This is a genomic window from Fulverythrobacter fulvus, assembly GCF_037154085.1.
Classification (GTDB): Bacteria; Pseudomonadota; Alphaproteobacteria; order Sphingomonadales; family Sphingomonadaceae; genus Andeanibacterium; species Andeanibacterium fulvum.
Genome location: NZ_JBANRM010000004.1, coordinates 283920 through 341590 on the forward strand (window position 1 = coordinate 283920; position 57671 = coordinate 341590).

The window sequence follows — 57671 nt, forward strand, 5'->3', positions numbered from 1 at the left end:
TCGGTGGAAAGCATGACCTATCGCCTCAAGCACAAGCTGCCCGAAGAAGGCGTGGCGATGGCCGTGGTGATCCAGCAGATGGTGGATGCCCGCACGGCAGGCGTGATGTTCACTCGTTCGCCTACCAGCGGCGACAAGTCGGTCATCACCATCGAAGGCGCCTGGGGCCTGGGCAGCGCGGTCGTCTCCGGTGAAGTCACGCCCGATCGCTGGGTGATGGGCAAGATCACTGGCGAGATCAGCGTGCGCGACATCTCGCACAAGCACGCCAAGCAGGTCCCCGCGCCCGAAGGCGGCATCGTGGAAGTCGAACTGGACAAGCTGACAGCCGAAGCCCCCTGCCTTTCCGACGACGAGTTGCAGGCCCTGCGTGAAGTCGGCCGCAGGATCGAGCGCCATTACTGCCGCCCGCAGGACATCGAATGGGCCGTCGACAAGCAGGGCAACATCCTGCTGCTGCAGAGCCGTCCCGAAACCGTCTGGTCCGCCAAGGACGTCGCCCCCGTGGCAGAAAAGAAAGACAATCCTCTGAACCACGTGATGAATATCTTCGGAGGCCGCCGATGATCCTGACGGCGAAGGACATCGCGGAAATCACACGGCTGCTGGATGAATCCCAGTTCTCCGAACTCAAGCTGGAGATCGGGGACTTCAAGCTGCGCGTCAGCCGCGGCGGTTCGGGCTGGCGGCTCTATGACGAAGAGGATGCGCCTGGCGCACCTGCCCCTGCCACGCGCACCGCTGCGCCCGCCCCCTCTGCTCCCGCACCGGCGCCTGTGGCACAGGCTTCCGGCCCGGCCGCAGGCGAAGTCGACGTGCCCGCCCCACTGCTCGGCAATTTCTATTCAGCCCCGCGCCCCGGCGACCCGCCCTTCGTGAAGGTGGGCGATCTGGTGAACGAGGACAGCATCATCGGCATCATCGAAGTGATGAAGCTGATGAACTCCGTCCGCGCTGGCGTTGCCGGCACGGTCGTCGCCATCCTCGCGGAAAACGGTACGTCAGTGGAAGAAGGCCAGGCCCTCATCCGCGTGAAGACGGGCGGGTAAGGCCATGGCAAAGGTCCAGCTCGTCGAAACCTCGCTGCGCGATGGGAATCAGTGCCTGTGGGGCGCCCTTGGCGTCGATACGGCCCGCACGCTCACCATCGCCCCGGTGATGGAGCGCTGCGGCTTCAAGGCGATCGATTTCACCACGTCCACTCATATGGGCGTTGCGGTGCGCTACAAGCAGGAAGACCCGTGGGAGCGGATACGCGGCATGGCAGAGGCCTGCCCCACCACACCGCTGCAATTCCTCTCCACTGGCTTCCGCTTCATCGCCTGGGAGACCGCCAGCCCCGAATTCATGGAACTGGCCTTCCGCACACTGGCGCGCAACGGCATTCGTCGCTTCGCCCTAGCCGATCCGATGAACGATGCGGCGTCCAACGTGGAAGTCGCCCGCCTGGTGAAGCGCGCAGGCGGCGAACAGGTGGTGGGCGCACTCGTCTATACGATCAGCCCGATCCACGATGACGCCCATTATGCCGAGGCAGCGCGGATCATGGCTGCCAGCCCGGACATCGATGCGCTCTACATCAAGGACCCGGGCGGGCTGCTCACCAGCAAGCGCGCCCAGACCCTGATCCCCGCGATCATGGCCGAGATCGGTGACAAGCCGCTGGAACTGCACGCCCACTGCACTATCGGCTTGGCCGAGCAGGCCTATCTCGAAGGCGTCGAACTGGGCGCGACTGCCCTGCAATGTGCCAGCGGCGGCGCGGCCGACGGCACCTCCAATCCGCCTATCCAGCGGATGATCGCCAATCTGCGCGCCATGGGCCACACGGTCGAGATCGATGACGATGCCGTGGCGGAAGTCTGCAATTACTTCACGGCACTGGCCGAGGCGGAAGGCCTGCCCACCGGGCACCCGATGCCCTTCGATGCGGCATATTTCCATCACAATTTGCCGGGCGGCATGGTCGGCACCATGCGCCGCCACCTCTCGGACCAGCGAGTGCCCCATCTGGAAGGCGCCGTGATCGAGGAACTGGGCCGCATCCGGCGCGAGTTGGGCTGGCCCATCGTGATGACGCCCTTTGCCCAGATGCTGCAGACCCAGGCCGTGATGAACGTGACGGGCAAAGAACGCTATGCCGTGATCCCGGACGAGATCATCCGCTTCGCCATCGGCAAGTTCGGCCGCCCGATGCAACCGGTCGATCCCAACCTGATGGACCGCATCATGTCCGATCCGCGTACCAAGGAACTGGCGGCAGAGCCGGGCATGGCCGAACTATCGGACCTGCGGAAGCGTATCGGCCCGAACCTGTCAGACGAGGAATTCCTGCTGCGCGCCACCATGCCGGCCAATCTGGTCGACGCCATGCAGGCTGCAGGTCCCGCCAATCGGGTCTATAACCCCGAAACACGCGCGATCATGGAACTGGTGCGCGGCGTACTCAGCCGCCGCGACCTCACCGAAATCTCAGTCGAAAAGGAAGGCTTCCGGCTCGAAGTCGAAGCCTGATAACGGAACCCCACATGTCGCATTCCCAATTCGCAGAACCCATCGGCATTGCGCGCGGCGTGATGTTCGATCTCGACGGCACGCTTATCCTCTCCAACCGCGAGCTCGGCCAATACAAGGTCCTGCCCGGCGCGGTGGAGACGTTGGAGGCGCTGAAGAGCCGGAACATCCCCTATCTCGCCCTCACCAATGGCAGCGCCTATCCGGCAAGCCGCCAGGGCCCGCGCCTGCGCGAAATCGGCCTGCCCATCCCCGACGAGAACCTCTTCACGCCCAACAGCGTGGCCGGACAGGTACTCAAGAACCGCGGCGTGGAACGCGTGCTGGTGCTGGGCACTGATGGCGTGGCCGAGGCCCTGCGTATCGAAGGCCTGAACACCGTGATGCCAGGCGAGGCCGATGCAGAGCGCGCCGATGCCGTCTATGTCGCCTGGCACCCGGATTGCACGATGGATCACATCCATGCCGCCTGCGAAGCAGTGCTGGGCGGTGCAGCGCTCTTCACGGCGTCCGACGTGCCCTTCTTCGCCACGCAGAGCGGCCGTTCCTTCGGCTATAGCTGTGCGATCAGCGGTGCAGTTGCCCGGGTAACCGGCGTCGAACCCGAAGTGACCGGCAAGCCCTCACTCCACGCCATGCAGTTTGTTGCCGCACGGCTCGGCCTGCCGATGGCGGAAGTCGCCGTGATCGGAGACGATCCCAAGGTCGAAACCGAAATGGCCCGCCTGGGCGGTGCGATCGGTATCGGCGTGACCACCGGCACAACGTCTCTCGAAGAATGGGCGGCCCAGCCTGCCAACCGGGCGCCGCATCGCGTGATCGACCGGATCGACGCAATCCTCGAAATGGGTCTGCTAGGCTGATTTCCAGCGTCAATCAGAGGGCAGGATTACCTGCCTTCCACTTCACCGTCAGTTCGATCCCCTGCCCGATGGGCAGCAGGGCAGTTTGCAGATCGGGCTTTGCGCGGATGACCTTGCGCAAGGCCCGCGCGCTGTTACGCGCGCCTTCGGGGTGGATCATGTTGTCCGTGGCGACGACAGCCTCGTCCGCCAATTTCGGATAGACCGCCTCGAAACAGGGGACATAAAGGTCCTTCCAGATGTCGAGGAAAACGAACTCGAACGGGCCGGGATCGGCCCCGACAATGTCGAGCGCGTCTCCATTTCGAAATTCCACGAGGCTCTCAAGGCCCGCCCTCGTCAGCATCGCACGGGCATAATCCTGCTTGGCCGGATCCAGATCGACCGTAACTACGCTGGCCCCACAGGCCCGTGCCGCGTCGGCAAGGAACAGGGTCGAATAGCCGTAGCTGGTGCCCAGTTCCAGGATCGCCCGTGGCTTGCGCGCCAGCACCAATGCGTGAAGAAATCCCGCCGCCTCTGCTCCAACCGGAAGCAGGAATTCGTCCCGATGGGCGCCCATCTCCGTGGGTGCCATGCCAGACATGCGTGCGGTCTCCGCACTATGCCTCGCAGTATATTCGGCGAATATGTCGGCGACCCGGGGATCTTCGAATTTCATCCACTCTCTCCCTTCCTGTTCGGGAGAATGTGCCTCCGGTGAAAGGCAAAAGCCAGACAGCAAAAGGCCCGGAGGTTTCCCCCCGGGCCTTTCGTTTGTCGGTCCTTGCGGTTCGGATCGGGCTTAGTTGCCCGAACCCGGACCGTAGGTGATTTCGACGCGGCGGTTCTGCAGTTCGCGGACGCCGTCGGCAGTCGGAACCCGCGGGTTCGCTTCACCGAAGCCTTCGCTGCTGATCGCCGAGGACGGGATGCCCTTGCCGACAAGGTAGGTCTGAACCGAAGCGTTGCGGCGGTTCGAGAGGCCTACGTTGTACTGGGTGCTGCCCGAACGGTCAGCATAGCCAGCCAGCATGATCGGAACCGTACCGCAATTGCCATAGGCAGTCACAGCGCTGTCCAGGGTCGTCGCAGCCTCAGGCGTGATGTCCGACTTATCCCAGTCGAAGAACACGATGTACGGGCCCTTGTTGCACACCGGCGGAGGCGGCGGCGGGGGCGGAGGAGGCGGCGGCGGGGGCGGAGGAGGCGGCGGCGGCGGGGGCGGCGGCGGAGGCGGCGGAGGCGTAGCAGCCTTGCCAAACTCATGCCGCAGCGTGATCGCACCCGAGTGCACGTCGTGCCCATCGGCCATCCAGCCCTCGTAGCCCAGCTTCAGCCAGGTGTTGTCGGTGACGGTCGCAGCGATCGAGGCACCCAGAGCGAGCGCATCTTCGGCCCGGTAGGGGCTGATCACCGTGAACGGCGTACCCGGCTCTTCCGAATAGACGGCGGTGAACATCGCGGGTTCGTCATTGAACTCGTGACGCCATCCGGCCTTCACTTCGGGGACGATACCGCCGATGTTGCCGGAGATCTTCAGACCCAGTTCGGAGGTCAGGAAGTCATCCGTGCTGTCGTTCACCGTCAGACGGCCTGCAAAGGTACCACCTTCCGCGAAGCTCTCGAGCTTCGCCGAGACGTAGTCGAGACCGGCATACGGAGTGACGGTCGCACCACCCAGGTCGAAGCGGTAGCCGAGTTCACCACCGGCAGCCCAGATGTTGGCGTCGGGCGAGGCCGAGACAGCACCGGTAATGGTGCCGACCGTGGCGGTCCGCGTCGACTTGCCGTTCAGGTCAGAATAGCTGACGGCTGCCTTCACATAGAACTGACCCGGATCGTAGGCGCCGTAGACACCAACCTGGAAACCGTCGGAGTCCATGGTGCCGCCGTACCAGTCGAAGTCGCCTTCGTTCTTGACGTAGCCGCCACCGATACCGAGCACGAAGTCCTCGGCAACCGGGAAGTCAACACCGATCGCAGCCAGCCACTGTTCGCTCTCGTAACCGGTCGCATCGGCAGTGGTATCGCTGTCGATGTTTTCCTGACCGTAGTTGAGCGTACCCCAGATACCGGCGCTTTCGCGGCGGCAGGTGAGGGTGCTGTCGTCGAGCTTGAGTGCAGCGCACTCACCCATGTCGGACAGGACACCGTTGAAGCGGTTACCCATCCAACCCAGCGACTGCAGGTAGGTGGCGTACTGCGCACCGTGCAGGTTGCTGAGGGCCGAGCGGTATTCCGGCACGTCGAGAGTGAAGATCTCGGCCAGCATGTTGGCGAACGGACCAGTCAGCGACGAGGAGTAGACGTCCTCGATGCCGCCGGCTGCTGCCAGCTGGTTCGGGGTCAGGCCGAAGCGGCCGTCGTCGAACTTCACGCGCTTGATGCCCAGGTCGACGTTGTCTTCCGCGTCGTAGATGTCCGTCAGGTCGAGGAACATCGTGTTCGACACATAGACGTCGCCGAAGGTGCCCGTCAGATCGTCGGAGTCGATGATGTTGTTGTAGAAGTAGTCATCATCATACAGCCCGTTTTCGGTCGAAGCCCGGATTTCCAGAGCGCTGTCTGCACCCAGAACCGCGGTGTTCGCGAAGATCTGCTGGTAGTTGAACGGCGCGACACTGTTGTTGACGTCCGCAGCATCCGAAGAGTTCGGAAGTTCGAGCGCCAGCGTACCGCCGGAAGCGATGTTCAGGTTGTCCACCCAAGCCTTCGACGGACCGGCATACTTGTCGTTCGTCGCAGCCGGGTTGTCGCGCAGGTAGAGCACGCCGCCATCGGCGATCGTCAGGTCACCCACCATGTTCAGCGCGTCATTGACCTCGCCGTCAAACTGGGTTTCGCCATTGTCGACGGTGATGGTGTCACCGGCGCCAACGATGATGTTGCCGTAGATCGTCGCCGGAGCGCTGCCGTTACCATTCAGGTTGATGGCAGTCAGGGTCGGGTTGTCGCGAACGTTGATCGCATTGCCCCAGCTCCAGGTATCGCCACCATCCGTGCTCACGCGGACGTCGATGTCGCCCGAGTTGGTGATGGTGAGGGTTTCGGTGCCAACCGGCACGCCCACGCCCAGGCCCGAGCCCGCGTAGATACCGTCTGCGATTGCCGTGCCGCCATTGGCGACAACAGCCCGCACGTCGATGAGACCGGTGTTGGTCACATCCATCGTGTTGTAATCGCCATAGAGCACGATGCCGCCCGCCGAAGCGTAGGAACCGCTGCCGGCGATTGCCGTCGCATTGACCAGGATCTGCGAGTTGTTGTCGATCGAACCGGCAAGGCCGGGTTCGCCAGTACCGGCATAGACAGTGATCGCGGTCGCGAATGCGGACGCGTAGCTGTCATCCGTGCCCAGCGTGTCGACGGCCTTGGCATAGGCACCAACCTGGATCGCGCCGTCATTGACGACCGTCACCGTGTCGAAGTCACCCCCAGCAATGTAACCATCGGCATCTGCGCTCGCGAAGACCGAGGAAGTGCCCTGGGCCGTCGCATTGGCATTGACGTTGATCGAGTTGCTGTTCGTCATCGACGCATCAGCGGCAACACCCGTGGCGTAGGCGTGGTTCTGATAGATGCCGGTGACATAAGCCGTTGCATCGACATCGTAACCGCCGACCGCCTTGGCGTTGGCTTCCACGGTGAAGAAGGCGCTGCTGCCGTTGACGAAGGACATCTCGGCAGTCGTACCGCCTTCGACGTACTGGTAGACACCGTCAGCAGATGCGAAAGCGTGAGCATCCGAACCGCTGGCAGCGCTCGACGCATTGGCGTTAGCCGTGGCCGAGAAAGTGCCTTCGTTCGTGAACTCGGCAATCGCCTCGCTACCCCAGGCATACTGGTAGACTGCGTCAACCGAAGCCACAGCCGAGGCCTGGGTCGGAGCCACGGCGCTGGCGTCAGCCAGGAAGCTCATGGTGCCGAGGTTGGTGATGTTCACGGTCGAACCGTAGGCTTCCTGCCGGATGCCGGTCGCATAAGCACCAGCTTCGCCGCTGCCGATCGAGGCGTCAGCCTTGGCGATTGCCGAGACCGAGAACCCGCCGCTGTTCGACACCGATGCCAGCGATTCAGTGCTGCTGACATACTGATACAGAGCGAAGTTGACGTCAGCATAGGCGTCAGCCGAGCTGCCGGTAGCCGTAGCGCCAGCGGAGACGGTGAAGTCCGCGCTGCTGCCGTTTTCGAACACTGCCGCAGCCTGGCCACCGAAGGCGGTCGCAACCTGGGTAATGCCGTTCACGATGCCGTTGGCCGAGACGGCGCCGGTGGCGTTGGACACCGCGTTGGCGCTCAGCGTGAGGCTGCCTTCGTTCTCGATCAGCGCGACGGCGTCATAGCCGGTAGCGTCGAACGAGTCGGTACCAAGCGGCGGTTCCTGTTCGTAAGTGCCTGCCTGGACGTTCTGCGAGATCACGCCCTGCGGGATACCGTAGCTGTCGCTGGGCATCATGTCGGTCAGGCCCAGCGAAGCATAGGAATAACCGGTGCTCGGCGGAGGGGTTTCCTCGACTTCTTCAGCCGTGGAAAGCGAACCGGTAGTACCATCAGCCTTGGCCGTAGCCGAGATGGTGATGTCCGCGTCGACAGCGTTGGAAATCGCCACAGTGGCGATGCCATTCGGAGTGTCGGCCGACTGGCTGATACCCGAAACGACCGTCGCACCCGCACCGGCGCTGCCGGCGACTGCGCCTGCATCCGCATTGGCGGTTGCGCCAACAGCCATGCTGCCGCTGTTGGCGAGGCTGGCAGTGGCATCGCCAGCAGCCAGAGCCACCTGAGCAATACCGGCCTGGACGAAGGCAGAAGCTTCAGCCGAGTTGGCACCCGTGGCGTTGGCAGAGGCGTTGATATCGAAAGCGGTGCCCGCATTCGTGATCGAAGCCAGCGCGTCCGCACCGGTACCCGAAGCGATGGCCATCTGGCCGACGCCGATCAGGACGCCTGCAAGCGCATCACCCGAGTCGGTACCGCCAGCACCATGGGCGAGGGCAGTAACGTCGAGCGAGGTGGCATTGGTCAGCGAGACCGTTGCACCTTCGTAGCCATAGGCAATCTGGCCGACACCCGCGCCGATGAAGGCATAGGCTTCACCGTCTTCGCCAGCGACGGCATCAGCCGAAGCGCCGACGCTCAGCACGCCGTTGTCGAACGAGGCACTGGCAAGAGCCGAGGTCGAGATCGCGGCCTGGACAACACCGGCGCCGAGGATGGCAATCGAGTGAGCGTCGTCAGCTCCGGCGGTAGCCGAGGCATTGGCGCTGTAATCGATCACACCCTCGTTGGTGATGCCGACAGTGGCGTTCCCGTCAGCGTAGGCAACCTGAGCCATGCCGACACCGTAACCGGCAACCGCAGTGGCTTCGTTGGCTGCATTCGCCGTGGCATTCGCCTCACCACCGATGGTGGCAGGAGTGGTGGCCGAAGCAGTTGCCGCATTAACGAGGCTGACCGAAGCTTCCTCGCTGCCGATCGCGATCTGCACGTTGCCGGCAAGCACGCCCGAGAGCGCAACAGCGTTGTTCGAGCCGCCGCCCAGGCTGCCCGAGGTCGCCTTGACATTCGACGAAACGTCAACCGAGCCGCTGTTGTTCATGCCGACCGAAGCCGCAACGTCGCCGTAAGCGAACTGAGCGACACCGCCGCCGACAAAGCCGAGCGCGGTGGCGTCTTCGCCGCCATTGGCCGAGACGTTGGCAGCAACCGAGAGGTCACCGCCATTTTCCAGCAGCGCCGAAGCGGTCTGGGTGGTGCCAACTGCGACCTGCACGACACCGGCGAGAACACCGCCGAACGCGTGAGCGTCGTCAGTACCCGCAACTGCCTTTGCATCGGCGCCGATTGCCAGCGAACCGTCATTGACGAGACCGACAGTCGCGTCAGGGCCGACGATACCGCCGTCAGCAACCGCCAGCTGGCCAACACCGACGCCGACGAAGGCGTTGGCGGTAGCTTCGACAGCGCCGTTTGCATCGGCGCCTGCGCCGATGACGATCGCGCCGTCAGCGCCGTTGGTGAAGTCGACGTGAGCCGAGGTGCTGCCCCAGGCAACCTGACCGATGCCAGCCATCAGCATGGCGTTGGCGTCGGCAGTACCGGCGTCAGCCGCCGCAGTCGCGTTCGCGCTGAGGCTCATCAGGCCGGTGTTTTCGAAGCCAGCCGAAGCCACTTCGTCACCCAGAGCGACCTGACCGATGCCGATGCCGAGCGACGCGTCAGCCGAAGCATAGGTCGCACCAGAAGCGTCGGCAGTGGCGTTCACGTTGAACTCAGCCGGAACAGCCGGAGCCGTGCCGGTTGCAGCCGGGGTCAGGTTGCTGAAGCTGGCCGAGGCATCAACGCCGTCGACGAGCTGCATGAGACCCGCACCGATACCGGCCTGGGCGTCAGCGGAGGAGTCCGAGGAGATCGCACCGGCAACAGCAGTGACGTCAAGGCCACCCGTGTTGGCGAGCGAAGCGCTCGAGACGCCGCCCGAACCAGCTTCCTGGATGATGCCGACCTGGATGCCGGCATTGGCAGTGGCGCTGGTGGAAGCAGTGGCGTCAGCGAGAGCCGAGATGCCGAGCGAACCGCTGTTGTTGACCGCGAGAGTCGCGCTGTCAGCCGCACCGGCTTCCTGAGCAATGCCCGCATCGATGAAGGCATTGGCAGTGGCGCTGCCGCCGAGACCCTTGGCGTTGGCGTCAGCCAGCACACCCAGCGAAGCAGAGTTGGTCACGGTCGCCGAAGCGTCGCCACCCGAACCCGCGTCCTGATAGATGCCGGTTTCGACCGAAGCGTTGGCTTCTGCGTCTTCACCGCCGGTCGCCGAAGCAACGGCAGCCAGCTGGAAGGAAGCGCCTTCGCCCGAGTTGGTGAACGCAGCCGAAGCCGTATCCGGACCGCCAACGGTCTGATAGACGCCATCGTCGATCGAAGCGTCGGCGTCGGCATCGTCATCGGCAACCGCCTTGGCAGTTGCAAACACGCCGCTGTTGGCGCCGCCAACCGAGATCGAAGCAGAGTTAACCGGAGCGCCCGAGCCGACTTCCTGACGGATACCGTCATTGATGTTGGCATCAGCATAGGCGTCGTCGGCAGAGTTGAGCGCCGTGGTCGGGGCAACAGCCGAAGCGGTTGCCTTGGCCGAAACAGCCAGCGTGCCGTCGACATCGATGATGGCCAGCGAGCTATTGCCCGTGCCAGCACCGCCATCGACGGTCTGGAAGATGCCGAAATCTTCGATTTCAGCGTCAGCGAAGGCGTCATCATCGGTCGAGCGAGCCTTGGCGGTCGCACCGATGTCGATCGAACCGGTACCGGTGATCGAAGCGGTGGCGTTCTCGCCCGAACCAGCTTCCTGATAGATGCCAGTTTCGATGTCGGCATCGGCATCGGCATCGTTCACCGCATTGGCTTCAGCGATGGCGTGAATGCCGATCGAAGCCGCAGGGGAGTCAGCCGTGCCGTTCACGATCAGGGCGTTGGCAGTGTCAGCCGCGCCTGCATCCTGGTAGATGCCGTAATCGATATCGGCGTTGGCAGTCGCTTCGTCCGAACCGAAAGCATCGGCGCTGGCGAGAACGCCGAGCGAGCCGTTATTGTCGATTTCAACGGTGGCAACGCCGCCCGAACCGGCTTCCTGATAGATACCGGTATCGATATCCGCATCAGCGTCGCCCGAGTCGAAGAAGGTGCCGGTCGAGGAAGCCGAAGCAACGGCCGAGATGTTGATCGAACCGCCAGCGGCGTTCGAGATACCCGCGTAGGAGTTATCGCCCGAGCCCGCATCCTGACGGATACCGATGTCAACATCGGCGTCAGCATCGGCGTCGTCCGTGCCGAAGGCAGTCGCAACAGCGCCGATATCAATGCCGCCGGTGTTGGTGATCGTGGCCGAAGCGGAATCCGAACCGCCAACGTCCTGATTGATGCCGTTGTAGACATAGGCATCGGCATCGCCGTCGCCGGATTCGGCAATCGCGATGGCCGTAGCCTTCACATAGAGCTCAGCCGGAGCGGTTGCCGCAGCCGTCGCGTCGTTAGTGATCGCAGCATTGCCGGCAGTACCGCCATGCGCGTTCTGGTTCACCGCAGGCAGAAAATAGATATTCGCCTCGGCGTCAGCGTCGCCATTGGGGTTGGTCGCCTGCGCATAGGCACCAACACCAAGCGAGCCGGTGTTGAGGATCGTCGCAGTGTTTGCACCCGGGGAGTTCGGGTCCTGGTAGATCGCACCGAATACGTCGGCGTCAGCGATCGAACCGCTCGTGTCGACTGCGATAGCCGAAATGGCCACATCGCCAGCGGCAACGATTTCGATGTCAGCAAAGTTGGTCGCCGTACCGGTCTGGATCACCCAGCCGCTGCCGACGCTGTTGACGTCCGCGTAGGGAACATCGGTATCACCGGCCTGGCCATCGGCGTCGACGCCGATATGCGTGATGACCAGAGTGGCTTCTACCGTCGAAGCCGGGCCACCAAAGCCATCATCATTTTGCTGAATGACGCCAGCGCCCTCTGCGAAAGCAGTGCCTGAACCCATTGAGTTCAGTGCCAGCGCAGACACACCGACCGCCAAAAGGCGACGCGTATTGCGGTTCATCCGTATAACTCCCTCATATCGCCCCCCGTGAGAGGCTTCTGCAGTCGAATCTCTGTCGGGCCCCGTGAGACCCTTTTAAGCTTTGCGACCCGCCCTTTTTGGGCGATTTTGTTGTTATCGGTGACCTATTTGGCGGATTTCATACCGCTTTAGCCACCGTTCGTCCATGCCCAATGACCCATTTTTGTGACAATCGCCCTGCAAACCAGCGGATAACAAAAGTTACTCGCCCTTTGCAGACCGCCCGTCCGGGTGAAAGGCATACACGTCAGCAGTGTTAGATTATGTCTCCGCCCAGCAACTGTCCATGCCGCCGGAGGCCATCCGGCGAAATCCATTGTCTCCGTATCCTTAAGGCAACAGTTGCCTGTCGCAACTAATCACCCATCGTTAACGGGCACTTACGAAGGCACTCAGGAGCGTCCCGAAGGAATCGACATCACTGCCGATCTGGCGGGCTGCGGAAATGTGGTTGTGGCCGGGCTGAACGTAGAGCACCGGCAGCACGCCCTTTGCAGCGTACCAGCCATCCGCAAGGGCCTTCGCCTGATCGTGGCACTCGGCCATGTCGAGCTCGCACAGGGCGAAGAGGCAGGGCACGTCGGTGGCGATCAGACCGGGCAGAGGCGACATGGGCGACCAGTCGGCCAGTTCGGCGCCGTAATATTGCGGCTTGAACGGATCGCGCACGGCGATGGAAAGGTCATAGAAGCCGGAGCTCATGATGGCGCCTGCAATGCGGCCTGCGGCCTCTCCGGGCGCCGCCACGACGTCGGCCACATGGGTCGCGCCAGCCGAATGGCCCATAAGGTAAATCCGACTCGGATCGATCCCGTATTCGGGCGCGTGGGCGGCGAGATGGAGGATCATGGCGATCACATCCTCCCGCCCGGCCGGCCAGCGCACTTCGGGAGCGAGGCGGTAATTCATCGCCGCGCAGACGATGCCCTCTCGCTGCGCCCAGGCCCCGATATTGTTGTAGAAGGGCGCGCCGGGCGCTCCCTTGTCGCCCATGACGAAGCCGCCATCGTGGACGAAGAGCAGGCAGGGCGCAGGCTCGCCCGCTTCCGGACGGAAAAGGTTGGAGCGGTGGCGCTCATGCGGGCCATAGGCGATGTCGCGCATGGTGTGGGCCTCGTCCGGCGCGGGGACCAGCGGGGCGAGCAAGGCGTTGGTCCGCTCGATCAGGTCCATGGTGAAGTCGCTGCCCATGGCGCGCAGTTCTGCGTGGAAGGTCTGGCGGTCCATTTCAGGGCTCCATCATCAGCACAGGCTTGATCGCGGCGGCAGTCTCGCAGTCGTGCCAGGCGCGGGCGAAATCGTGGAAAGGATAGCGGGCGATCATCCGCTCCACCGGGAAGCGGCCCTGGCGCCACAGATCGACCAGCTTCGGGATGAACAGGCGCGGAGAGGCGCTGCCGCCGAGGATGCCCTTCATGCTGCGGCCGTGAGCGAGCATCGCCATCATGTCCGGCGTCCAGGGCTCGCGCGGGCGAGTGACGAAGCCTGCCGTGCCCTGCATCGCCAGCACTTGCAGGCTGGTGGAGAAGACCTCCGCCGAAGTGGTGGTGTTGAAGCTGAAATCCGCGCCGAAGGGCAAGGTCGCCCTCACCTGCCCGGCAACGTCGCCCTGAGAGGCGTCGATCGCGTGGGTGGCGCCCAACTCGCTCGCCAGTTCGAGCCGCTCGGCCACATTATCGACCGCCACGATGGTTGCCGCACCTGCCACGCGGGCGGCCATCACGGCGGAGAGGCCTACGCCGCCCACGCCGAATATCACGATGCTCTGGCCGGGCTTGACCTGCAGCGCCTCGATCACCGCCCCCGCGCCCGTGATCACACCGCAGCCCATGGGGGCGACGATGTCGAGCGGCACGTCCTGCGGAACGGGCACCGCCCCGCGCGCATTGGCCACGCAATGGGTGGCGAAGCTGGACTGGGCGAAGAAGTGGCTCGCCAGTTTCTCGCCGTTCTGGCTGAGCGAGGTGGTGCCATCGCCCCGCTGCCCGCCGAAGCTCCTCGGCATGGCCTCGCGGCAGTAAGACGGCCTGGCGGAAAGGCAGGACGGGCAATTGCCACAGGAGCCGCCCGAGATGACGACATGGTCCCCGACCTTCAGATGGGTGACGGCAGAGCCCACCTTCTCCACCACTCCCGCCCCTTCATGGCCGAGCACGGCGGGCTTGGGCACGGGCATGCCGATGCCCGCGTGGGAATGGAGGTCCGTATGGCAGATACCGGCCGCCACAACGCGGACGAGGATTTCATCCTCGCGCGGTTCGCCCAGATCGACCTCTTCCAGCACGGGCGCGGGAGCACCGGCGCGCGAGACAGCCGCGGTGATCCTCATTCCGCGGCGTCCTTCGTATCATCCAGGCTGTGGCGCGGCGGAGTCATCTTCGGGCGGCCCTTCATCAGCAGATCGCCCTTCCATGGCACGTCCTCAAGGCTGCGCCAGGCGTTGACCAGCAGCTGCTTGAACACCCACACGCCGTCTTCCTTGATCAGGATATCGTCGCGCGTGCCGATGCCGAAGACGAAGTTCGTACCGTATTCGATGTTGAACTGCAGGATCTGGAACATGGAGCGCACCCGGGCGCCTTCATCCGTCGGCGTCATCAGGAAGTGCTGGAACAGGTGCTGGCGGCCCAGCCACCAATGCTGGCGGTGATACCACAGCTCCTTGAGGTTCTCGAGGATGGCGGCATGCCCCCTCACCTCTCCCTGCCACAGATGGTCGAAGCTGGCGTCCCGCGCGAAAGCGGAGAGGGCCAGATCGGCGTCGGCAAGGTCTATGCCCCAGGCATAGCGGGCATAGGTTTCCATGATGTCCCCGCGATCCTGAGCGGGCATGGTCTTGGGGACGCCGTTCGGCCAGCAGGGCGTATCGCTCATGCCACGGCCTCCATCTGGTATTTCCCGGTCTTCAGCACATCCTCAGGCACCCACACGCCGTGGAAGGTGGAGCGCACGCGCACCGGCATGTGCAGCCGCGCGATGGGGCCCTTGGCGAGGTTCAGCGCATCGAACACGCCGATCTCGCTATGGCCCTGGTCCAGCCGGCTGAGGAAGGACAGAATCCAGCCGTCGCCTTCCTTGGAATTGGGGCTGCGGGGCACGAATTGGGGCTCCTGCACGGAGATCATCTGGCCATGCTCCCACACGTCCAGTTCGCCGGTCTTTACGTTGACATGGCCCAGCGTGCTGGTGCCATCGCCCGAGCGATAGACGATCACCCAGCCGTGGCTGTAATCGCGGCCCTGCCAGCGGTCGTCCGTGCGCGGCATTTCGCAGGGCACCGGCATGATCGGGCGGGTTTCATACCCGCCATCGTTGCGGGCAAGATCGAAGGTCATGCGGGTGAGGATCGGCGGCACGGCCGGCCACACCTTGCCGTCCGGCGCGGGGAAGAAGGGGAAGCAATTACCGTTATAGAGGCAGAGGTCGAGATGGACCTTCGTTCCCTCCGTCACCGCGTTCAGCATGTGCCCGGCGGTGGTGTTCGGCCCTTCGAACCAGCGCACGTCCTCCGCCTTGCCGTAACGCGGCACAATGGCGACCATGGTCGGCTTATCGGGGTGGTATTCGTAGAAGTGCCGCCCTTCCTTCAGCCCGTCTATGCTGGGCGTGATGAGCGGGAAGAACGGCACCACGATGTGGCTTTCGGTGATGGCGAAATCGTGCACCACCCCCGGCCAGGGGGCATTGAACCAGATTTCGTTCACTTTCGCGCCGTCCGCATCGAAGATGTAGATGGCAAAGTCGGTCGTTGAATCGCCCCTCGCCTGATAGGAATAGGTCAGCAATTCGCCCGTTACCCAGTCGACCTTGGGGTGGGCGGTAAGGCTTACCGCGCTCACCTGCCCGCCAAGATCGGTCTGCGGGCCGGTTTCCAGAGTATCGGGATCGATCTCGTAAGGCAGCGCGTCCTCCTTCTGGGCCAGCAGCTTGCCGGCGTGGAACAGCATGGAGGTGTTGGCCGTGCCCGGGCTGGTGCCGGCCGCCAGCGGATCGGCGGTGTAGCGGTTGCGATAGCGGCCGAACAGGCTGCGGCGATGTTCTTCCTGCAGCTTGTAGCGGGGCGTTTCCACCCAGCGGCTGCGATAGCTGACATGGCCATCCTCGAAGCGGACCATATGGGCCATGCCCTCGCCGTCAATGAAGATATCCTCGCCATTCATGGGCGGATATTGCCGGTCCGCCCCGCAGCGATACCAGGTGCCGCGCAATTCGGCAGGGAGATGCCCTTCGACGATCTCCAGCCCCTCCACATGGGATTCGCTGCGCAGGGGTTTGCCCCAGCCCTTGTAGAGCGGGATATCCGGGAAAGTGATTTCCATCTGGCCTCTCCTCAGCCGATTGCCTGATCCACCGCGCTCACCGCCTGCCGTGTGAGGCAGACCGGCTCGCCGGAATTGATGAGCAGCGCCTGTTTGCGCACGTAACGGGTCAGGTCCGGCCGCAAGCCCGGCAAACCCGAGAAGCCGAAGCTGTCGTTCTTCGCTTCCGATCCGAAGAAGGTGAGGAATGCATCCTGGATGCTCACCTTGCCCGCGTCGATCCGCTCGCCCACGGCCATGGCGCTTTCCTCGTCCGGGCCGATCACGGCGGCGGACAGGCCGTAATCCGTATCGTTGGCAAGGCGGATCGCCTCCTCGATATCGTCATAGGCCATCACCGGCATGCAGGGGCCGAAGGTCTCTTCGCGCATGATCTTCATCTCATGCGTCACGCCCGTCAGCACCGTGGGGCGCATATAGTCCCCGCCGTCGATCTGGAACGGCGGGCCGCCTTCCGCGATACTCGCACCCTTGGCCAGCGCATCTTCCAGATGGCCCCGAACGATGGCAGCCTGATGCGGCCCGGTGAAGGGGCCGATATGGCCACCCAGCGGATCGGGGTGATTGAGTTCGATCTTCTTCGCCCGCTCGACCAGCGCGGCGACGTATTCGTCATGAATCTGGCGATCGACATAGATGCGCTCGATGGAGAAGCAGACCTGCCCGGTCGCGCTGATAGCGCCCCGGATCGTGGCGGAAACCGCCCGGTCGATATCGGCGCCCTTCATCACGATCAGCGGGTCCTTCCCGCCCAGCTCCACGTCATAGGGGATCATCCGTTCCCCGCAGGCGGCCGCTACCTTGCGGCCATTGGGAACGCTGCCGGTGAAGGAGATGTAATCCGCCTCCTGGATCAACGCCTGCCCCGTCTCGCCATCGCCCAGAACGCAGTCGAACACTTCGGCCAGTTCGGGCACTTCACGCACGCTGTCGAACAGCGGACCAGTGAAACGCGGCGTCACTTCGGAAGGCTTCAACAACACCGCGCAGCCCGCGAACAGCGGCGGGATGGCGTGCAGCATGGAAAGCATGGTCGGCGCGTTCCACGGGCTGATAATGCCCACGAGGCCATAGGGCTTGAGGATGCTGGTGAAGCGGATGTCCGGATTGGCCCGCGCCACGCCCTCGCGCAGGGCGCCTCTCAGCTGGGCCGGGGCACTGGCGCACAGCCCGCCGATAATGCCCAGCATCATGTCGGGCGCGATGCGGCTGATCTCGCAATAGCCCGTGTCATGCGAATCCGCGTCGATGATCGCCTGCCGGTATTTCGTGGCGATCACCTGCGCCCAGCGGCCCATCACCTTCACCCGCTCTTCCGGCGGCATGGCGGCCCATTTGCGCTGACCGGCGCGCAGGCGGGCGGCCTTGGCGGCCACCGCCGCGCGGTCGGCAACTTCGATTTCCAGATCCGGTTTGCCGGTGCGCGGATTGCGCACGGCCAGGCTACGCCCTGCCATCCGTCTTCTCTCCCGATTATCCTCGTTGTATCCGGTGCCTTTGACGACACCGCTCTTTATTGATTATTCAATGAACGGAGCAGCCGAGTCAACCGGGGATCGGTGATAGAAAAGGCGGACGGGGAATGGCCAAGGGACAGGGCGCGAAAGCGCCGGCGAATGATGGGGCAATGCCCATGGCGGATGAGGATATCCCTCCTTCCTATCGCCTCGGCGGCATGGCGTTTTTCGGCTATCGCCTGGCGGTGACGGCCAAGTTGTTCGACCGCAAATTCGTGGAAATGCTCAAGGCCCATTCCACGCTCACTCTTCCCCAATGGCGCTGCCTCGCCCAACTCGGCCTGGCGGAACGCGGAACGGTGCGCAGCCTTGCCGAAGGCGCCGTGGTGGACCGGGCCGAAGTAAGCCGCGCCCTCGCCCGGCTGGAGGCGCAGGGCATCGTCCAGCGCCACCGCAACGATGAAGACCAGCGCAGCCCGCATTTCAGCCTGACGCCCGATGGCCGCGCCCTGTACGACCGGCTGCGCAAGCCGGTTTCCGAGTTCATCGGATCGCTCGTTTCGCAGGTGGACAAGCGCGATATCGAGGCGGCCGACAGGGTGCTGTGGACCATCTCCAAAGGCTGCTTCGACTGACGCGAAATACCGCCCGGTCAAATTTGTTCTAATCGTCATAAACGAGTCACATGAACCCGGCAGTTCGCCCTAGTTTAACGGGGAATTGCGCGGCTATGGCACTCGTCAACATCTTCCTGACAGACCCCAAGGGGGACGCGATGGAGGATTTCGTCCATGACGATATGACCTTCACTTTCAACAGCATGGACGGGGCAGGCCCCCGCCGTCTGGTGGAAGGTCCGATGTGGGCGTTCGTCGACTGGGTGATGGTCGATCTTTCCGGCCTGGAAATGTGCCGTCGCCTGCGCGCGGACCCGCGCACGCAGGACTGCCATATCACCATCGTGCTGGAACAGGACGATCAGGAAGACCGCCGCCGCGCCCTGCGCGCTGGGGCCGACGACTACATTGTCGGCCCGCTTGACCGGCAGCGGATTCTCGACCGCGTCCTTGCGCTCCAGTCCCGCCAGCAACAGCGCCATGCCACGCAGATGGTGGAACTGGGATCGCTCAAGATCGACCTCGGCGCCCAGCAGGCGCGCTGGTCGGAAAAGCCGATCCCGCTGCGCCCCAACGAATTTCGCCTGCTGCGTTTCCTGGCTGAAAATCCCAATCGCGTGCTTTCGCGGCAGGAGATGATCGAAGGGCTCGGCAAGCAGGAACCGCCGATCGACCCGCGCACGGTAGATGTGTGGATCGGCCGCCTGCGCCGCGCCTTCCGCTCTGCCGGCGCGGGCAATCCCCTGCGCACCGTCCACGCCATGGGCTACGTCCTCGACGCTCCCTGAAGGGCACTTAGCGGCGCCCCAAAGCGCCCTAGCGAATATCGACGCCCGCTGAGCGAGCCAATGCCGCCGCGGCATCGCGGCGACGTTCCGCCTCCTGCAACCGCACCCTTCGCCCCTGACCCGCACCAAAAAAACCCGGCCGCGAGTGTCCTCGCGGCCGGGCTGAGTGGGTGGCTCTTGAACTTGTTCATCGCGACGCCAGCGCGGGGCGGAGAGGCTGCTCCTGCCCTTTGGCGTAACGCGGCAAGGCCTGACGGTAAGCCGCCGGGCCTCACCTTGCTAGATCAGAATGTCGCCGAAAGCGAGACACCAACCGATGTACCGACATCGTAAGTATTGATGTCGACGCGACGGTCTTCAAAGGTCTGATATTCCTCGTGCTTCGTACCGAGGATGTTACGAACCTCGAATTTCGCCTCGAATTCCGTGCCGAGCGCCTTGAACCCTTCGCGCGCGACGAAATCGAGCTGGAAGCCCGGCTTTTCGATCACGTCGGGTTGCGGCGGGTTCCCGTTCAGACCGCGACTGACCACACGTTCGCTTGCGTAGGTGAGCAGGAAAGTCTGCTGGGACAAGCGGTCTTCGTTCTCAAGTCCGAACTGCAGATTGACAATATGGTCCGACTGGCCGGTCAGCGGCGTACCATCCCGGAAGTAACCCGAGGCATCGGTTGCGAAGGCAGCGTAGACACGCACTTCGTCGTCCGGACCGACTTCCAGCTTCGACTTGGTGTAGGTGTAGTTGCCGAGCAGCAGGAACCGGCGATTGCCGTCACCCCAATCTCCGACGTTGAAGTACTTCTGGACTTCAATTTCACCGCCATAAAGCTGTGCTTTCGGGGCATTGGCGTAAGAGGTCGTAAGATCGACGCCGGTAACGAATGCTTCGATCGGCTTATCGATCTTCTTGAAGAACGCAGCGGCGCTCACCCGTTCGTCGCGGGCAAAATAATATTCGAAGCGCGCTTCGGCATTATAAAGCTGGCTGTCTTCAAGCAACGGGTTGCCGCGATAGGGGCGGCCGTTGTCGGGATCGTAATAGGGTTGATAGATCAGCTCGCGGAATTGCGGCCTGGCGATCGTCTTGGAAGCGTTCAGGCGAACCTGCATTCCCGGTTCGATCTCATAAGTCAGGGTGGCGGCAGGCAGCCAATAGGAATTGGCGAGATGCGCTTCCGCCGCATTGCCGGCAGCCACGTTGAATACCGGAATCGCCGTGACGTCGAGCTTCGCGTCCTCATAGCGGACACCGGCATCGAGGCTCAGCGCGTCGGTCAGCTGCGCGTTGATCTTTGCATAGCCGGCCCAGTTGACGAGATCGCCAGCATAGGCGGGATTGCCCGGATCGTTGTCGATCAGCTGAATTCCAAGCCCGGTCACGATCCCCGGCGCCATCAGGAGATCCGGCCGAAGCATCCCGGCGCCGCTAATGACGTTGGCATCGCCCATGAAGTCGTTGGGGGCGAGGAACTTGTATTCACGGCGCGAACTGGTGCGGTGCGTATCGGAATAGGCGCCACCCACGGAAAAACGCACCCCGTCGACGATCGTGTAACCGAGATCGACCCCGCCGAACCACAGATCTTCGTTGAGGTCCGAGAAAGTCACGCTGCCGTCGCCGCCGTTGCCGTTGTTCAGGCGGTTGACGAAATACTTGCCAAACGGATCGGCATCCGTGTTCGTCCGCACATATTCGAAGAACAGTTCAAACGGCGCCTTGCGCTTGGAATTGGCATAACCGCCGCGAACTTCGACCGTAAATGCCGGCGTGATTTCGAACTCGCCCACCAATTGCGTATCGAACAGCTGCCGCTCGAAGAAGCCGGTGTTCTGCTGGAGGAAATCCGCATCCGACTGGTGACGCTGCCCCAGGCTAAGGCCTGCCTGCTTGACGGTGTCGTGGACGTAGACATTGGTCAAACGAATGCGGTTGTTGTCGCCGAATTCGTAGCCCAACCCGAGCAGGCCGTTGACGACGATGCGCTGGTCAGTGACCGTCGAGACGAAATTGGATTCCAGCTGTTCGAGATCCGCGTTGAGCGAAGACTGCCGGAGCGCCTGGCGAGTAACATATTTGTTGCTGTATCCGCCGGCGGCGATCAGCCCCAGTTCGCCGTCGCCGACCGCGAAGGTCTTGCCACCCGAAAAGCTGGCACTGACATTGACGGGCGTGTGCTTGTAGCGCTGCAGCACCGCGTTACGGCTGGTAACCAGCTGGGCCGCGATCGCGCTGTTATCGGCATCCGGAAGCTCGCTGATCTGCTCGCCGCTATCGAAATAGGCCTGCAGGAGCGAAGGATAGTCGCGATTGCCGTTATCGTAACCCGTCCAGTCCGTGCTGCTGCCGAAATAGGTCAGGCCGTCCTGGAAGGTGGTGAAGGAATCGCCAGAGACGCCCCCGCCGATTGTCAGGAAGTCATCCTTGGGCGTTGCCTTGGTGGTGAGGTTGATCACACCGCCGCCGAATTCGCCGGGAAAGTTAACCGAATAGCTCTTCTGCACCAGTGACGAGGCGATAACGCCAGTCGGGAACATATCGAGCGGAACCACGCGCTTGAGCGGCTCGGGGCTGGGAAGCGGGGAGCCGTTCAGCATGGCCAGCGAGTAACGATCGCCAAGGCCACGAACATAGACGAAGCCGTTGCCCACCACACTGAGGCCGGTGACACGGCTCAGCGCACCGGCAATGTCGCCCTCGCCCGTGCGGGCGATTTCCGCGGTCGAAAGAACGGAAACGACCTGATCGGCAGTTTGTTCGATATTGCGGTCGCGCCGACCCGTAACGACGATTTCACCGCCGCCCGGGATCGATATCTCCACATCTTCGTCCTGCGACTGGGGATTCTCACTGGCCGGAGCAGTGGCGGACGATTGGTCATCCGTCGCCCCCTCGTCCTGTGCAAACGCCATGCCTGGCGCAGTTAGCGCAGATGTGAACAGCAAGGCGCCCGCAAGGCGCGAAATGGTGGACATCGGATTTCCCTCAATAACCGAATGTAAGGATGGGGGCAGCACGTGACCGGCTGCCCCCGAGATCGTGTCAGGCAGCCGCTCAGGTGATGGGCAGTGCCGTACAGTCGGTCGCCCCACCGAGGTTCGCCGTCGAGCTGTTGCAGGTCCAGCTGTTGTACCAGGTGGTATTGCCGGTCCACGCAGCACCGGCACGGTTCGGGCTGGGCAGCGTGAAGAACGACGACAAGGTGGTGGGATCGGTGGTCACGATCGCGTCTTCATTGGAACCATTGACAAAACCGGTCAGGGTCGAAGTCAGATTGTCGTTATTGTTGGTTCCGGAAGTGAAGAAGCCCTGGACCTGTGCCGCCGTATAGGAACCGGTGCCGAGATACTGGGCAACCCCATCGCCGCTGCAGGTCATCGCGACCGACTTGACGGTGAGGGTGGCCGGCACGGCGCCCGAGCCGTTCATGCGGATACATTCGTTATTCGGCGTGTAGATCACGCCGTTATACAGGGTGACGTCCGAATTGCCGCGGAACAGCGTGGATGCCTTGTCGCCGCTGCCTTCGTTATTGGCGCTGACATCGGGCTGGATGGCAGTGAAGTTGGACACCTTCAGATTGGTGCGCGGAAGATCCGTTTCCTTGCCGTCGCTGTCGATTTCGAACAGCGCGTCGCCCTGGCCGGGGCGCTGGATCAGCAGTGCGTACTGAACGTCCAGACGCGCGCCAGTGTCGACATCGAGGCTGTCATCGTCAGCGCCCGTGGCAACGTAGTACTTCACGCCGCCCTTGCCGCCGAACACTTCCATGCCGTCGTCAGAGCTGTTGTGCGACTGGATGTGATCGATGGTGGTGCCGCTGCCGACCGCTTCGAGGGTCAGAGCCTGCAGTTCCTTGTTGTTGCTGAGCACGAACCCGGAATAGCGGAGCTGCACATACTGCATCGTACCTGCATTGTAAGTGTCATCCGTGCCGCCGAAGACGGCAGGAGTGTTCGCGCCTTCGGTCGAACGTTCGCAAGTATGAGTCGCGGGATCGCCGGTGGCGACGCTGCCGGTATCGCAGTCAGTGACCATGGCGCGGCCCATCAGCACCACGCCGCCCCACTGGCCGATCGAGCTGTTGGAGTTGAACCCGGCGACGTTATCTTCGCTGGTGAAGACGATCGGCGCGGAGGAGGTACCCACGGCGTTGATCTTGTTGCCACGGTTGACTGCCAGCCAGGACTGACCGGTAGAACCATAAAGGATCACGCCCGGAGCGATCGTCAGGGTGACATTGGTGTCGGCTTCAAGCGGGGTCGTACAACCGACAGTCGTCGAAGTGTAGGGAGAACCCTTGGACGGAGCCACGAAGCCGCCATCGCAACCCACGTCCACGCGGCCAGCCATCGAATAGAGCAGACCGGGGATCTTCGGCAGGGTGGTCGAAACCTTGATCAGCGAAGGCAGTTCGCAAACGCGCCACGTGCCGGTCGGGCCCGAGATCGTGCCACGATCGGTCAGGCCCTGCGGGTCCGAGATCGTGGGGCAGGCGCCAGCCGGGGTAACACCGGTGGGCGAAGTGGGCGTAGGCGTGGGAGCCGGCGTAGGAGCGGGCGTGATGATCACGTCACCGCCGGTACCCGGCGAAACGATGTCGTCGGGGCCACAGGCGGAAAGAGCCAGCAGGCTGCAGCCGATAACGAGCGAGCGGTGGATATTTTTCACGGCGAGCGGTCCCCTCAAAAACCGAAGAATCGAAGTCGCGAACTGTTGATCGCGACTCGCCCGCTAGACGGGAGACATGACAGTTTCTTTGCAAAGTTACGCTTGAGCGCCGGGGCGGATTTTATGAAGTTTTTGTGACACTTATTACAATTTGAGGACTCTGCCCGGTCACACACGCAACTCACGGAACGCGCACCGAAAATGCTCCATTCCGCCTTCCCTGGGGCCTCCCTGGAGCCAAATGTTACACTTCGATGACATTGTTTCATTTTTATTGCAGTCAGCGCGGGTCAGGCACACTCTCCCCTCATAAGAAACACGCAAGCGGGAGATCTGTGATGCGAAAAGTCCTTGTCCTTGCCCTGCTGGTCGCCGCGGGTTCCCCGGCTGCCGCATTTGCTGAAGATACCGGCGCGCAGAGCGTCGATGTCGCCTATCAAGCCCTTTCGGAAGGTCGCACTGCCGAAGCCATCGCCAAGCTGGACGGGAGCGCCGCCGTGCAGACTTCCGATCCGGCGGCCCTGATCAATCTCGGCACTGCCTATGCCCGGCAGGGGCGCATTGCCGATGCCCGGGCGATGTTCACTGCCGCCATCAAGAGCGAGGATCATTATTTCCTCGAGCTGGCCGACGGCAGCTGGATCGATTCCCGCAAGGCGGCGAAGATGGCGTTGAAGAATCTCGACAAGAGCGCCGGTATCGCACTGCGCTGATACCCTGCGCTGATTCTGGCCCCTTGACGGGGCTGTCATAACTGATCCGGCCTTTCGGCCATCGGACCCGCGCGAGATCGCCCCCTCGCGCGGGTTTTTACTTATGACCTCGCCGAACGACCCGCCCGGCCATCGGCGCCCCATCGGCTAAGGTGTATGTCACGCCTTTGTCATGTGCTGCCCGCATCAGGCGGCAATGATGAGGGACCTGATTCTCCTGGCGGGCCGTTCTGCGGCGCCCGTTTCGCTGGCCTGCGCAGCCGTCCTTGCGGCGGCTCCTGCCCGCGCGGACGTGCTCGAGATCGGCGGCGAAGGAGCCTATTGGGTCGCGGGCCCTGCGCTCGGTCAGGAAGGGGCAACGGCCCAGCAGCTTTCCGCCAGCTATGCGCCGCAAGCCGCGCTGGAGCAGGTGCCCGACGATATCGCCGTGCCCGAAGTGGCCGTTGCCGTTCCGGAACGGCATGCCGCCATTGTTCCCGACACTTATGACGCCAAGGTGCGCGAGCTTGCCCGCCGCTTCGACCTCAGCCCCGCGCTGATCGAGGCGCTGGTCTGGCAGGAGAGCCGCTGGCATGCCGGCGCCGTCTCGCCCAAGGGCGCGCGCGGCCTTGCCCAGTTGATGCCCGGCACTGCCCGCCAGCTGGGCGTGGATGCCAGCGATCCCTTCGCCAATCTGGAAGGCGGCGCGCGCTATCTGCGCGAGCAGCTCGACCGTTTCGACGGCGATCTGGAAAAGGCGCTGGCCGCCTACAATGCCGGCCCCGGCCGGGTGGAGAGCGCCGGGGGCGTTCCCAATATCCGGGAAACCAAAGCCTATGTGGCGGCGATCATGGGCCGCCTTTCGAACCATTCGCGGAGTACCGACTAAATGCGTGCGCTTACTCGTTCCAGGATTGCGGCCCGTCTCGCCGTTCTTGCCAGCTTCCTCGCCCCCGCTGCCGCCCATGCGCAGCAGCAGGTGGGCGATCCGCAGGGCTCGGGCCCGATCGTCTCTGCCCTCCTGTGGCTTCAGGGCACGATGCTGGGCAATGTCGCCACTGCCGTCGCCGTGATGGCCGTGGCCGCCGTGGGCTTCATGATGCTGACCGGCCGCCTCAACTGGCGTTTCGGGGCGACCGTGATCGTCGGCTGTTTCGTGCTGTTCGGCGCGGCCTCGATCGTGGCGGGCATCCAGGGCGCGGCGGGCTGATCCGTGAGCGAGCTGATCCGCCACCCCGTGCACCGGGCGCTTACCCGCCCGCAGATGTTCGCCGGGGTGACATATAACTTCTTCATCCTGAACTTCGCGCTGACGACGGAGCTGTTCCTGATCACCGGCAGTTTCTGGGCCCTGCCCGCTGCAGCGGTGTTCCATGTGATCGGCTATTTCGCCTGTCTGCGCGAACCGCGGATCTTCGACCTGTGGCTCACCAAGGTCAGCAAGTGCCCGCGCGTGCGCAACTGGAAGCGCTGGGGCTGCAACAGCTACGCCGCCTGACGGGCGGCATTGGGGCCTCAGGAGGGCCTGTTCGAATGGTGAAATGGATCGGAGCCGCCGCCTGGAGCGCGAAGGAAGCCCTCGCGGGCGACCGCCTGCCCTATGCCCGGCTGGTGGACGAGAACACCGTGCTGCTGCGCGACGGTTCGCTGCTGATGGCACTGCAGGTGCCCGGCCTGCTGTTCGAGACCGAGGATAGCGACGCGCTGAACGCCCATGCGGCCACGCGCGAGGTGATGCTGCGCGCCAATCTGGATGCGCGCTTCGTGATGTATCACCACGTCATCCGCCGCCGGGTGCAGGTGGAACTGGAAGCGACGTTCGAGGACCCGCTGTCCGCCCATATCGACCGGCGCTGGCGCGAGAAGCTGAGCCGCGGAGCCCTGTTCATCAACGACCAGTTCGTCACGCTGGTGCGCCGCCCGGCGCGCGGCAAGGCTGGCCTGGCAGAGCGCATGGCCAAGATGTGGCAGCGGAAGGGTCAGGAAGTCCTGGAGGCCGATCCCAAGGATCTGCGCAGCCTGCGCGCGGCGGCAGGCGCGCTGATCGCCTCGCTCGGCCAATATGGCGCCACCCTGCTGGGCGATTACCAGGGCAATGGCGGGCAGACCAATTCCGAAGTGCTGGAACTGCTCTCCGCGCTCTACAATGGCGAGATGCGCCCCGTGCGCCGCCCGGTGGACGATACCGATATCGGCCTGATGCTGCCCTATCGCCGGGTAAGCTTCGGGCTCGACGCGATGGAAGCAAAGGACGGGCGCGGCACCGATTTCGCCTCGATCCTCAGCCTCAAGGACTATCCGGACGCCACTTCGCCCGGCCTGCTGGACCCGCTGCTGCGCCTGCCCTTCGAAATGGTGGTGAGCGAGAGCTTCGCCCCCAGCGAGCGGCAGACCGCCCGCGAAAAGATGGACCTTGCCCTGCGCCGCCTGCGCTCTGCCGACGAGGAAGCCCGCGCCGAACGGGCGGACATGCTGGCCGCACGCGACGAGCTGGGCGCCGGTTCGGTGGGCTTCGGGGACCATCACCTGAGCGTGCTGATCCGCGAGAGCGACCTTGCCCGGCTGGACGATGCCAGCGCCGCCTGCGCCGCCGCCCTTGCCGATACGGGCGCGATCGCGGTGCGCGAGGATACCAATCTGGAGCCTGCCTTCTGGGGCCAGTTCCCCGGCAATGAAGGCTATATCGTGCGCCGCGCGATGATCTCCACTGCCAATATGGCCAGCTTCGGCTCGCTCCACGGCTTCGCGCTGGGGCAGGCGAGCGGCAATCACTGGGGCGATGCCGTCACTCTGCTGGAAACCACCAGCGCCACGCCGTTCTTCTTCAATTTCCACCATGGCGACCTGGGCAATTTCAGCGTCATCGGGCCCTCGGGCTCGGGCAAGACGGTGGTGATGAACTTCCTCGCCGCGCAGGCGCAGAAATTCGCGCCCCGCACGATCCTGTTCGACAAGGATCGCGGCGCGGAACTGTTCATTCGCGGGATCGGCGGGCGGTATGACCGGATCGCCGCGGGCAATCCGGCGGGCTTCAACCCGCTTGCCTTGCCCGACAATGCCGCCAACCGCGCCTTCCTGCGCGACTGGCTGGGCGTGCTGCTGAAGGCCGAGGGGCCGGAGGAACTCGCCACGATTTCGGGCGCGGTCGATGCGGCCTATGCCAACGATCCCGCCCTGCGCCGCCTGCGCCACTTCCGCGAATTGCTGGCCGGCACTCGCCGCCCGATGCCGGGCGACCTGGCCGACCGCCTTTCCCCATGGATCGAAGATGGCGAGCATGGCTGGCTGTTCGACAATGCGGAAGACAAGCTGGACCTGTCCAACCGCGTGCTCGGCTTCGACATGACGGCCTTGCTGGAAAGCCCGCGCCTGCGCACGCCGGTGATGATGTATCTGTTCCACCGCATCGACGAGCGGCTGGACGGCCAGCCGACCATGATCCTGATCGACGAGGGCTGGAAGGCGCTGGACGACGAAGTATTCGCCGCCCGCATCCGCGACTGGCTGAAGACCCTGCGCAAGCGCAACGCGCTGGTGGGCTTTGCCACCCAGTCCGCCCGCGATGCGCTGGAAAGCCGCATCTCCACGGCACTGGTGGAACAGACCGCCACGATGATCTTCATGCCCAATGCCCGCGCCCGGGCAGAGGATTATTGCGACGGTTTCGGCCTGACCGATCACGAACTGGCGCTGATCCGCTCGCTGCCCGCGCACAGCCGCTGCTTCCTGGTGCGCCAGCCCGATGCCAGCGTGGTGGTGCGCCTGAACCTGTCCAACGCGCCCGAAGTGCTGACCATCCTTTCCGGCCGCGAGAGCGCCGTGCGCCGCCTCGACACTCTGCGAGAGGCTGTGGGCGACGATCCGGCCAAATGGTATCCTGTCCTTACCGGCCATGCCTGGCCCAATGCACGGGGCGATGAGGGCGAGGACGATCTCGCCATCTGGGAAGCCGCCGAATGAGCCCGCAATGCCAGCAGGCAGTGGCCGAAGTCGGCAACGGCATCGGCGCATCGCTGCGCGGGGTGGACTGCCTTGCCGCAGACATGACGCAGGCCGCCTTCGGGCGCCTGTTCGGCTCGGGCGGGGCGCTGGTTCCGGCGCTGACCATCATCCTGACGCTGTATGTCGCCTTCTTCGCCTTCGCGCTGATCACCGGCCGCACGCGGATCGGCATCCGCGCGCTGACGCCGCGCATCGTGACCCTGGGCATGGTGCTGACGCTGGCGACGAGCTGGCTGGCCTATCAGACGCTGGTCTGGAACGTGGCCACCGGCGCGCCCGACCAGATAGCGGGCATCCTGACCGGCACCAAGGGCTCGGCCACGCAGGTATTCGGCGACAAGATCGATATCGTCTTCACCGCGATCCAGGATGCGACCGGCCAGGGCCAGCAGCAGGAAGCAGGCGCGCCCCGGAAGGACATTTCCACTTTCTCGCCCGAAGGCATGATGTGGATGGGCGGCACGCTGTTGCTGCTCGGCACGGTCGGGGTCCTCGTCACCGCGCGCATTGCGCTGGCGGTGCTGATGGCTGTGGGCCCGGTCTTCGTGGTGCTGGCCCTGTTTCCGGGGACGCGGGGGCTCTTCGCGGGCTGGCTGCGCGCCTGGGTGATGATGGCCGTCACTCCCCTGTTCGCGGTGGTCGGCGGCACGATGATCCTCGAACTGGCCGTCCCGATCATCAATTCGCTGGTCGCGGTTCCGGGCAAGCTCGATCCGCGCGCGGCAATGGCCTTCTTCCTGATCGGGGCAGTCCATGTCTCGCTGATGATCATGGTCATCAAGCTGGGCGCCACGATGGTGGGCAATTGGAGCGTGTTCGGCCTCGCCGGTTCGGGCGGGCGCGAGCCGCGTGACAGCGCCCCGGCGCCCACCGCGCATAACGCGCCCGTTTCCGTCGAACTCGCCGCTGCTCAGGCCCAGGCGCAGGGATCGCCCGCGCCGCGCCGCATCGCCATTGCCCCGGCAGTGGCGGGAATGGCCGCCAACGATGCCGGCCCCTCCGGCAGTTCCACTCACAGCCGGGAAACCCGGATCGTCGGCTCCGAAGCCGGCGCGTCCGGCCCGCTTTCCTCTTCCCCCTCGCGCGCCCGCGGCATTGGCAGCCGCTTCCGCGCCGCCCCCGTACGTTCATCGGAGAAGTTCAAATGAACCGCGCCCTGCTGCCCGCGCTGATGCTCGCGGCCGCATCCGCTGCCCTTGCCGCCGCTCCCGCTCATGCCGGGGACACGCGGCTTGTGGAGCGCCTCTATAATCCGTCCGAAGTCGTGCTGGTCGAAGGCAAGCCCAATGTGCAGGCCACGATCACTTTCGGCGAAGACGAGCATATCGAGAATGTCGCCATCGGCGACAGCGCCAGCTGGCAGGTCACGCCCAACAAGCGCGCCAATCTGCTGTTCGTGAAACCGCTTTCCGCACGCGCCAGCACCAATATGACCGTGGTGACCGACCGGCACACCTATCTGTTCGATCTGATCGCCCGGCCCGATGCCAAGCCGCTCTACGTCCTGAATTTCCTCTATCCGGAAGAGCCGAAGGCGGAGGAAGGCGAGACGCAGCTCGCCCAGCCACAGGGCCCCAACGATCTGGAAGTGGCGGCGGCGAACGATCCCTATGCCGTGGCCGATCCCGCCAAGCTCAATTTCGCCTGGGGCCGCAAGGGCGCGGCCAAGCTGATGCCCGATCAGGTCTATGACGATGGCGATGCGACCTTCATCACCTGGCCGGCCGATGCGACCATTCCCGCGATCCTGATCAAGGACCGCGACGGCACGGAAGGCCCGGTGAACTATGCCGTGCGCGGCACCACCACCGTGGTCGACGGCGTTCCGGCCGAAATCATCCTGCGCTGGGGCGACGATGTCGCCACGCTGACCCATGGCGGTCAGGCCGGCGCGGCCATTACGGGCAAGAGCCCGGCTCTTGCCAGCAACAGGGAGGCGAAGTGATGCGGCTTGCCATGCAACTGCCCGAAAAGAAGGGCTCGTCCTCGGCCAACGACACCGATCCGCGCGAGGCAATGCCCGCCGAGGTGATCGACCTCGCCAGCCGCAATGCCTTCCCGGTCGTCACTCAGCGCAAGGGCCGTTCCGACATGGTCGGCCTGATGGCGGGCGTGGGCGTTGTCGCCGTGCTCGGCGTGGTGACCCTGTGGGGCATGAACGCGGCCCGCGTGGATAGCGGCCAGCAGGCCCAGCCGCAGGATCAGGTCCAGCCGGTTCCGGCTGCACCGCCCGTCCCCTCGCCCGACGAGATGGGCGCGCAGCAGCCGCAGGCCGTCGCCCCGCCAGTGCCCGCGCCCGATCCGGCGCCTGCCCCGGTCCTTTCCGCCATGCCGGGGGCGCAGCCGGGCTTTGCGCCCAATCCCTATAACAACCCCACCGTGGTGTTCGACGCCAGTTCCATGCCGCTGCCGGTCGCGGCGGTCACGCCCGCCACTCCGGCAGGCAGCACCGTCTCCAGCTCGGCAGGCGATTTCGCCAGCCGCGTGGGCGGCGTGGGCGGCGGCACGGCCAAGGCCGCGCGCCAGTTCGATCCGCAGACCACCGTTGCCCAGGGCACGCTGATCCCCGCCGTGCTGGAAACCGCGATCAACACCGACGTGCCCGGCTATGTCCGCGCCGTGGTGAGCCAGGACGTGCGCTCCTATGACGGCAGCCGCGTGCTGCTGCCGCGCAGTTCGCGCCTGATCGGCCAGTATCAGTCGGGCCTGCAGGCCGGGCAGAAGCGCGCCTATGTGATCTGGACCCGCGCCATCCGGCCGGACGGGATCACTGTGGACCTCGCCTCCCCCGCGACCGACTTTGCCGGGATGACCGGCCTGCCGGGCGATGTGAACACGCATTTCTTCAAGCGCTTCGGTTCGGCCATGCTGCTTTCCGTGATCGGCGGGCTCAGCGCCTTTACCGGCGCGGGCACGGCCGTGGTGCTGGGCGGCGGGCAGAGCGCTGCGGCCACGGCCCTGCAGCAGGACGGGCAGATCGGCCCCACGGTGCGCGTGCGCCAGGGCGAGCCGATCCGCGTCTTCACTGCGCGCGACCTCGATTTCTCGACCGCGCCGACGCTGTAAGGAACCCAAGTTGAGCGCATCGGTCCATATGCTGGCTCCTACCGACGAACCTTCGGCCGCTGCGCCGGCCCCGCTGGGGGGCCCGCGCAGTGTCTATCTCGACGCCTATCTCGCGCCTTTCGCCGAATGGCTGAGCCGCGACACGGTGACCGAGATCATGGTCAACGGCCCGGGCGAGGTCTGGGTAGAAGATGCCGCCCATCCCGGGATGCAGCGCATCCCCGCGCCGGAAATCGACGACCGGCTGGTGCAGCGCCTGGCCGAACAGGTCGCGCGGGTGAGCCATCAGGGCATCAATCGCGAGCATCCGCTGCTGGGCGCCACTCTGCCCGATGGCGCGCGTATCCAGTTCTGCGGCCCGCCCGCCACGCGCAAGCACTGGACCATGGCGATCCGCCGCCACCGCCGGCTGGACCTGCCGCTCGATGCCTATGACACGGGCCCGCTGGTGGCGCGGGCACCGGCTTCCCTGCCCGATCCGGCCGAGCAGCCGGTGGCCTTCCTGCGCGAGGCGATCCGCCAGCGCATGACCATCCTGATCTCCGGCGGCACCTCCACCGGCAAGACCACTTTCCTCAACGCGATGCTGGGCGAAATCCCCTCCGAAGAACGCGTCGTGCTGGTGGAAGATACGCCCGAACTCAAGCTGCCCGGCGCCAATGGCGTGGGGCTGGTGGCCGTGAAGGGCGAACTGGGCGAGGCCAAGGTCACTGCCAACGAATTGCTGCAGGCCGCCCTGCGCCTGCGCCCGGACCGGATCGTGCTGGGCGAATTGCGCGGCGCGGAAAGCGTCAGCTTCCTGCGTGCGATCAATACCGGCCACCCCGGCAGCTTCTCCACCATCCACGCCAACTCGCTGCGCGGCGCGCTCGACCAGCTGGCGCTGATGGTGATGCAGACCGGCATCGGCCTGACCCGCAACGACACGATCGCCTATGCGGCCTCGGTGATCGACGTGGTGGTCCAGCTCGGCCGCAATGGCGACGGTAAGCGCGGCATCGCGCAGATCGCCCTCAGCCACCAATTGGTGTGACCTTTCGGACGCAATCCGGGGCGGACCAGATCGCCGGATGTTTCCACCCATGGATGATTGGCGCTATTTTCACAAATATGTAACATACCCCTCCCATCGAGCCTGTGTCCGGTCGGAAGATTCCGCCCAGCCAGGGGCCAACGCTGCCAAGCAGGAACATGAGTACCCAACTCGACAGCAGAGCCGATGCCTCCACTCCGGTGGACCGCTATTTCAACCGGGAGCTGAGCTGGCTCGCCTTTAACGAGCGCGTGCTGGCAGAGGCCCGCAATGCCCGTTATCCGCTGCTGGAAAGGCTGCGCTTCCTTTCCATCTCGGGCAGCAACCTCGACGAATTCATCATGATCCGCGTGGCCGGCCTTGCCGGGCAAGCCCAGCGCAACATCGCCACCACCTCGCTCGACGGGCGCACCCCTTCGCAGCAGCTGGCCGCCGTGCGCAGCGCCATCGCCGATCTGGAAGTCCAGCAACAGCAGACCTGGCGAGAACTGCGCCCGCTGCTGGCCGGCAAGGGCATCCATGTGGCCGATGAAGGCCGGATCGATGCAGCCGCCGCCAAGTGGCTGCGCGAGCATTTCATCGACAATATCGCCCCCGTCATCACCCCGCAGGCGATCGACCCCGCCCACCCCTTCCCCTTCGTGGCGAATGAGGGAATCGGCGTACTGTTCAACCTCACCCGCCTGGCCGATGACGAGCAGGTTGTGGAGATGATCCTGGTGCCCACAGCCCTGCCGCGCTTCGTGCGCGTGCCGGGGGACGAGGCGATCTTCATCAGCATCGAGAACCTAATCTGCCGTCACGCGGACATCATCTTCCCCGGCTTCCGCGTGGAAGGAGATGGCGTGTTCCGCGTGCTGCGCGACAGCGACATCGAAATCGAGGAAGAAGCCGAGGATCTGGTCCGCTTCTTCCGCACCGCCATCCAGCGCCGCCGCCGCGGCAAGGTCATCATGCTGGAACTGCAGGACGATTTCGACCCCGATGCGGAACAGTTGCTGCTCGCGCAGGTGGGGCTGGACGATGCGATCCTGATGCGCACCGATGGGACGATCGGCCTTTCGGGCCTGTCCGCCATTGTCGAGGAAGAACGTCCGGACCTGAAGTGGGAGCCTTACATGCCCCGCTATCCGGAGCGCGTGCTCGAGCATGACGGGGATTGCTTCGCCTCGATCCGCGAAAAAGACATCGTGATCCACCACCCTTATGAGAGCTTCGAAGTGGTGGTGGACTTCATCCGGCAGGCTGCGGCCGACCCCGAAGTAGTGGCGATCAAGCAGACCCTCTATCGCGCAGGCAAGCAGTCGGCCGTCATCGCCGCGCTGATCGCCGCGGCGGAGGCCGGCAAGGCCGTGACCGCTGTCGTGGAACTGAAGGCCCGCTTCGACGAAGAACAGAACCTGCTCTGGGCCAACCAGCTTGAGCGGGCAGGCGTGCAGGTAATCTACGGCTTCGTGGACTGGAAGACCCACGCCAAGGTCAGCATGGTGGTCCGGCGTGAGGAAGGCCACCTGCGCACTTACTGCCACTTCGGCACGGGCAATTATCACCCGCTGACATCGAAGATCTACACCGATCTCAGCTTCTTCACTGCCGATCCCAAGCTGAGTCGCGATGCGGCCAAGCTGTTCAATTTCATCACCGGCTATGTCGAACCGCGCAATCTGGAGATGCTGGCGATCTCGCCCATCGGCCTGCGCGCGAAGCTGGAACATCTGATCGAGCGCGAGATCGCCAATGCCCGCGCCGGCAAACCCGCTTTCATCTGGGCCAAGCTGAATTCGCTGACCGACGGCCAGTTGATCGACCGGCTTTACGAAGCAAGCCAGGCGGGCGTGCGCATCACGCTGGTCATTCGAGGCATCTGCTGCCTGCGGCCCGGCATCCCCGGTCTTTCGGAAAACATCGCGGTGAAATCCGTGATCGGCCGCTTTCTGGAACACGCCCGCATCTGGGCCTTTGCCAACGGCTTTGCCATGCCCAGCCACCGGGCCAAGGTGTTCATCTCCTCGGCCGACGGGATGGAGCGCAATCTCGACCGGCGCGTGGAAACGCTCGTGCCGATCAAGAATCCCACAGTGCACGATCAGGTGCTGCAACAGGTTCTGCTCGCCAACCTGCTCGACACCGAACAGAGCTGGGAACTGGGCCCGGACGGAACCTATCACAGGCTGGAAGCGGGCGAGCGCCCCTTCAACCTGCACCGCTATTTCATGACCAATCCCTCGCTCTCCGGGCGCGGTACCGCGCTGGATGAAGGCGCCAAGGTGCCCAAGCTAGCCTTGCGCAAGGGCGGGGTCTGACAGTGCTTCTAAGGACAGATTTCACGTGATCGGCGACCGGGACACCGCATTCCCCAACACCCTGCCCCACCGGGCAGTGATCGACATCGGATCGAACACCGTGCGCCTGGTGGTCTATGGCGGGGCTCCGCGCGCGCCGACCGTGCTGCTGAACGAGCGCGTAACCGCGCGGCTGGGCCGCGACCTGATGCATGACGGGCGCATTCCGGAAGTGGCGACGCAGATCGCCATTGCCGGGCTGAAGCGCTATCGTCGCATCCTGACCGACCTGCACATCACCGAGATGGACGTGATCGCCACCGCCGCAGCGCGACTGGCGGAAAACGGCGCCGAGTTCCTCGATCTGGTGCGCGAATGCGGGTTCACCCCCACTCTGCTCTCGGGCGAGGAGGAGGCACGGACCAGCGCCATGGGCGTGATCGGCGCCTTTCCCGGCGCGCGCGGCGTCGTGGCGGACCTTGGCGGCGGCAGCCTCGAACTCGTGGAAATCCGCGACGGCAAATGCACGCATGGCGCCAGCATGCCACTGGGCACGCTGATGCTGGGCGAATTGCGCGCGGAAGGATCGGAAGAATTCAAGCGCCGGGTGAACAAGGCCCTCAAGCACGAGGACTGGGCCCATTCCATGTCGGAACCGCTCTACATGGTGGGCGGCACATGGCGCGCGCTGGCGGGCTTCGCCATGGCGGAAGCAGGCCATCCGCTGACCGATCCGCATGGCTTCGAACTGACGGGCGAAGAGGCGCTCAAGCTCGCCAAGCGCGTGCGGTCCATGACACCCGAAAAGCTCATCGAAATGCGCGTTTCCTCCATGCGCGCGGCGATGCTGCCCGATGCGGCCGCGCTGCTGCATATCCTGCTCGGCAAGCTGGAGCCGCCCCGGCTGATCTTCTCGTCCTGGGGCCTGCGCGAAGGGCGGCTCTATGACCGGCTCGACCCTGCCGCACGGGCGCAGGACCCGCTGCTGGCGGGCATCGCCAGCTTTGCCGCACCGCGCGGCGGACCGCCCGTCCTCGCCACCCGGATCGCAGGCTGGACGGTAGACGCCCTTCCTCGGGACGGGGCGGGATCGGAACGTGTCCGCCTTGCCGCCACTATGCTCGCGCTCGCGTCCATGCAGATCGAACCCAATCTGCGAGTGCGCCAGGCCATCAACTGGGCGCTCTACAAACGCTGGATCAACCTGACGGATGAAGGCCGCGCGATGATCGCCGCGGCCCTGTCGGCCAATTGCGGCACCACCGAACTGCCCAAGGTCCTTACCCGGCTGGCCAGCCCGAAGCGCCTCGACGAAGCACTGTGCTGGGGGCTGGCCGTCCGCCTTGCCCGGCGGCTGGGCGGCGGATCGCGCACCTCGCTGCGGAATACCGCGCTGGGCATATCCGGCGACCGGCTGATGCTCTTCCTGGGTGAGACCCATGCCGATCTGTGGGCCGACCATGTCGAGCAGGATTTGGGCGCGCTCGCGACGCGGCTCGGCCTCGAACCGGCGATGGAAATCGTCCCCAATGACAGCCTGCTCGAAAGGAGCAGCTTCGAAATCCCCGCGCCGGCGCCTTCTCAGAACGCCTAGGCGCGGGAAGTAGTCGGCCGGTCAGGCCATCCAGGGGCCAGTGATGGCGAAGGTCGTGGTCGGGCTGAAGGCGTTGACGAACAGCGTCTTCCCGTCGGGGGAGAAACAGGCGCCCGCCAGTTCGGTCTGCATCCGCAGGCGGCCCAGCGTATAGGCCTCGCCCGCAGGCGTGATGCCGCGCAGGTGATTGTCGACCACTTCCGAATACTGGTCTTCGCACACCACCAGATGCCCGTTGGGCGCAACGGTCAGGTTATCGCCGTAATTGAACTGATCGAGAGATGCGGTTTCGAAAAAGAGTTGCAGCTGATCCCCACCAGCCTGCGGCTTCAGCCGGAAGATCTGGCCGCGCTGCAGCGCGCCGCCGGAGGTGCAGCAGAAATAAAGCTCCCCCTCACCCATGTGGATGCCTTCACCGCGCGCGAAGAGGACAGCGCCCTTCGCCGCACCCTGGAGGCGCAGATCGTCCTGCGGACTGTCGGGCACGTCGATATCCACCCAGTGGACTTCATGCCAATCGCCCACCTGCATCGCCGCGCTGTCATGATTGCGGCTGTCCGTCAGGCCGCCTTCAAGCGCCAACGCCTGCAGCCTGCCGCCTTCGGCAAGCTGGCCGGGAACCTTCGGGATGAAGCGATAGAGCAGCCCGTCGCCGCGATCTTCGGTCAGATAGACCATGCCGGTCGCTGGATCGACGCAGGCGGCTTCGTGGTTGAAGCGGCCCATGGCCTTGAGCGGCACCGGGTCTACCGGGCCAGTGGCATTGGCCGCCACTTCGAACACATATCCGTGATCCTGCCCCAGGCGCCCACCTGCCTTTGAGACGAATTCCTCGCAGGTCAGCCAGCTGCCCCAGGGCGTGGTGCCGCCCGCACAGTTACGGATCGTGCCGCCGAGCGAACGGAACTGGCTTTCGACTTCCAGTGTCGCGGCATCCAGCACGATAGTGGTCGTGCCGCCGGGCAGGACCGGGCCGGTCCCGTCCTGCCGGTCGTAACCGCGTGCGATCTCCCCGCCGCTGTCCCCATCGGGCATCAATTCGTGATTGCGGACAAGGGCGATCTTCCCATTGGGCAGCGCGAAACAGCCCATGCCGTCGCCATGATCCGGCACATTGCCGCCATCACTCATCCCGTCACCCAGACGGGAAAGAACGCGATAGGAAAAGCCCGCCGGCAGATCGAGCATGCCGGCGGGATCGGGCACCAACGGGCCATAACCTTCCGCCAGCTTCAGAACTGCCGCCATGCCCGGGCGGACCATGCAGTTCGCCGCGACCAAGGCCACAAACGCGCTGCCCGTCGCACGCAGGAACGCGCGACGGGCAGCCTCGGGAAGCGTGGCAAAAGTCAGTTTGTCGCCGGCGGTGCGGTCCATGTTTCAAGTGCCTTTTCGATGTCGGCCCATGAAACCAGCTTGAAGTTCTGGGCGCGCGTGCCGTTATGTCCGTCCTGAGCCACGAAGAGCCCGTTCGGATATTTCGGCCCGAAATCGCCCGCATGCAAGTCGATACCGTCGGTTTCCTCGGCTGAGCCGAAAGCACCCTCCGCAATCCGGAAACGACCGGCGGGCTCCATGCCCGGCAGGTGGAACACGGCATAGGTGTTGTCGCCCTGGCTGGAGGCGACCAGCCAGCCGCCGTTCTCGCCCTTGGGCAGGATCGCGAGGCCCTCGGTATCGGACACAAGCTGAAGATTGTCGTTCCTGGCGACAAGCTCACCCTGGGTCGCCCCGGCGGCAAAGCGCCAGATGCCCACGTCTTCTTCCCCGACATAGAGCGTGCCGTCGCGCGGATCGGCCACGCAGCCCTCTGTCTGCGTCGGAAGCTTCATGGTGCGGACCGGAACGGAAGCAGGCGTGGCGCCCAGTTCGAGGCGGAACTCCTCGATCTTCCCATCCTTCAGCACGGAGAAGGCGTGGAGGCCGTCGGGCTGCTCCAGCAGGCAGATGCCATAGCCCTCGCCCGCACCGCCCGGCACGGCGCCGAGCGGCATCAGCTTCGCATTGGCCGTGTCGAGCCGGTACAGGCGAATCTGCGCGGCAGCGATGTCATTGCGATCGCTCGCCGCCACGATCACACCGGCCGAACCCATGTCCTTCAGGTCGACATTATTGAGCCGCCCGTCGGGATGGAAATCGCGCACCTGTCCATCGAGGCCATAGACATAAAGCCCGGCCTTCTTGTCAGTGCCGATCACCAGGCTGGCTTCCGGATTGACCGCATTGCGCCAGATCGCGGGATCGTCGGCAGCATCGGCATTGCCGGTGCCGACCGGAACGGTCTCGCCCTGAGCGAATACGGGGGCCGCGGGCCAGGAATTGACCGGCGGCGTGGTACTGCAGGCGCCAAGGGCGCCTGCAAGCGTGACGATCAGAGCAGTCTTACCAACCCGCATCAGAAGTTCGCCTTCACGCCGAACTTGAAGGTCGGGCCGTATTTCTCGAACTGCAGCAGGCGCTGGGCGCCGCCGAAGTCCTGGTAGGCGAAGTATTTCGCGTTGTTGAGGTTGATCGCGTCGAAGGTCAGGCGCAGGTTTTCCATCACCTTGAACTTCGCCGAGAAGTCGAGCTGGAAGTGGTTGTTCACCCAGCGATCCTCTTCGGCATCGCCGCCGACTTCGTCGAGGTACTTGTCGCGATAGGTGCCGGCCAGACGCAGGTCGATCGGGCCCTTGTCGTAGCCGAGCACGACGTTGAACGTATTGCGCGAGGCGGCAGGCATGTGAATTTCGCGGCCGTCGGCCAGTGTCGCCTTGCTGTGGGTGTAGGTGTAGTTGAACTGCGTCAGCAGGCCATCCAGCGGCGCCGGCAGCATGGTGTAGGCCTGGCTGTAGCTCAGTTCGATACCCATGACTTCGGCGCTGTCGCCGTTGATGGCGGTCGTGAACTCGTCATAGGTCACGCCTTCATAGGTGAAGTCCGTAAAGCTCTGCGTCACGGCGTAGTTCTTGATATCCTTGTAGAAGCCGCCCAGCGAGATCGCGCCATTGCCAGAGAAGTAATAGGCAACGCCGGCATCCGCGTTCCACGCCTCGTAAGGCAGAAGATCGGGATTGCCGAACTCGGCTTCGTTATCCTCATTGACGGTCGAACGCGGCGCCATGGCCGACAGCTTGGGACGCACCAGCGTCTTGTAGCCGGCCAGACGGAACACGAGATTATCCTCGGGGCTGTAACGCAGCGTCAGGCTCGGCAACCAATTGGTGTAGTTGCGCTCGTACTGGACGGGCTCGACCAGCGGCAGGTCGAGATTGTCCTCGTCATCGGTCACGACGTTGCCGTTCAGCTCGTTATGCGTGTGCTCCATGCGCACACCGCCGATCGCGCGCCAGGTGGCGCTGTCCCAACGGCCGAGCAGGTAAGCGGCAGTGATGTCTTCCTTCACGGAATAATCGCTGGTCGCCGAGTCCAGGGCCGAGGCATATTCGTTGATCGACAGGTCTGCTTCGTTGTCGAGGAACCATTCGGCCGTGTCGGTCTTGCTCATGACCGGCCCCATGTTGAGCAGACGATAGGTCTGTTCGCCCAGCACATCGGCCAGCGTATATTTCTTCGACTTCTTGTAGCGGGTCATTTCGAAGTCATAGGACTTCTCCCGCCAGCGGGCCTTGGCACCGGCCTGGACGGTGAAGTCGCCGCCGGACATGGCAAACGTGCGCGCCAGATTGGCCTTGAGGGCGTATTCCTCGTCGGTGCTGCCCGAAAGCGTGGTCAATTCGACGCGGTCGAAGGTGTAGTTCTCCGGATCGTTCACTTCATCCGCGCCGCTGGCGATCGAATAGACCGGGATGTAACGGCCCGAATTGTCGAAATCGATCACGACGCCGGATTCGTCATCGAAGCTGGAAGCGAAACGGACCGGGTCAAGCGACCAGGTTTCCTTTTCGGAAGACTTGGCATAGCTGGCCTGCCAGTCGAACTTCCAGGTGCCGGTATCGGTTTCGCTGCCGACGGAGACCGAGCGGATGAGCTGGCGTTCGAAACGGTCCTTCAGGTCGCGCTCGACGGTGATTTCCTGATCGGCCGTATCGAAGCTGACGGTAGAACCGTTCACGGAAGACGGGCCATCATCTTCGAATTCGCTGAGATCAAAGGTCGTGCGGCGGCGATATTCGTGGTCGTCGAACTGCGCCCAGTTGCCGCGGATATAGGCCTTGGTGGTATCCGACGCGCGCCAGTCGAACGAGAGCGAAGCGTTGATGCGCTTACGCTTCACATCGTAATCGCGATATTCGACGGCGGGATTGAAGTAGGTGCCGTCGACTTCCAGCCAGTTGTCCGCTTCGACATTGTCGGTTTCGAACTGGCGCTCGTAATAGCTGACGGAACCGGCAATGCCGAAATTATCACCCAGCTTCTGGGTGAAGTCGAGGCTGCCCTTCGGGGTCACGCTGCCGTCGTAATCGTTGTAGCTACCCTCGGCGGTCACCGAATAGCGGTTCTTGCGCGCGTCGAAGGCGCTGGCGGTCTTGATCTCGACCGAGGCGCCGATGAAATCGCCGTCCATGTCAGGAGTGGCCGACTTCTTCACTTCGATCGATTCAATCGTATCCGAGGAAATGACGTCGAGCGCCACCGAGCGGACATCGGCTTCCGGGGCGGGCAGGCGCACGCCGTCGATCGAAGTGCCGTTCAGTTCCGGATCGAGACCGCGCACCGAAACGAAGCGGCCTTCGCCCTGGTCGTTGAGGATATTGACCCCCGGCAGGCGGCGCAGCGATTCCGCCACGTTCTGGTCGGGGAATTCGCCAACGGCATCGCGGGTAAGCACGCTGCTCACGCCGTCAGCCGCCTTCTGGCGCGACAGGGCGCTGGCAACGTTGGCAGCCTGACCGATGACGAGGATCGTATCCGAACCGCTGCCCAGAGCAACGTCCTGACGGATCGTGCCCGTCGCGGGAACTTCGATTGTCTGGCGGACCGTTTCGGCGCCGACATAGGTCACTTCCAGCGTGTAGGTACCGGCAGGAAGGTCGGCAATCGTGTAGCTGCCATCGCGGCCGGTGCTCACGACGCGATTCACTTCAGCAACGCGCACCTGTGCCGACTGCAGTGCAGCCGTTTCAGACGCATCGTAGACGAAGCCGGTGACATCGCCGGCCATCGCCGGGGTCGCGACGGCGACGGCAATGGCCGTGGCGCAAGTCGATACGAGCAAACGAGGGGTATTCATGAGGGGATATCTCCGATCCTGTGTCCGCGGCGGGCGGTAGGAACGGTTCGTGACGTGTCAGCTACGTGTCAGTGACAGTTACATGACATTCTACCCCTGTTGTCGAACGGCAACAGGTCGCCCCATCCAGCGATAGCTTTGCGGCCCCAAAACGGCGCCGGGCAATTTTGATCCCGCTCAACAACAAGCTTGGCCGACTCGGCTATTCGGCCAGCAGTGAGAAATTCGATCCGGGAGATAGCGCAATGAATGCCGGCCAGGCCGCAAGCGGCAAAAGGCAGATTTTTGGCACGGAGCCGTTCGACGGCGATCTGGCCATGCGGGGCTATGCGCTCAATGCCATGTGCTATTCCTTCAACCTGAAGGAAAATCGTGACGCCTTCGCGGCGGACGAAGAAGGCTACATGGCCCAATACTGCCTGAGCGAGGAACAGAAGGTCGCGGTGCGCAATCGCGACGTACTGGGCATGCTCGATGCAGGCGGCAACGTCTATTACCTTGCCAAGCTGGCGGGCATCCTCGGCCTCAACGTGCAGGATCTCGGCGCGCTGCAGACCGGCCAGAGCCTCGACGACTTCAAGGCAGCGCTTCTCGCCCATGGCGAAACCACCCGGAGGGCAGCAGCATGAGCCAGGTTGCAGGCGGCATCTTCACCAGCCACGTGCCGGGCATCGGCAACGCCATCGCGCGCGGGCTGCAGCAGGACCCTTACTGGAAGCCCTTCTTCGACGGATTCAATCCGGTCCATGAATGGCTCGCGCGGGAAAAGCCCGACGTCGCCGTGGTGTTCTACAACGACCACGGACTGAACTTCTTCCTCGACAAGATGCCGACCTTCGCCATCGGCGCTGCCGCTGAATACCGGCACGAGGACGAAGGCTGGGGCATTGCCTTCAAGCGTCCCTTTGCCGGCCATCCCGAGCTTTCCTGGCACATCATCGAGCAGGTGGTGGCGAGCGAATTCGATCCCGTGACCTGCCAGTCGATGCTGGTCGATCATGCCGTAGCCGTTCCTTACGAACTATGCTGGCCGGGCACGGAAGAATTTCCCGTCAAGCTGGTGCCGATCGCGATCAACACGGTGCAGCACCCGCTGCCCAGCCCCAAGCGCTGCTTCGACCTCGGCCGGGCAGTGGGCCGTGCGCTCAAGAGCTGGAAGGGCGGCGAGAAGATCGTCGTCTTCGGCACGGGGGGCCTGTCCCACCAGCTGGAAGGCAAGCGCGCCGGCTTCATCAACAAGGAATATGACCATTTCTGCCTCGACAATATCGGGCCGAATCCGGAAGCGCTGCTGCGCCACGATTCTCTCGAAATCGTCGAGCTGGCAGGCAGTCAGGGGGTGGAGATTCTCAACTGGCTGGCTGCACGCGGCGCCCTGACGGGCGACGTGGTGGAACTGGCGTCCAACTATCACGTGCCGATCTCGAACACCGCCGCTGCGACGGTATTGTTCGAAAATCGCGAATTCCTTCCGGCGTCGGCGTGATTTGATGAAGGTCAAAGCCCTCCTTGCTCCGACCGTTATCGTAACGGTCGTTATAAAGGAGAGGTAAAGCCATGGTCCACTTCCCACCCGAACCGCTCTATCAGGATGTCCTGCGGCTGATCCGCATCGAAGGGGACATCAATGACCTCGAGGTCGAAGGGGAAATCCCTGCCGACCTCGACGGGGCGTTCTATCGCGTCCATCCGGACCCGCAATTCGCGCCGAAATATCCGCATGACCAGTTCTTCAATGGCGACGGCATGGTCTCCATGTTCCGCTTCAAGGACGGCAAGGTCAGCTTCAAGCAGCGTTATGCCCAGACCGACAAGTGGAAGCTGGAAAATGCGGCGGGCAAGAGCCTGTTCGGCATGTACCGCAACCACCTGACCGACGATGAGAGCGTGAAGGGCGAAATTCGCGGCACGGCCAACACGAACGTGATGGTCCATGCCGGCAAGCTGTTCGCGATGAAGGAAGACAGCCCGTGCCTGATCATGGACCGCAATTCGCTGGCGACTGACGGCTACACGGATTTCGACGGCGATCTGGGCAATGCGCCCTTCACTGCCCATCCGAAAATCGATCACGAAACCGGCAATTTCTGCGGTTTCGGCTATGCCATCGACGGCCCGCTGACCGAGGCTTGCCATTATTTCGAGATCGACTCGGCCGGCAAGGTGGTGCGCAAGGCGAACTTCAGTGTTCCCTATTACACCATGCTCCACGATTTCTGCATCGCGGGCGATTATGCGGTGTTCAACGTCAGCCCCTATCACTCCGACTGGAGCGTGCTGGAGGAAGGACGCCCGCATTTCTATTACGACCGCGACCTCCCCTTCTATCTGGGTGTGCTGCGGCGCGATGGCGATGGCAGCGACATGCGCTGGTTCAAGATGGACCCCAGCGTGTGCGGCTGCCACGTGATGAACGCCTTCCAGGACGGGACGAAGATCCATTTCGACCTGCCGACCAGCAAGACGGGCAGCCTGCCCTTCTTTCCCGAAAAGGACGGCCGCCCGTTCAACCCGCAGGAAGCCGTCACTAATCTGATGCGCTTTACCGTGGACCTTGCCTCCAACAGCGACGAGATTCAGTCAATGGAGCCGCTCGGCAAGATGCCGGGCGAATTCCCGCGCATCGACGATCGCTTCGCCGGCAAGCCCTATCGCCACGGCTGGATGATCACTTACGATTTCGCCAAGCCCTATAACGGCCCTCCGGGACCCTTCGCGGGCGTGATCAATTCGCTAACCCATTATGACCACGCCACCGGCGAGGAACAGAGCTGGTGGTGCGGGCCCGACGGCGCCCTGCAGGAACCCTGCTTCATTCCGCGCAGCAAGGACGCGCCGGAAGGCGACGGCTGGCTGGTCGCGCTCGTCGACAACCACGTCACAAACTATTCCGACTTGTGCATCTTCGATGCACTCGATGTCGCAAGAGGTCCTGTTGCTCGTGCCAAGCTTCCCCTGCGACTGCGTCAGGGACTTCACGGCAATTGGGCAGACGGGGATAAGCTCGCGGCCTGACCGCCAAGAGCCCCCTGTCGCTTCTCCCGACTTGGCGGTCTGCCCCCCTAGCCCAGGGCAGGCCGCCTTCTTTTTTGTCTTGCGAGGGGAGGTCTGACGAATTTCGCCGCGCTTGGCAAGACGCAGCGATCAGACGTGAAAAAGCGGGGCCCGCAGATGCAGACCCCGCTTTCCGGGAGAGAGGGTTTCAGACCGCCGAACTGAAGCGGCGCTGGGAATCCTGACGATAGGGATCGAAAGCCGCCGCAATGCTTCGTGCATAGGGCAGAGCCTCGCCCGCAATCGTCAGCACGCCTTCGTCATAAGTGCACAGGCCGCGCTCGAAATAGGGGGCGAGGAGCGGCATGGCCTCATCCACCAGTTCGAGCGAGATCGCTGCCGCGCCCTGGCACAGCAGCGCCTCGATCACCTTGCCGCGCATCTGATCGTCCCCGTCGCGCACGATCCCCGCCGAATGGGGCAGGATGTCCTGCGACAGCAGCATGCGATAGCGCCCGGCATTCTTCTCGTTCTGCACCAGCAGTTCGGGAAAGCTGCTGATCGCCGAAGCGCCCAGCCCCAGCAGGACCGGTGCCGTATCGTCAGTGAAGCCCTGGAAATTGCGATGCAGCCTGCTCGACAGGGCCGCCTGCGCCAGTGGATCGCCGGGCAGCGCGAAATGGTCGAAGCCCACCGGCTCATAGCCAAGGCCCGTCAGCTCGCGATAACCGAACAGAGCCATGGCGAAGCGTTCGTCCTGGCCAGGCAAATTGGTCGCGTCGATCTGCTTCTGGCGCGGGATCAGATGGGGCACGTGGGCATAGCCGAACAGGGCCACGCGATTGGCGCCCAGCAAAGCGGTGCGTTCCAGCGTCTCCTCAAGGTCCTGCTGCGTCTGGCCGGGCAGGCCATACATCAGATCGAAATTGAGCGAACCGACACCCGCACGGCGTAGCATGGCGGTGGCGCGCTCGATCATCTCGGCCGGCTGCACGCGCCCGATTGCCTCCTGCAGATGCGGGGCAAAGGTCTGCACGCCCAGGCTTGCATGGGTGATGCCGACGCCCGCCAGCACCTCACCCCAATGATCTTCCAGCGTGCGCGGGTCCAGTTCGATGGAGATATCGGGCGTGGCGAGCGGGAAATGCACCACCAGCGCATCCATCAACCGGACGAAATCGGTGGGCGCAATCGCATTGGGACTACCGCCGCCGAAGGCGATCCGGCGCACCTTGGCGCCGCGCGGCAGGCGCGAACCGACCAGTGCGATCTCGCGATGCAGTGCCTCGAGATAGCTCGCCAGCCGGTGCTTCTTGTTTGCCGCGCCAGTGTTGCAACCGCAATACCAGCAGATCTTCTCGCAATAGGGGATGTGCAGATAGAGCGAGACATCGCCGGCCGCGGCTTCCAGCGCGGCGCCATATTCCTTCGCGCCTGTGCCGGACTTGAACTCGGCGGCGGTGGGGAAGCTCGTGTAACGCGGCACGGGCCGCGAGAGCAGATCGGGATAATAAGGCCACATGAGAGCCTATAGAGCAGGCCTGGCACCCTTCCGCATTGCGGTGGGTCAAAGAGAAGGCTTCTAATCGCCCTCGGGCTCTCCGGGCAGGCCTGCCCCATTGCCCGCGCCCTTGCGCTTCTTATCCGAGGAATGGCAGCCCTTGGCACAGCAAGCGGCACCCTGCGTGCCCGGCAGCGGATTGTCGAGCGGCACGCTGATCGTACCCCCGCCGCACAGGGTCATCAGCAGCGCTTCACCGCGCAGCATGAGCGAGGGGTTGGCGGCGGCCGGGACCAGCGCCACCACGGCGAAGGCCTGAGTCAACGGGCCCATCAGCTATCCTCCTCATCGTCAATCAGGATGCGGCTGGCAGCGCCGTCCATATCCTCGAACTGGCCGCTCTTCATCGACCAGAAGAATGCCGCCAGCCCGCCAAGGCCCAGCAGCAGCGCCACGGGAATGAGGATCGCGATCACATTCATTCCGCCCCTCCTCTCACCGTGCCGAACGCGCGAGGCGCAGCGAATTGGCGACCACTACCAGCGAGCTGGTCGACATGGCCAGCGCCGCGATCATCGGAGTGACATAGCCGGCAATCGCCAGGGGCACGGCCAGCATATTGTAACCGATCGCCAGGACGAAATTCTGCTTCACCACCCGCATGGTGGAGCGCGCCACATGCACCGAGCGCGGCAGGGCCATCAGCGAATCCTGCACGAAGACTAGATCGGAAGCCTGCAGCCCCACATCGCTGGCGGAGCCGGGGGCAATGGAACTGTCTGCCTTGGCCAGAGCCGGGCCGTCATTCAGCCCGTCGCCCACCATCAGCACGTTGCGGCCCGCGCCTTGCAGCCGGCGGATCAGGTCCTGCTTGTCCTGCGGCGAGGCCTCGGCCTGGGCGAATAGGCCAGTCTCGCGTGCGACCTGAGCGACCGATTCCCTGTGATCGCCCGAGATGATCGAGGCTTCGACCCCCATCTTCGCCAGACGCGCCAATGCCTCGGCAGTGTCAGGGCGCAGGCGATCAGCAAAGGGGATCAGCCAGGTCGGGCGCCCTTCGATCTCCAGCGTCACGGCAATGCCGCTCGCCCCTTCGGGGCGGCGCAGTGCGACCTTGCTGCCCCGATAGCTGGCGAACACGCCCTCGCCCGGGCGTTCCTCCACGCCTTCCAGCTCGACAGCGCGCACATTGCGAGCGGTGAGCGATCCGGCCAGCGCCTTGGAAATCGGGTGGCGGCTATGCGAAGCAAGCGACAGGGCCACGGCTGCCGCGTCGGGCGGGAGATTGGCCAGAACGGCCGGATCGGGCACCGGTCGGCCGAGCGTGAGTGTCCCTGTCTTGTCCAGCAAGGCACGGTCTGCCTTGGCCAGCCTCTCAAGGGCCGAGCCGTCCTTCACCATGATACCGGCCCGCATCAGCGCGCCGCTCGCCACGACCTGCGCCACGGGCACGGCAAGGCCCAGCGCACAGGGGCAAGTGATGATCAGCACCGAGATCGCGATGACGAGCGACTGGTACCAGCCAGCCCCGGCAATCATCCAGCCAGCGAAAGTCAGGGCCGCAAGCGTGTGAACCGCTGGGGCGTAAAGCCGGGCGGCGCGGTCGGCGATGCGGACATATTTGGAGCGGTCCTGCGCGGCGGCTTCCATCAGCCGGGCGATTTCCGCCAGTGTGGTATCCTGCCCGATGGCCAGCACGCGCACGTCCACCGGGGCATCGAGATTCAGGGTACCGGCCAGCACGCGGTCCCCCGCCGCGCCGGGCACGGGCGCGCTTTCGCCGGTAAGTAGCGACTGGTCGAAGCGGCTGCCGCCGGACACGATATCGCCATCGGCGGCCAGCCTTTCGCCCGCCGCCACGCGCATCACCATGCCAGGGGCCAGATCGTCGGCCTTCTTCCATTCGACAGTGCCGTCCGCCGCCACGACCATGGCGCCCTGCGCTGCATGGCTGAGCAGCGCGTCCACGCCGGTACGGGCCCGATCACGCATCATCGCGTCGAGCACGCGGCCTGCCAGCAGGAAGGCCAGCAGCATCAATGCTCCGTCAAACCAGGCATCGTGCCCGCCAGTGACAGTCTCGTAGATGCTCAAGGCGGTGGCGAGGGTCACACCGATGGAGATCGGCACGTCCATATTCGTCCGGCCGCGCCGTAATACGCCCCAGGCGGACTTGAAGAAGGGCATGCCGCCGTAAATGATGGCCGGGATGCCGATCCCGGCGGAGATCCAGTGGAACATGGAACGAGTGGCGCCATCCGCCCCCGACCAGACGCTGACCGAAAGCAGCATCACGTTCATGCAGGCAAAGGCCGACACGGCCAGCGGCGCGAGCAGCGGCTTCACTGCCGATTGCGAGCGGGCCAGTGCGCCCTTGCGCGGTTCAGCCTCGAACCCGATGCGGTCCAGTTCTTCCACCAGATCCCGCGGCCGGACCGAGGCGTCATGCGCGATGGTGACCTGCCGGGCGGACAGGTTCACCCGCGCGGAGACGATGCCGGGGCGCCCCTCAAGCCCGCGCTCGATCTTGGACATGCAGCCTGCGCAATGCATGCCGGGCACGGCAAGCACCGTCTGGACGGCGTGGTCCTGATCCTGGCGGGCTAGTGCGGTCACTGCAGTGCTTCCTCCGCGCGCCAGCTGTCGCTGCCGGCCTGTGCCTCAAGCCGCAGGATCCAGCGCCCGGCGGGCAGGGACTGGGCCGACAGGAAGGTGCCGTCGGGCTGACGGGCAAAGCTCATCTGCACGTCGGGCAACCTGCCAAGCGGATGGCGTGCCTCCGCCTTGAGTATGGCGCCTTCAGGGGCGCCCCCAAGGGCGACCGTCACGCGTCCGTCCGCCAGCCGGCTTGCCTGCGCCTTCCAGCCGAGTTCCTGCGACTTCTCCGCCTTGTCGAGCCAGCCATTGAATTCCTGGCTCGCCACATAGGAGTTTTCGACTACGACGCCGCCGAATGTGGAAGTGGCATAACGCGCCATCACCACATTCACCGTGCCGACCGTGCCGAAGAACGCGACGAGGATCGCAGCGGCATGCCAGCCGGTGAAACGGCCTGTCTTGGGGGACGAAGTGGTGTTCATTCCTCTGCTCCGGGTGCTTCGAAGTTGGCCTCGCCGCTATCGCTCTCGCCCTTTTCGTCGAGCGAGCGCAGGGTGAAGGTGAACTTCTGGCTCTTTGCGCCTTCCGGCATGACGACATAGGCACGCATCGTGTCGATCTCGTCAGCGGGGACATCGCGCACAATCTTGCGGGCGGCCGCCTCGCGCGGCATGTCCTCGCTCCACATCACGGCGCCGGGAAGGCCCTCGATCGCCACTTCCATCCTGCGCGGACGGCTTTCCATATTGCGCAGCTTCAACGTGTAGGCATTGCGCACCGAACCGTCGCTCATCAGCATGAAGGGCGGGTTGCGATCCTGCGCGACCGTGACGTCCGTATGGTTGCGCGTGCCGAGGGCGAACAACAGGGCCAGACCGAGCCCGCCCCAGACGCCCAGATAGATCAGCGTGCGCAGATGCAGGATAGTCTTCCACACGGGGCGCGGCGTTTCGCCTGCGGCTTCGCGCTTGTTGTCCTCCAGCGTGGCATAGTCGATCAGCCCGCGCGGACGGCCGACTTCCTTCATCACGCGGTCGCAGGCGTCGATGCACAGCCCGCAGGTGATGCAGGCGATATCCGGCCCGTTACGGATGTCGTAGCCGGTCGGACAGACGGCAACACACTGGTTGCAATCGATGCAGTCGCCGAATTCGCCGGGGCTCTTTTCCGCCTTCTTCAGGCTGCCGCGCTTTTCGCCGCGCCAGTCCTTGTAAGTGACGATCAGCGATTTCTCGTCCAGCATCGCGGTCTGGATGCGGGGCCAGGGGCACATGTAGATGCACACCTGTTCGCGGGCGAAACCGCCCAGCAGGAAGGTCGTGGCAGTCAGCACCGCGACGGTCGCATAGGCGATGGGCTCTGCCTGTCCGGCCCAGAAATCATGGGTCAGCGTGGGCGCATCGGCGAAATACATGATCCACGCACCGCCGGTCCAGAAGCTGATCAGCAGGTAGATCGAATATTTGAGCGTGCGCTTGAATATCTTGTTCGGGCCCCACGGAGCCTTGGCGAGGCGTGCCTGGGCGTTGCGGTCGCCATCGACGAAGCGGTCGATATGCTGGAACAGATCGGTCCACACGGTCTGGGGGCAGCTATAGCCGCACCATGCGCGGCCGACGGCGCTGGTGACCAGAAACAGGCCGATGCCGGCCATGATGAGCAGGCCCGCCACGAAATAGAATTCATGCGGCCAGATCTCGATGCCGAACATGTAGAAACGGCGATGGGCGAGATCGACCAGCACTGCCTGGTCCGGGGCATAGGGCCCGCGATCCCAGCGCAGCCAGGGGGTGCCGTAATAGATCGCCAGGGTGACGAACATCACGAACCACTTGAAGCGGCGGAAAGGGCCGTCGATCTTCTGCGGATAGACGCCCTTCCGCTTTTCGTAGAGCTTCTCCGGCCCCGGGATATGCGATCCCGGGACCTTTATTCTGTCAGGGTTGTTCATTGGTCGGTTCCGCCGGGGTTGCGGGTGCAGCAGGTGCCGCCTGCTCGGTGAAATCTTCGCCCCCTCCCAGCGAATGGACATAAGCCGCCAGCATCTTGATCGTCACGGGGTCCAGACGGTTGCCCCATGCCGGCATGACGCCTGCGTGCGCATTGGTGACGCTTGCGATCACATCCTTGCGAGCGCCGCCGTACAGCCAGATCGCGTCGGTCAGGTTCGGCGCACCGAATTCGCGCATCCCCTTGCCATCGGCGCCATGGCATACGGCGCAGTTTTCCTGGAACAGCTGTGCCCCCGCGGCGCTGTCCTTGCCCTTGCCCGAAAGCGCGAGCACATGGCTGGCCACCGCGCTGATCTGACCGCCGGTCAGAATGCCGTCACGGCCGAAGCTGGGCATCTGGCTGAAGCGGGTCTGATCGTCGCCCGGCTGGCGGATGCCGTGGATCAGCGTGGTCTCGATCGCCTTCAGGTCGCCGCCCCACAGCCAATCGTCGTCATTCAGGTTGGGATAGCCCTTGCTGCCCGCCGCGCCCGAGCCGTGGCACTGGACGCAATTGACCTTGAAGGCCGCACGCCCACCGGCCACCGCCGCGCGCATCAGTTCCGGATTGCCCGGCAATTGCTCGATCGGCATGCCGGCCAGCGCGGCGACATTGGCGGCGCGTTCTTCTTCCTGCGCCTTCATCTCGGTGGCGAGCTGCCCGCGGCTGGTCCAGCCGAGCATCCCTTCGGTGCCCTTGGAGATCATCGGCCAGGCCGGGTAGGCGATACAATAGACCAGTGCCCAGAAGATGCAGGCATAGAAGCTGAGGATCCACCACCGCGGCAGCGGGTTGTTCAGTTCTTCGATGCCGTCCCATTCGTGCCCGACGGTTTCGACGCCGGTTGCCTCGTCGATTCTCTTGTCAGTCATCGCTATCGTCCTTGAAGATCGCTTCGGCGGCTTCCTGATTGTGGCCCTTCGAGCCCGGCCGGAACGGCCACAGGCACAGCCCCACGAACACCACCATCATCGCCATCAGGCCCCAGCTGTCGGCGATGTGGCGGAGGTTGTCGTAGATCGAATGGCCGCTCATCGGCCCTTCTCCGTCGCCAGGTCTTCCTGAGCCGCCGCACTGTTCACGTCGACCAGGGTACCGAGCATCTGGAGATAGGCGACCAGCGCATCCATTTCGGTCAGCCGCTGCGGATTGCCGTCATAATCGCGGACCTGCGCCTTGGGATAGCGCGTGGCGAGATCGCCGGCATCGGCATTGGGATCGGCCTGGGCGAGCAGATCGGCCTTGGCGCGTTCGATATCGGCCTTGCTGTAGGGCACGCCGACATTCTTCAGGGCCACCAGCCGCGCTGCAGGATCGCCGATCTCCAGATCGCGATCCGCCAGGAAGGCATAGGGCGGCATCACGCTTTCGGGAACCACTGCGCGCGGGTCCTTGAGGTGCTGGACGTGCCATTCGTCCGAATAGCGGCCGCCCACGCGGGCCAGGTCAGGCCCGGTGCGCTTGGAGCCCCACTGGAACGGATGGTCGTACATGCTTTCCGCGGCGAGGCTGTAATGGCCATAGCGTTCGACCTCGTCACGGAAGGGACGGATCATCTGGCTGTGGCAGACATAGCAGCCTTCGCGCACATAGATGTCGCGCCCTGCCTGTTCGAGCGGCGTGTAGGGACGCATCCCCTCCACTTTCTCGATCGTGTTGTCGATCCAGAAGAGGGGAGCGATCTCCACGATCCCGCCAATGATCACCGCGACGAAGGCGAACACGCCCAGCAGGGTGACGTTGCGTTCCAGCTTCTTGTGATGCTGAGTAAGGCTTACCATTGCTTTTCCCTCCTCACTCGGCCGGAACAGCGACCGCCGGACGGTCGGCTTCTTCATTGTATGCAGCAGTGCTCATCGGAGCTTCCTGACGCTGATGCCCCAGGATGGTGCGCCACACATTGATCACCAGCAAAACGGCACCGGTGAGGTAGAGCAGACCGCCGAAGGCGCGGGCCAGATAGTCCCAGTGCAGGGCGGCAACCGTGTCGGCGAAGCTGTTCACCAGATAGCCGTCGGCACCGTATTCACGCCACATCAGGCCCTGGGTGATGCCTGCCACCCACATGCTGGCGGCGTAGAAGACGATCCCCAGCGTCGCGAGCCAGAAGTGCCAGTTGACCATGCGGATCGAATAGAGCCGCTCGCGCTTCCACAGGCGCGGAACCAGGAAGTAGATCGCCGCGAAGGTGATCATCCCGTTCCAGCCCAGCGCACCCGAGTGCACGTGGCCGATGGTCCAGTCCGTATAGTGGCTGAGCGAGTTCACGCTCTTGATCGACATCATCGGGCCTTCGAAAGTGCTCATGCCGTAGAAGGCAAGGCTGAGCACGAACATGCGCATGATCGGATCGGTGCGGACCTTGTCCCACGCGCCGTTCAGCGTCATCAGCCCGTTGATCATGCCGCCCCAGCTGGGCATCCACAGCATGATCGAGAAGACCATGCCCAGCGTCTGCGCCCAGTCGGGCAGCGCCGTGTAGTGCAGGTGGTGCGGACCAGCCCAGATATAGAGGAAGATCAGCGCCCAGAAGTGGATGATCGACAGGCGATAGCTGTAGATAGGGCGTTCGGCCTGCTTGGGCACGAAGTAGTACATCATGGCCAGGAAGCCGGCGGTCAGGAAGAAGCCGACCGCGTTATGGCCATACCACCACTGCACCAGCGCGCCCTGCACCCCGCCGAAGAACGGATAGCTCTTCGAACCCAGCAGGCTGACCGGGATGTCCACATTGTTGACCAGGTGGAGCATCGCGACAGTGATGATGAAGCTCAGGTAGAACCAGTTGGCCACATAGATATGCGGTTCTTTACGCTTCAGGATCGTGCCGACGAAGACGACGAGATAGGCCACCCACACGATGGTGAGCCACCAGTCCACATACCATTCGGGTTCGGCATATTCCTTCGACTGGGTGATCCCCAGCAGATAGCCGGTGGCGGCCAGCACGATGAACAGCTGATAGCCCCAGAACACGAAGCGGGCGAGGCCGGGGAAGGCCAGGCGCGCGCGGCAGGTGCGCTGCACCACGTAAAAGCTCGTGGCGATCAGCGCATTGCCGCCGAAGGCGAAGATCACGGCGGAGGTATGCAGCGGCCGCAGGCGGCCGAAATTCAGGAACGGCTCCAGATTGAGCAGCGGATAGGCCAGCTGCAGGGCGATGAACAATCCCGCCGCAAAGCCCGCAATCCCCCAGAACACCGTCGCGATCACGCCCCAGCGAATGGGATCGTCATCATATCGCGATTCGTCGGGTGTCCTGAGTATCCCCTTGGCGATCGCGGCGTAGTCCGCCTTGTTCACGCTCACCACCAGCCCGATCAGGGCGGCAATGGCGACGATCGTCATGTGGATGGCGAAGCCGCTGTCATGTGCGCCGGCTACGGCGATCACGGCCAGCAAAAGGATCGCGAGCCATATGCCCGCGCCTGATACCACCTTTACCATGAGACGTTACCTCCAGTCCGGAGCGGCCTTTGCCCCTCGCGCGTCCTCGTCACATTGATCGCTGTCAAATCGCCGTGCCTCAAGCACCTTTTGACGTTTTCGTCCGTTTTGCGCGGGATCAATGTTTTGCCCCGCCGTCGGTGTGAATGGAGCATCGCGCTGCAAAAATCCTTGGCCGCACAGGGTGGCCACTGCGGCGCGAGGGATAAGACACGATGCGTATGATGACCGCCGCCGTGGCCCTGGCAACGGCTTTCGCCCTGTCGGTTCCGGCTCACGCCGAAGACGGCGCCAGCGGCGACAAGGGCAAGTGGCAATTCAAGCTGCTTGGCACTGCCGTGCTCGCCGATGGCAAGCTCACCGAAGTGAACAAGGACCTTGTAGGCCTTCCCGGCACGCTCGAGACCGAAGCCAACGACAATTACGTGCCCACCGTGGCGATCGAATATTTCTTCACCGACAATATCTCGGTGGAAACGATCTGTTGCGTCACCCAGCACGATGTCGATGCGACCGCCGGCCTTCCGGGCGCCGAACTGGTCAGCGACGCCAAGATCATCCCCGCGACCTTCACCCTGAAGTATCACGTCGATGCCGGCCCGATTAAGCCCTATATCGGCGCGGGTCCGACCTACTTCATCTTCATCGACGAGAAGCCCGGTGCGGCTGCCGTCGGCCTTGGCGCCAACGGCTTCAAGCTGAACGACAAGTTCGGCGTGGCCCTGCAGGCCGGCGTGGATATTCCGCTCGGCGATGGCGGCATGTCGCTCGCTCTCGATGCGAAGAAGTACTTCCTCAACACGTCGGCCCATTGGTACGTCGACGGCACCGAGGTGATCGCCACTCGCCACGCGCTCGACCCCTGGGTGCTGAGCGCCGGCATGGGCTTCCGTTTCTGAGGATGCCCGAAACGCCCTTCCCCTTCGTCCGGAAGAGGAAGGAACGGGCATAGGGGTCAGCCCGCCCTTGCCTCGAGCGCCGCGCGGTCAAGGATCGTAACCGCGCGGCGCGACGGCAGATCGACGATCCCATCTTTCTTGAGACGCGTGAACTGGCGGCTGACGGTTTCGATCGTCAGGCCCAGAAGATCCGCGACCTGCTGGCGCGAGAAGGGCAGTTCGAATTCGCTCAGCATTTCTTCCGGGTCTTCGCAGCCCGGCTCGGACAGTCTTTCCGACATGTCGAGCAGGAAGGTCGCCAGCTTTTCTTCCGCATTCTTGCGGCCCAGCAGCAGCATCCAGCGGCGCGTGCGGTCCAGTTCGGAAAGGGTGCGCTTGAGCAGCTTGTGCTCCAGCGCCGGGTGGTCATGCGCGAAGCTGTCGAAATCGGTGCGCGAGAAGACACACACATTGGCTTCCGTCAGCGCGGTGACCGAATGGCGGGTGGTGGTGCCGAAGGGGCGGCCGATGAAATCCGAGGGGTAGACGACGCCCACGATCTGCTCGCGCCCGTCTTCCGTGCCGGTGGAGAGCTTGAGCACGCCTTCGATCACATTGGCGACCAGCAGGGAATCGTCACCTTCCCAGATCAGCGATTCCCCGGCTTCCAGCTTGCGGCGGCGGCCGATCGAATTCAGCGCGGCAACCTCATTCGCGTCAAGCGCGGCGCAAATTGCCCGGTTGCGCACCACACATGTATCGCAAAAGCCCATGGCGCCGCTTACCAATGGTAGCGCGTCGCCACAACAAGTCTATATCAACCAGTTGAATTACCTTGATAATATTCAAGGAAATCGGGCTTTTCCGGCATTTTGGATACCTATTTCGATGCGACTCCGCCACAGTGCCGCAGCGCCGGTTCGCGCCGCTGCCCCACTACGCGGCGGAGCGGGCGGGCGGCACCTGCCGGTCGACGATGATCGCGGCGGCCGAAACCAGGACCGCGGCCACGCACAGCACCGCGAAGAAGGGCACCACGCTGCCTTCGCCCAGATCGAGCAGCCAGCCGCCCAGCCCGCTCGCCGTGATCGCCCCGATGCGACCGACGAAGATGCCGAAGCCGATCCCGGCGGAGCGGCACGAAGCCGGATAGCCATAGGTCATCATGGCATAGAAACTGGCGATGGCCGCGCTGAACAGGGCCGCGGAAAGGCCGATCAGCGCCACGATCACATTGCCCTCGCCTGCCCCCGGCACGCCGGAAAGCTGCTCCAGCCGGAAGGCCAGCACCAGCAGGGTCAGGAACAGGCTGACGCTGAGCACCGCCATTACGATGCGCGAGCCGAAACGCTGGACCAGCAGGCCCGCCGCAATGGAGGACGCGATCGAGGTCAGCCCCGCGACCGAGACGGCATAGCTCGCCTCTTCGAAGGTGAAGCCCTTGGCGGTCAGCATGGTGGTGGTCCAGTTGAGGATGCCATAGGCGCAGGTGGCGGCCGCCGCGAAGGCGATCCCGATGCCGAGATTCAGGCGCAGATTGCCCTTGTCGAACACGCCGACGGCAACCCCGTCGCGGTCCGTATGGTGGCGTTCGGGCACGATGTCGTCATCGCCGGGCAGCACCTTGCGTGCCGCAGCACGGGCCTCTGCCGCCTTGCCGCGCGCGAGGAGGAAGCTGGGGCTGTCCCGCAGCACGAACACGATCAGGAAGACGACGAGCAGCGTCGCGGCGCCGATCACGATGAAGGAGCCGCGCCAGCCATAGAGATCGACCAGCGTGGGCGCGAGCGCGGCGACCACCAGCCCGCCCGCAGGCGTGCCCACCGAAAGCGTCGTGACGCCGACCGAGCGCCAGCGGTCCGGCAGCCATTCGCCCGCCAGCGTGATCGCATTGGCATAGGCCGAGCCGAAGCCCAGCCCGCCCACCACGCGCCATGCCGCCATCTGCCAGACGTCGCCCGCCTGGCTGGCGCCCATCGTGGCAAGCGAGAACAGCACGGTGGCGATGGCCAGCGACCAGCGCCGCCCGATCGTGTCGCCCAGCCAGCCGCCGCCCCAGGAACCGATGCCGAAGCCGACCAGCGCCGCGCTCATCGCGATGCCGAAAGTGCCGCCGGCAACGCCGAATTCCTCGATCACCTTGGGGGCCACGATGCCCAGCAGCTGCGCATCCATCCCGTCGCACACCAGAACCAGCATGCAGATGGCGAAACTCGCCACCGAAAAAGCCTTGAGCGGCGAGCGCGACAAGGCCTCGCTGAAGGTCTGGGCCATCCTCTATTCTCCCTCTTATCCCCGTGCCGGCGCGATATGCCGGTCTATGATCCAGGCCGACGAGCTGACTGCCAGGGCACAGGCCGCCATCACGCCGAAGAAAGGCAGCACCGAAGCGCCGCCCCAATTGAGCAGATATCCGCCCGACCATGCCATGGCGATGCCGCCGATCCGGCCGAGCAGCATGCCGAGCCCGATCCCGCTGGACCGGCAGGACACCGGATAGCCCAGCGTCATCATGGCATAGATCGTCGAAATGCCGAGGCTGGCCACCCCGCCCATCACGCAGGCCACGGCATAGATCGCCAGCAAGGTGGCGCTGTCCG

At 64.1% G+C, this 57671-nt stretch carries 45 protein-coding genes and 2 pseudogenes (2 of these 47 cut by a window edge); 21 read left to right on the forward strand and 26 right to left on the reverse strand.

Annotated elements, in window-relative coordinates; all coding sequences use genetic code 11:
* The 4 genes in view from WFP36_RS13505 to WFP36_RS13520 are tightly spaced (at most 14 nt apart) and all read left to right on the forward strand, a layout consistent with a single transcriptional unit that may run on beyond the window.
* Positions 1-567: the 3' portion of a PEP/pyruvate-binding domain-containing protein gene (locus tag WFP36_RS13505; protein WP_336981122.1), read on the forward strand. 483 nt of this gene lie to the left of the window's left edge; 567 of the gene's 1050 nt are visible here — the last part of the coding sequence; its start codon lies beyond the left edge, outside the window; its stop codon occupies positions 565-567.
* Positions 564-1049, forward strand: coding sequence for an acetyl-CoA carboxylase biotin carboxyl carrier protein (gene accB, locus WFP36_RS13510; protein WP_336981124.1), 486 nt, complete (start codon positions 564-566; stop codon positions 1047-1049). Before WFP36_RS13505 ends, accB begins: the two co-directional genes overlap by 4 nt.
* Positions 1050-1053: 4 nt before the next feature.
* Positions 1054-2514 carry a biotin carboxyl carrier protein gene (locus tag WFP36_RS13515; protein WP_336981125.1) on the forward strand — a complete coding sequence of 487 codons (1461 nt, stop codon included), beginning with the start codon at positions 1054-1056 and terminating at the stop codon, positions 2512-2514.
* Positions 2515-2528: 14 nt separating this feature from the next.
* On the forward strand, positions 2529-3377 hold the full coding sequence (locus tag WFP36_RS13520; RefSeq protein WP_336981127.1) for an HAD-IIA family hydrolase: 849 nt from the start codon (positions 2529-2531) through the stop codon (positions 3375-3377).
* Positions 3378-3390: 13 nt separating this feature from the next.
* On the opposite strand, the gene WFP36_RS13525 is transcribed toward WFP36_RS13520, so the two are convergent.
* The 8 genes and pseudogenes from WFP36_RS13525 to WFP36_RS13560 all read right to left on the reverse strand — a co-directional run bounded on the left by WFP36_RS13525 (position 3391) and on the right by WFP36_RS13560 (position 17746).
* Complete coding sequence (locus tag WFP36_RS13525; RefSeq protein ID WP_336981129.1) at positions 3391-3963, reverse strand: O-methyltransferase; 573 nt, start codon at positions 3961-3963, stop codon at positions 3391-3393.
* 198 nt (positions 3964-4161) lie between these two features.
* Positions 4162-4650, reverse strand: a pseudogene (locus WFP36_RS13530) (OmpA family protein); the annotation flags it as partial.
* An 87-nt stretch (positions 4651-4737) separates the two neighbouring features.
* A pseudogene (locus WFP36_RS13535) lies at positions 4738-11949 on the reverse strand (autotransporter domain-containing protein); the annotation flags it as partial.
* A 390-nt stretch (positions 11950-12339) separates the two neighbouring features.
* Positions 12340-13197, reverse strand: coding sequence for an alpha/beta hydrolase (locus WFP36_RS13540; protein WP_336981131.1), 858 nt, complete (start codon positions 13195-13197; stop codon positions 12340-12342).
* Between the two features lies 1 nt (position 13198).
* Positions 13199-14299, reverse strand: a complete 1101-nt coding sequence (locus WFP36_RS13545; RefSeq protein WP_336981133.1) for an NAD(P)-dependent alcohol dehydrogenase — start codon at positions 14297-14299, stop codon at positions 13199-13201.
* On the reverse strand, positions 14296-14844 hold the full coding sequence (locus WFP36_RS13550; RefSeq protein WP_336981135.1) for a nuclear transport factor 2 family protein: 549 nt from the start codon (positions 14842-14844) through the stop codon (positions 14296-14298). The genes WFP36_RS13545 and WFP36_RS13550 overlap by 4 nt, the downstream gene beginning before the upstream one ends.
* Positions 14841-16289: a carotenoid oxygenase family protein gene (locus WFP36_RS13555; RefSeq protein ID WP_336981137.1), complete on the reverse strand. Its 1449-nt coding sequence runs from the start codon at positions 16287-16289 to the stop codon at positions 14841-14843. Before WFP36_RS13555 ends, WFP36_RS13550 begins: the two co-directional genes overlap by 4 nt.
* An 11-nt stretch (positions 16290-16300) precedes the next feature.
* The gene (locus tag WFP36_RS13560; protein WP_336981139.1) at positions 16301-17746 is read right to left on the reverse strand and encodes an aldehyde dehydrogenase family protein; all 1446 of its coding nucleotides are present in this window, start codon (positions 17744-17746) and stop codon (positions 16301-16303) included.
* 125 nt (positions 17747-17871) lie between these two features.
* On the opposite strand from WFP36_RS13560, the gene WFP36_RS13565 reads away from it, so the two are divergent.
* Positions 17872-18381, forward strand: a complete 510-nt coding sequence (locus WFP36_RS13565) for a MarR family winged helix-turn-helix transcriptional regulator (protein WP_336981141.1) — start codon at positions 17872-17874, stop codon at positions 18379-18381.
* A 95-nt stretch (positions 18382-18476) separates the two neighbouring features.
* Positions 18477-19151, forward strand: coding sequence for a response regulator transcription factor (locus tag WFP36_RS13570; RefSeq protein ID WP_336981143.1), 675 nt, complete (start codon positions 18477-18479; stop codon positions 19149-19151).
* A 284-nt stretch (positions 19152-19435) separates the two neighbouring features.
* Here WFP36_RS13570 and WFP36_RS13575 read toward each other — a convergent pair whose 3' ends face one another.
* Positions 19436-22123, reverse strand: coding sequence for a TonB-dependent receptor domain-containing protein (locus WFP36_RS13575; protein ID WP_336981145.1), 2688 nt, complete (start codon positions 22121-22123; stop codon positions 19436-19438).
* Positions 22124-22202: 79 nt separating this feature from the next.
* Positions 22203-23819 (reverse strand): hypothetical protein, encoded by a 1617-nt coding sequence (locus WFP36_RS13580; protein WP_336981147.1) that lies wholly within the window; start codon positions 23817-23819, stop codon positions 22203-22205.
* A 338-nt stretch (positions 23820-24157) separates the two neighbouring features.
* On the opposite strand from WFP36_RS13580, the gene WFP36_RS13585 reads away from it, so the two are divergent.
* From WFP36_RS13585 to WFP36_RS13635, 11 genes are all read left to right on the forward strand, one after another.
* A complete protein-coding gene (locus WFP36_RS13585) occupies positions 24158-24532 on the forward strand; it encodes a tetratricopeptide repeat protein (protein ID WP_336981148.1) in 375 nt (124 codons plus the stop codon).
* A gap of 199 nt (positions 24533-24731) precedes the next feature.
* On the forward strand, positions 24732-25400 hold the full coding sequence (locus tag WFP36_RS13590) for a lytic transglycosylase domain-containing protein (RefSeq protein WP_419716638.1): 669 nt from the start codon (positions 24732-24734) through the stop codon (positions 25398-25400).
* On the forward strand, positions 25401-25721 hold the full coding sequence (locus WFP36_RS13595) for a TrbC/VirB2 family protein (protein WP_336981152.1): 321 nt from the start codon (positions 25401-25403) through the stop codon (positions 25719-25721).
* Positions 25722-25724: 3 nt separating this feature from the next.
* A complete protein-coding gene (locus tag WFP36_RS13600; RefSeq protein WP_336981153.1) occupies positions 25725-26009 on the forward strand; it encodes a VirB3 family type IV secretion system protein in 285 nt (94 codons plus the stop codon).
* A gap of 35 nt (positions 26010-26044) precedes the next feature.
* Complete coding sequence (locus WFP36_RS13605) at positions 26045-28471, forward strand: VirB4 family type IV secretion/conjugal transfer ATPase (RefSeq protein WP_336981155.1); 2427 nt, start codon at positions 26045-26047, stop codon at positions 28469-28471.
* Positions 28468-29661 carry a TrbL/VirB6 family protein gene (locus WFP36_RS13610; RefSeq protein WP_336981157.1) on the forward strand — a complete coding sequence of 398 codons (1194 nt, stop codon included), beginning with the start codon at positions 28468-28470 and terminating at the stop codon, positions 29659-29661. Before WFP36_RS13605 ends, WFP36_RS13610 begins: the two co-directional genes overlap by 4 nt.
* A complete protein-coding gene (locus WFP36_RS13615; protein ID WP_336981159.1) occupies positions 29658-30458 on the forward strand; it encodes a TrbG/VirB9 family P-type conjugative transfer protein in 801 nt (266 codons plus the stop codon). Before WFP36_RS13610 ends, WFP36_RS13615 begins: the two co-directional genes overlap by 4 nt.
* A gap of 11 nt (positions 30459-30469) precedes the next feature.
* Positions 30470-31579 carry a TrbI/VirB10 family protein gene (locus tag WFP36_RS13620; protein WP_336981161.1) on the forward strand — a complete coding sequence of 370 codons (1110 nt, stop codon included), beginning with the start codon at positions 30470-30472 and terminating at the stop codon, positions 31577-31579.
* 28 nt (positions 31580-31607) lie between these two features.
* The gene (virB11, locus tag WFP36_RS13625; RefSeq protein ID WP_336981219.1) at positions 31608-32612 is read left to right on the forward strand and encodes a P-type DNA transfer ATPase VirB11; all 1005 of its coding nucleotides are present in this window, start codon (positions 31608-31610) and stop codon (positions 32610-32612) included.
* Positions 32613-32770: 158 nt separating this feature from the next.
* A complete protein-coding gene (locus WFP36_RS13630; RefSeq protein ID WP_336981163.1) occupies positions 32771-34915 on the forward strand; it encodes an RNA degradosome polyphosphate kinase in 2145 nt (714 codons plus the stop codon).
* A gap of 25 nt (positions 34916-34940) precedes the next feature.
* On the forward strand, positions 34941-36488 hold the full coding sequence (locus WFP36_RS13635; protein WP_336981165.1) for a Ppx/GppA family phosphatase: 1548 nt from the start codon (positions 34941-34943) through the stop codon (positions 36486-36488).
* A 21-nt stretch (positions 36489-36509) separates the two neighbouring features.
* Here the strand turns inward: WFP36_RS13635 and WFP36_RS13640 are convergent, their stop codons facing one another.
* The 3 genes from WFP36_RS13640 to WFP36_RS13650 are packed head-to-tail and all read right to left on the reverse strand — an operon-like array spanning position 36510 to position 41661.
* Complete coding sequence (locus WFP36_RS13640) at positions 36510-37865, reverse strand: alkaline phosphatase PhoX (RefSeq protein WP_336981167.1); 1356 nt, start codon at positions 37863-37865, stop codon at positions 36510-36512.
* On the reverse strand, positions 37838-38884 hold the full coding sequence (locus WFP36_RS13645) for a phytase (RefSeq protein ID WP_336981169.1): 1047 nt from the start codon (positions 38882-38884) through the stop codon (positions 37838-37840). Before WFP36_RS13645 ends, WFP36_RS13640 begins: the two co-directional genes overlap by 28 nt.
* A complete protein-coding gene (locus WFP36_RS13650) occupies positions 38884-41661 on the reverse strand; it encodes a TonB-dependent receptor (protein WP_336981171.1) in 2778 nt (925 codons plus the stop codon). The genes WFP36_RS13645 and WFP36_RS13650 overlap by 1 nt, the downstream gene beginning before the upstream one ends.
* A gap of 167 nt (positions 41662-41828) precedes the next feature.
* On the opposite strand from WFP36_RS13650, the gene WFP36_RS13655 reads away from it, so the two are divergent.
* The 3 genes from WFP36_RS13655 to WFP36_RS13665 all read left to right on the forward strand — a co-directional run bounded on the left by WFP36_RS13655 (position 41829) and on the right by WFP36_RS13665 (position 44676).
* Entirely contained in the window at positions 41829-42290 is a 462-nt protein-coding gene (locus WFP36_RS13655; protein WP_336981173.1) for a protocatechuate 4,5-dioxygenase subunit alpha, read from the forward strand.
* A complete protein-coding gene (locus tag WFP36_RS13660) occupies positions 42287-43147 on the forward strand; it encodes a class III extradiol dioxygenase family protein (protein ID WP_336981175.1) in 861 nt (286 codons plus the stop codon). The genes WFP36_RS13655 and WFP36_RS13660 overlap by 4 nt, the downstream gene beginning before the upstream one ends.
* Positions 43148-43218: 71 nt before the next feature.
* Positions 43219-44676 carry a carotenoid oxygenase family protein gene (locus WFP36_RS13665; RefSeq protein WP_336981177.1) on the forward strand — a complete coding sequence of 486 codons (1458 nt, stop codon included), beginning with the start codon at positions 43219-43221 and terminating at the stop codon, positions 44674-44676.
* Positions 44677-44863: 187 nt separating this feature from the next.
* Here WFP36_RS13665 and WFP36_RS13670 read toward each other — a convergent pair whose 3' ends face one another.
* From WFP36_RS13670 to ccoN, 10 genes are read right to left on the reverse strand one after another with little or no spacing between them, the layout of a single operon-like run.
* Positions 44864-46177 carry a radical SAM protein gene (locus WFP36_RS13670; protein ID WP_336981179.1) on the reverse strand — a complete coding sequence of 438 codons (1314 nt, stop codon included), beginning with the start codon at positions 46175-46177 and terminating at the stop codon, positions 44864-44866.
* Between the two features lie 60 nt (positions 46178-46237).
* Positions 46238-46489 (reverse strand): hypothetical protein, encoded by a 252-nt coding sequence (locus tag WFP36_RS13675; RefSeq protein ID WP_336981181.1) that lies wholly within the window; start codon positions 46487-46489, stop codon positions 46238-46240.
* Positions 46489-46638 carry a cbb3-type cytochrome oxidase assembly protein CcoS gene (gene ccoS, locus WFP36_RS13680; protein WP_336981183.1) on the reverse strand — a complete coding sequence of 50 codons (150 nt, stop codon included), beginning with the start codon at positions 46636-46638 and terminating at the stop codon, positions 46489-46491. Before ccoS ends, WFP36_RS13675 begins: the two co-directional genes overlap by 1 nt.
* Before the next feature lie 13 nt (positions 46639-46651).
* A complete protein-coding gene (locus WFP36_RS13685; RefSeq protein WP_336981185.1) occupies positions 46652-48772 on the reverse strand; it encodes a heavy metal translocating P-type ATPase in 2121 nt (706 codons plus the stop codon).
* A complete protein-coding gene (locus tag WFP36_RS13690; RefSeq protein ID WP_336981187.1) occupies positions 48769-49236 on the reverse strand; it encodes a FixH family protein in 468 nt (155 codons plus the stop codon). Before WFP36_RS13690 ends, WFP36_RS13685 begins: the two co-directional genes overlap by 4 nt.
* On the reverse strand, positions 49233-50705 hold the full coding sequence (gene ccoG, locus WFP36_RS13695) for a cytochrome c oxidase accessory protein CcoG (RefSeq protein WP_336981189.1): 1473 nt from the start codon (positions 50703-50705) through the stop codon (positions 49233-49235). Before ccoG ends, WFP36_RS13690 begins: the two co-directional genes overlap by 4 nt.
* Complete coding sequence (ccoP, locus tag WFP36_RS13700; protein WP_336981191.1) at positions 50692-51618, reverse strand: cytochrome-c oxidase, cbb3-type subunit III; 927 nt, start codon at positions 51616-51618, stop codon at positions 50692-50694. The genes ccoG and ccoP overlap by 14 nt, the downstream gene beginning before the upstream one ends.
* Positions 51611-51781 carry a cbb3-type cytochrome c oxidase subunit 3 gene (locus WFP36_RS13705; RefSeq protein WP_336981193.1) on the reverse strand — a complete coding sequence of 57 codons (171 nt, stop codon included), beginning with the start codon at positions 51779-51781 and terminating at the stop codon, positions 51611-51613. The genes ccoP and WFP36_RS13705 overlap by 8 nt, the downstream gene beginning before the upstream one ends.
* Positions 51778-52527 (reverse strand): cytochrome-c oxidase, cbb3-type subunit II, encoded by a 750-nt coding sequence (ccoO, locus tag WFP36_RS13710; RefSeq protein ID WP_336981194.1) that lies wholly within the window; start codon positions 52525-52527, stop codon positions 51778-51780. Before ccoO ends, WFP36_RS13705 begins: the two co-directional genes overlap by 4 nt.
* A 13-nt stretch (positions 52528-52540) precedes the next feature.
* Positions 52541-54193: a cytochrome-c oxidase, cbb3-type subunit I gene (gene ccoN, locus WFP36_RS13715; protein ID WP_336981196.1), complete on the reverse strand. Its 1653-nt coding sequence runs from the start codon at positions 54191-54193 to the stop codon at positions 52541-52543.
* A gap of 215 nt (positions 54194-54408) precedes the next feature.
* Here ccoN and WFP36_RS13720 point away from each other — a divergent pair, with 215 nt between their 5' ends.
* Positions 54409-55092, forward strand: a complete 684-nt coding sequence (locus WFP36_RS13720) for an OmpW/AlkL family protein (RefSeq protein WP_336981198.1) — start codon at positions 54409-54411, stop codon at positions 55090-55092.
* A gap of 56 nt (positions 55093-55148) precedes the next feature.
* Here the strand turns inward: WFP36_RS13720 and WFP36_RS13725 are convergent, their stop codons facing one another.
* The 3 genes from WFP36_RS13725 to WFP36_RS13735 form a co-directional block, all read right to left on the reverse strand.
* A complete protein-coding gene (locus WFP36_RS13725) occupies positions 55149-55844 on the reverse strand; it encodes a Crp/Fnr family transcriptional regulator (RefSeq protein WP_336981200.1) in 696 nt (231 codons plus the stop codon).
* A 163-nt stretch (positions 55845-56007) separates the two neighbouring features.
* A complete protein-coding gene (locus WFP36_RS13730; protein ID WP_336981202.1) occupies positions 56008-57345 on the reverse strand; it encodes an MFS transporter in 1338 nt (445 codons plus the stop codon).
* Between the two features lie 15 nt (positions 57346-57360).
* Positions 57361-57671, reverse strand: the final stretch of a protein-coding gene (locus tag WFP36_RS13735; protein WP_336981204.1) for an MFS transporter. The gene runs 1045 nt beyond the window's last position; the window shows 311 of its 1356 coding nt (coding positions 1046-1356); the start codon falls outside the window, past its right edge; the stop codon is at positions 57361-57363.

Coding starts and splice junctions, on each gene's coding strand:
- WFP36_RS13560 (WP_336981139.1), bottom strand. CDS start 17,746: ATGGCAGGGCGTAGCCTGGCCGTGCGCAATCCGCGCACCGGCAAACCG.
- WFP36_RS13690 (WP_336981187.1), bottom strand. CDS start 49,236: ATGAACACCACTTCGTCCCCCAAGACAGGCCGTTTCACCGGCTGGCAT.
- WFP36_RS13665 (WP_336981177.1), top strand. CDS start 43,219: ATGGTCCACTTCCCACCCGAACCGCTCTATCAGGATGTCCTGCGGCTG.
- WFP36_RS13630 (WP_336981163.1), top strand. CDS start 32,771: ATGAGTACCCAACTCGACAGCAGAGCCGATGCCTCCACTCCGGTGGAC.
- WFP36_RS13660 (WP_336981175.1), top strand. CDS start 42,287: ATGAGCCAGGTTGCAGGCGGCATCTTCACCAGCCACGTGCCGGGCATC.
- WFP36_RS13570 (WP_336981143.1), top strand. CDS start 18,477: ATGGCACTCGTCAACATCTTCCTGACAGACCCCAAGGGGGACGCGATG.
- WFP36_RS13705 (WP_336981193.1), bottom strand. CDS start 51,781: ATGAGCGGCCATTCGATCTACGACAACCTCCGCCACATCGCCGACAGC.
- WFP36_RS13565 (WP_336981141.1), top strand. CDS start 17,872: ATGGCCAAGGGACAGGGCGCGAAAGCGCCGGCGAATGATGGGGCAATG.
- WFP36_RS13730 (WP_336981202.1), bottom strand. CDS start 57,345: ATGGCCCAGACCTTCAGCGAGGCCTTGTCGCGCTCGCCGCTCAAGGCT.
- WFP36_RS13640 (WP_336981167.1), bottom strand. CDS start 37,865: ATGGACCGCACCGCCGGCGACAAACTGACTTTTGCCACGCTTCCCGAG.
- WFP36_RS13540 (WP_336981131.1), bottom strand. CDS start 13,197: ATGGACCGCCAGACCTTCCACGCAGAACTGCGCGCCATGGGCAGCGAC.
- ccoS (WP_336981183.1), bottom strand. CDS start 46,638: ATGAATGTGATCGCGATCCTCATTCCCGTGGCGCTGCTGCTGGGCCTT.
- WFP36_RS13590 (WP_419716638.1), top strand. CDS start 24,732: ATGAGGGACCTGATTCTCCTGGCGGGCCGTTCTGCGGCGCCCGTTTCG.
- WFP36_RS13670 (WP_336981179.1), bottom strand. CDS start 46,177: ATGTGGCCTTATTATCCCGATCTGCTCTCGCGGCCCGTGCCGCGTTAC.
- WFP36_RS13725 (WP_336981200.1), bottom strand. CDS start 55,844: ATGGGCTTTTGCGATACATGTGTGGTGCGCAACCGGGCAATTTGCGCC.
- WFP36_RS13675 (WP_336981181.1), bottom strand. CDS start 46,489: ATGGGCCCGTTGACTCAGGCCTTCGCCGTGGTGGCGCTGGTCCCGGCC.
- ccoN (WP_336981196.1), bottom strand. CDS start 54,193: ATGGTAAAGGTGGTATCAGGCGCGGGCATATGGCTCGCGATCCTTTTG.
- virB11 (WP_336981219.1), top strand. CDS start 31,608: ATGCTGGCTCCTACCGACGAACCTTCGGCCGCTGCGCCGGCCCCGCTG.
- WFP36_RS13605 (WP_336981155.1), top strand. CDS start 26,045: ATGGTGAAATGGATCGGAGCCGCCGCCTGGAGCGCGAAGGAAGCCCTC.
- WFP36_RS13520 (WP_336981127.1), top strand. CDS start 2,529: ATGTCGCATTCCCAATTCGCAGAACCCATCGGCATTGCGCGCGGCGTG.
- WFP36_RS13615 (WP_336981159.1), top strand. CDS start 29,658: ATGAACCGCGCCCTGCTGCCCGCGCTGATGCTCGCGGCCGCATCCGCT.
- accB (WP_336981124.1), top strand. CDS start 564: ATGATCCTGACGGCGAAGGACATCGCGGAAATCACACGGCTGCTGGAT.
- WFP36_RS13650 (WP_336981171.1), bottom strand. CDS start 41,661: ATGAATACCCCTCGTTTGCTCGTATCGACTTGCGCCACGGCCATTGCC.
- ccoP (WP_336981191.1), bottom strand. CDS start 51,618: ATGACTGACAAGAGAATCGACGAGGCAACCGGCGTCGAAACCGTCGGG.
- ccoG (WP_336981189.1), bottom strand. CDS start 50,705: ATGAACAACCCTGACAGAATAAAGGTCCCGGGATCGCATATCCCGGGG.
- WFP36_RS13525 (WP_336981129.1), bottom strand. CDS start 3,963: ATGTCTGGCATGGCACCCACGGAGATGGGCGCCCATCGGGACGAATTC.
- WFP36_RS13575 (WP_336981145.1), bottom strand. CDS start 22,123: ATGTCCACCATTTCGCGCCTTGCGGGCGCCTTGCTGTTCACATCTGCG.
- WFP36_RS13555 (WP_336981137.1), bottom strand. CDS start 16,289: ATGGAAATCACTTTCCCGGATATCCCGCTCTACAAGGGCTGGGGCAAA.
- ccoO (WP_336981194.1), bottom strand. CDS start 52,527: ATGGTAAGCCTTACTCAGCATCACAAGAAGCTGGAACGCAACGTCACC.
- WFP36_RS13595 (WP_336981152.1), top strand. CDS start 25,401: ATGCGTGCGCTTACTCGTTCCAGGATTGCGGCCCGTCTCGCCGTTCTT.
- WFP36_RS13585 (WP_336981148.1), top strand. CDS start 24,158: ATGCGAAAAGTCCTTGTCCTTGCCCTGCTGGTCGCCGCGGGTTCCCCG.
- WFP36_RS13620 (WP_336981161.1), top strand. CDS start 30,470: ATGCAACTGCCCGAAAAGAAGGGCTCGTCCTCGGCCAACGACACCGAT.
- WFP36_RS13610 (WP_336981157.1), top strand. CDS start 28,468: ATGAGCCCGCAATGCCAGCAGGCAGTGGCCGAAGTCGGCAACGGCATC.
- WFP36_RS13720 (WP_336981198.1), top strand. CDS start 54,409: ATGCGTATGATGACCGCCGCCGTGGCCCTGGCAACGGCTTTCGCCCTG.
- WFP36_RS13645 (WP_336981169.1), bottom strand. CDS start 38,884: ATGCGGGTTGGTAAGACTGCTCTGATCGTCACGCTTGCAGGCGCCCTT.
- WFP36_RS13515 (WP_336981125.1), top strand. CDS start 1,054: ATGGCAAAGGTCCAGCTCGTCGAAACCTCGCTGCGCGATGGGAATCAG.
- WFP36_RS13550 (WP_336981135.1), bottom strand. CDS start 14,844: ATGAGCGATACGCCCTGCTGGCCGAACGGCGTCCCCAAGACCATGCCC.
- WFP36_RS13545 (WP_336981133.1), bottom strand. CDS start 14,299: ATGAGGATCACCGCGGCTGTCTCGCGCGCCGGTGCTCCCGCGCCCGTG.